43 protein-coding genes and 2 tRNA genes (2 of these 45 cut by a window edge) are annotated in these 57,671 nt (G+C 38.1%); 17 read left to right on the top strand and 28 right to left on the bottom strand.

The genetic code is table 11. The annotated features are described in order from the left end of the window. The 5 genes in view from PXG98_RS10320 to PXG98_RS10340 are tightly spaced (at most 57 nt apart) and all read right to left on the bottom strand, a layout consistent with a single transcriptional unit that may run on beyond the window. On the bottom strand, positions 1–234 hold the beginning of the coding sequence (locus PXG98_RS10320; protein ID WP_276390873.1) for an ABC transporter ATPase. 249 nt of this gene lie to the left of the window's left edge; 234 of the gene's 483 nt are visible here — the first part of the coding sequence; its start codon is at positions 232–234; its stop codon lies off the left edge, out of view. Positions 235–291: 57 nt separating this feature from the next. Beyond that, positions 292–1,083 (bottom strand): (Fe-S)-binding protein, encoded by a 792-nt coding sequence (locus PXG98_RS10325; protein ID WP_276390874.1) that lies wholly within the window; start codon positions 1,081–1,083, stop codon positions 292–294. 21 nt (positions 1,084–1,104) lie between these two features. Continuing rightward, a complete protein-coding gene (locus tag PXG98_RS10330; RefSeq protein ID WP_276390876.1) occupies positions 1,105–2,427 on the bottom strand; it encodes a 4Fe-4S dicluster domain-containing protein in 1,323 nt (440 codons plus the stop codon). Further along, positions 2,428–3,396, bottom strand: a complete 969-nt coding sequence (locus PXG98_RS10335; protein WP_276390877.1) for an MlaD family protein — start codon at positions 3,394–3,396, stop codon at positions 2,428–2,430. It abuts the gene before it with no gap. 55 nt (positions 3,397–3,451) lie between these two features. Beyond that, positions 3,452–4,795, bottom strand: a complete 1,344-nt coding sequence (locus tag PXG98_RS10340; RefSeq protein ID WP_276390879.1) for an N-acetylmuramoyl-L-alanine amidase family protein — start codon at positions 4,793–4,795, stop codon at positions 3,452–3,454. A 297-nt stretch (positions 4,796–5,092) separates the two neighbouring features. Here PXG98_RS10340 and PXG98_RS10345 point away from each other — a divergent pair, with 297 nt between their 5' ends. Together PXG98_RS10345 and PXG98_RS10350 are read left to right on the top strand one after the other, a co-directional pair. Next, the gene (locus PXG98_RS10345; protein WP_276390881.1) at positions 5,093–7,747 is read left to right on the top strand and encodes a putative LPS assembly protein LptD; all 2,655 of its coding nucleotides are present in this window, start codon (positions 5,093–5,095) and stop codon (positions 7,745–7,747) included. Positions 7,748–7,796: 49 nt separating this feature from the next. After that, entirely contained in the window at positions 7,797–8,177 is a 381-nt protein-coding gene (locus PXG98_RS10350; protein ID WP_276390883.1) for a Rid family detoxifying hydrolase, read from the top strand. On the opposite strand, the gene PXG98_RS10355 is transcribed toward PXG98_RS10350, so the two are convergent. From PXG98_RS10355 to PXG98_RS10370, 4 genes are all read right to left on the bottom strand, one after another. After that, entirely contained in the window at positions 8,170–9,021 is an 852-nt protein-coding gene (locus tag PXG98_RS10355) for an N-acetylglucosamine kinase (RefSeq protein ID WP_276390885.1), read from the bottom strand. The genes PXG98_RS10350 and PXG98_RS10355 overlap by 8 nt on opposite strands. A gap of 84 nt (positions 9,022–9,105) precedes the next feature. Then, a complete protein-coding gene (gap, locus tag PXG98_RS10360; protein WP_276390886.1) occupies positions 9,106–10,107 on the bottom strand; it encodes a type I glyceraldehyde-3-phosphate dehydrogenase in 1,002 nt (333 codons plus the stop codon). Positions 10,108–10,129: 22 nt separating this feature from the next. Then, complete coding sequence (gene pfkA, locus PXG98_RS10365) at positions 10,130–11,119, bottom strand: 6-phosphofructokinase (RefSeq protein ID WP_276390888.1); 990 nt, start codon at positions 11,117–11,119, stop codon at positions 10,130–10,132. Between the two features lie 250 nt (positions 11,120–11,369). Beyond that, on the bottom strand, positions 11,370–15,866 hold the full coding sequence (locus PXG98_RS10370) for a translocation/assembly module TamB domain-containing protein (RefSeq protein ID WP_478284423.1): 4,497 nt from the start codon (positions 15,864–15,866) through the stop codon (positions 11,370–11,372). A gap of 44 nt (positions 15,867–15,910) precedes the next feature. Between PXG98_RS10370 and tsaD the strand changes: the two genes are divergently transcribed. The 7 genes from tsaD to PXG98_RS10405 all read left to right on the top strand — a co-directional run bounded on the left by tsaD (position 15,911) and on the right by PXG98_RS10405 (position 22,425). After that, positions 15,911–16,945 carry a tRNA (adenosine(37)-N6)-threonylcarbamoyltransferase complex transferase subunit TsaD gene (tsaD, locus tag PXG98_RS10375; protein WP_276390890.1) on the top strand — a complete coding sequence of 345 codons (1,035 nt, stop codon included), beginning with the start codon at positions 15,911–15,913 and terminating at the stop codon, positions 16,943–16,945. A 4-nt stretch (positions 16,946–16,949) separates the two neighbouring features. After that, positions 16,950–17,297 (top strand): TfoX/Sxy family protein, encoded by a 348-nt coding sequence (locus PXG98_RS10380; RefSeq protein WP_276390891.1) that lies wholly within the window; start codon positions 16,950–16,952, stop codon positions 17,295–17,297. A gap of 19 nt (positions 17,298–17,316) precedes the next feature. Beyond that, positions 17,317–18,027 carry a 16S rRNA (uracil(1498)-N(3))-methyltransferase gene (locus tag PXG98_RS10385; RefSeq protein ID WP_276390892.1) on the top strand — a complete coding sequence of 237 codons (711 nt, stop codon included), beginning with the start codon at positions 17,317–17,319 and terminating at the stop codon, positions 18,025–18,027. A gap of 25 nt (positions 18,028–18,052) precedes the next feature. Then, positions 18,053–18,703, top strand: coding sequence for a DUF4159 domain-containing protein (locus tag PXG98_RS10390; protein WP_276390893.1), 651 nt, complete (start codon positions 18,053–18,055; stop codon positions 18,701–18,703). A 3-nt stretch (positions 18,704–18,706) separates the two neighbouring features. Then, positions 18,707–19,795: an AI-2E family transporter gene (locus PXG98_RS10395; protein WP_276390894.1), complete on the top strand. Its 1,089-nt coding sequence runs from the start codon at positions 18,707–18,709 to the stop codon at positions 19,793–19,795. Between the two features lie 73 nt (positions 19,796–19,868). After that, complete coding sequence (locus PXG98_RS10400) at positions 19,869–20,984, top strand: THUMP-like domain-containing protein (protein WP_338150238.1); 1,116 nt, start codon at positions 19,869–19,871, stop codon at positions 20,982–20,984. A gap of 61 nt (positions 20,985–21,045) precedes the next feature. Next, complete coding sequence (locus PXG98_RS10405) at positions 21,046–22,425, top strand: Gfo/Idh/MocA family protein (protein ID WP_276390896.1); 1,380 nt, start codon at positions 21,046–21,048, stop codon at positions 22,423–22,425. A 7-nt stretch (positions 22,426–22,432) separates the two neighbouring features. Here the strand turns inward: PXG98_RS10405 and PXG98_RS10410 are convergent, their stop codons facing one another. Together PXG98_RS10410 and PXG98_RS10415 are read right to left on the bottom strand one after the other, a co-directional pair. Continuing rightward, the gene (locus PXG98_RS10410; RefSeq protein WP_276390899.1) at positions 22,433–23,350 is read right to left on the bottom strand and encodes an alpha/beta hydrolase; all 918 of its coding nucleotides are present in this window, start codon (positions 23,348–23,350) and stop codon (positions 22,433–22,435) included. Positions 23,351–23,359: 9 nt separating this feature from the next. Next, complete coding sequence (locus PXG98_RS10415; protein WP_276390901.1) at positions 23,360–24,130, bottom strand: M15 family metallopeptidase; 771 nt, start codon at positions 24,128–24,130, stop codon at positions 23,360–23,362. Positions 24,131–24,587: 457 nt separating this feature from the next. Between PXG98_RS10415 and PXG98_RS10420 the strand changes: the two genes are divergently transcribed. Further along, on the top strand, positions 24,588–26,351 hold the full coding sequence (locus PXG98_RS10420; protein ID WP_276390902.1) for an arylsulfatase: 1,764 nt from the start codon (positions 24,588–24,590) through the stop codon (positions 26,349–26,351). Positions 26,352–26,364: 13 nt separating this feature from the next. Here the strand turns inward: PXG98_RS10420 and PXG98_RS10425 are convergent, their stop codons facing one another. The 6 genes from PXG98_RS10425 to PXG98_RS10450 all read right to left on the bottom strand — a co-directional run bounded on the left by PXG98_RS10425 (position 26,365) and on the right by PXG98_RS10450 (position 33,230). Then, positions 26,365–27,993: a sulfatase family protein gene (locus PXG98_RS10425; RefSeq protein WP_276390903.1), complete on the bottom strand. Its 1,629-nt coding sequence runs from the start codon at positions 27,991–27,993 to the stop codon at positions 26,365–26,367. A gap of 7 nt (positions 27,994–28,000) precedes the next feature. Further along, entirely contained in the window at positions 28,001–28,819 is an 819-nt protein-coding gene (locus PXG98_RS10430; RefSeq protein ID WP_276390904.1) for a sugar phosphate isomerase/epimerase family protein, read from the bottom strand. Positions 28,820–28,887: 68 nt separating this feature from the next. Further along, positions 28,888–29,709, bottom strand: coding sequence for a sugar phosphate isomerase/epimerase family protein (locus tag PXG98_RS10435; RefSeq protein WP_276390905.1), 822 nt, complete (start codon positions 29,707–29,709; stop codon positions 28,888–28,890). 41 nt (positions 29,710–29,750) lie between these two features. Further along, a complete protein-coding gene (locus PXG98_RS10440) occupies positions 29,751–30,467 on the bottom strand; it encodes a gluconate 2-dehydrogenase subunit 3 family protein (protein ID WP_276390906.1) in 717 nt (238 codons plus the stop codon). Between the two features lie 3 nt (positions 30,468–30,470). Beyond that, positions 30,471–32,189, bottom strand: coding sequence for a GMC oxidoreductase (locus PXG98_RS10445; protein ID WP_276390908.1), 1,719 nt, complete (start codon positions 32,187–32,189; stop codon positions 30,471–30,473). Positions 32,190–32,351: 162 nt separating this feature from the next. Continuing rightward, positions 32,352–33,230, bottom strand: coding sequence for an AraC family transcriptional regulator (locus PXG98_RS10450; RefSeq protein WP_276390910.1), 879 nt, complete (start codon positions 33,228–33,230; stop codon positions 32,352–32,354). A 200-nt stretch (positions 33,231–33,430) separates the two neighbouring features. Here PXG98_RS10450 and PXG98_RS10455 point away from each other — a divergent pair, with 200 nt between their 5' ends. From PXG98_RS10455 to PXG98_RS10475, 5 genes are all read left to right on the top strand, one after another. Next, complete coding sequence (locus PXG98_RS10455; RefSeq protein ID WP_276390912.1) at positions 33,431–35,254, top strand: sodium:solute symporter family protein; 1,824 nt, start codon at positions 33,431–33,433, stop codon at positions 35,252–35,254. 5 nt (positions 35,255–35,259) lie between these two features. Next, positions 35,260–36,447, top strand: a complete 1,188-nt coding sequence (locus PXG98_RS10460; protein ID WP_276390914.1) for a glycoside hydrolase family 130 protein — start codon at positions 35,260–35,262, stop codon at positions 36,445–36,447. Between the two features lie 430 nt (positions 36,448–36,877). Then, positions 36,878–40,210 carry a SusC/RagA family TonB-linked outer membrane protein gene (locus tag PXG98_RS10465; protein ID WP_276390915.1) on the top strand — a complete coding sequence of 1,111 codons (3,333 nt, stop codon included), beginning with the start codon at positions 36,878–36,880 and terminating at the stop codon, positions 40,208–40,210. Between the two features lie 56 nt (positions 40,211–40,266). After that, positions 40,267–42,027: a RagB/SusD family nutrient uptake outer membrane protein gene (locus tag PXG98_RS10470; RefSeq protein ID WP_276390916.1), complete on the top strand. Its 1,761-nt coding sequence runs from the start codon at positions 40,267–40,269 to the stop codon at positions 42,025–42,027. A gap of 106 nt (positions 42,028–42,133) precedes the next feature. After that, positions 42,134–45,700, top strand: a complete 3,567-nt coding sequence (locus tag PXG98_RS10475; protein WP_276390917.1) for a CRTAC1 family protein — start codon at positions 42,134–42,136, stop codon at positions 45,698–45,700. Here PXG98_RS10475 and PXG98_RS10480 read toward each other — a convergent pair. Genes PXG98_RS10480 through PXG98_RS10515 form a run of 8 tightly spaced genes read right to left on the bottom strand, consistent with a single transcriptional unit; the run spans position 45,697 to position 55,681 of the window. Continuing rightward, on the bottom strand, positions 45,697–47,166 hold the full coding sequence (locus tag PXG98_RS10480) for a sulfatase family protein (protein ID WP_276390919.1): 1,470 nt from the start codon (positions 47,164–47,166) through the stop codon (positions 45,697–45,699). The two genes, PXG98_RS10475 and PXG98_RS10480, sit on opposite strands and share 4 nt — an antisense overlap. An 11-nt stretch (positions 47,167–47,177) precedes the next feature. Next, positions 47,178–48,929, bottom strand: a complete 1,752-nt coding sequence (locus tag PXG98_RS10485) for a glycoside hydrolase family 9 protein (protein ID WP_276390921.1) — start codon at positions 48,927–48,929, stop codon at positions 47,178–47,180. Positions 48,930–48,940: 11 nt separating this feature from the next. Continuing rightward, positions 48,941–50,038, bottom strand: coding sequence for a bile acid:sodium symporter family protein (locus PXG98_RS10490; protein WP_276390923.1), 1,098 nt, complete (start codon positions 50,036–50,038; stop codon positions 48,941–48,943). 48 nt (positions 50,039–50,086) lie between these two features. Then, positions 50,087–50,854, bottom strand: coding sequence for a carboxylesterase family protein (locus PXG98_RS10495; protein ID WP_276390924.1), 768 nt, complete (start codon positions 50,852–50,854; stop codon positions 50,087–50,089). Positions 50,855–50,891: 37 nt separating this feature from the next. Continuing rightward, positions 50,892–52,310 carry a tagaturonate reductase gene (locus PXG98_RS10500; protein WP_276390926.1) on the bottom strand — a complete coding sequence of 473 codons (1,419 nt, stop codon included), beginning with the start codon at positions 52,308–52,310 and terminating at the stop codon, positions 50,892–50,894. Positions 52,311–52,329: 19 nt separating this feature from the next. Continuing rightward, positions 52,330–53,985 (bottom strand): UxaA family hydrolase, encoded by a 1,656-nt coding sequence (locus tag PXG98_RS10505; protein WP_276390928.1) that lies wholly within the window; start codon positions 53,983–53,985, stop codon positions 52,330–52,332. 3 nt (positions 53,986–53,988) lie between these two features. After that, complete coding sequence (locus PXG98_RS10510) at positions 53,989–54,663, bottom strand: beta/alpha barrel domain-containing protein (RefSeq protein ID WP_276390930.1); 675 nt, start codon at positions 54,661–54,663, stop codon at positions 53,989–53,991. A gap of 10 nt (positions 54,664–54,673) precedes the next feature. Next, positions 54,674–55,681 carry a zinc-binding alcohol dehydrogenase family protein gene (locus PXG98_RS10515; RefSeq protein ID WP_276390932.1) on the bottom strand — a complete coding sequence of 336 codons (1,008 nt, stop codon included), beginning with the start codon at positions 55,679–55,681 and terminating at the stop codon, positions 54,674–54,676. Positions 55,682–55,959: 278 nt separating this feature from the next. Between PXG98_RS10515 and PXG98_RS10520 the strand changes: the two genes are divergently transcribed. Both PXG98_RS10520 and PXG98_RS10525 read left to right on the top strand, forming a co-directional pair. Beyond that, positions 55,960–56,043 (top strand) — tRNA-Ser (locus PXG98_RS10520). A gap of 25 nt (positions 56,044–56,068) precedes the next feature. Then, positions 56,069–56,143 (top strand) — tRNA-Pro (locus PXG98_RS10525). Between the two features lie 271 nt (positions 56,144–56,414). Here the strand turns inward: PXG98_RS10525 and PXG98_RS10530 are convergent. The 3 genes from PXG98_RS10530 to PXG98_RS10540 all read right to left on the bottom strand — a co-directional run. Next, a complete protein-coding gene (locus PXG98_RS10530; protein WP_276390933.1) occupies positions 56,415–56,867 on the bottom strand; it encodes a DoxX family protein in 453 nt (150 codons plus the stop codon). 64 nt (positions 56,868–56,931) lie between these two features. Continuing rightward, entirely contained in the window at positions 56,932–57,498 is a 567-nt protein-coding gene (locus PXG98_RS10535; protein WP_276390934.1) for a Crp/Fnr family transcriptional regulator, read from the bottom strand. 33 nt (positions 57,499–57,531) lie between these two features. Then, positions 57,532–57,671, bottom strand: the final stretch of a protein-coding gene (locus PXG98_RS10540; RefSeq protein WP_276390936.1) for a mechanosensitive ion channel family protein. The gene runs 1,531 nt beyond the window's last position; only the last 140 of its 1,671 coding nucleotides appear in the window; the start codon falls outside the window, past its right edge — the gene reads right to left on this strand; the stop codon is at positions 57,532–57,534.

Consider the following 57,671-nt stretch of genomic DNA (forward strand, 5'->3'; position numbering starts at 1 on the left):
GTCAATAGAGCACCCAGATGCCGATGCGTATTGCTGGTCTAGGGCTAATACAATGAAGCGTCTGTAGTTAATCTCATAAGCCGCTTTAAGCTCACTTCCATGAGCCGTCCATTCTTCTATAAAGATATCTAAAGCTTTTGCTATCTCCTTCTCCTCTTCCTCGTTAAAAGCTCGGTTACTCTGGTATATCCATACCCTGGAAGTATCCGGCAAACTATCAAATGTCACCAACATAATTTTCTTTTTTAACCATTTATCTATTTGCCATGTCTCCTTTTGCCAAAATTCCGGTTAGAGGTCTCCTGCTTTTGCAATAAGTTCAGCAATGTCCATTACCTTAACTACAGCCTCTTTTTCTTTGTTTTTTATGCCATCTGTCATCATTGTATTGCAAAAAGGACAGGCAGCTGCAATGATCTCTGGTTTTGCCGCCAGAGCTTCTTCTGTTCTTTCAATGTTAACATCTTTATTACCCTTTTCTGGCTCTTTAAACATTTGTGCTCCTCCGGCACCACAACACAAACCTCTTGTTTTACAACTTTTCATTTCAACGAGCTCGGCATCTAACTTTTCAATAAGTTGTCTTGGTGCTTCGTAGACCCCATTTGCCCTTCCCAAATAGCAGGCATCGTGATAGGTAATTCGCTTTCCTTTATAACCCCCTCCTTCTAAAGAAATTCTCCCTTCTTTCAACAGGGAGTTAATAAACTGTGTATGATGCACCACCTGATAATCTCCTCCCAGACCCGGATATTCATTTTTCAGGGTATTAAAACAATGTGGGCAGGTAGTAACAATATTCTTAATACCATAAGCATTCATAACTTCAATATTGGTCACGGCCTGCATTTGAAAGAGAAATTCATTTCCCGATCTTTTCGCCGGATCTCCTGAGCAACTCTCCTCCGTACCTAATACTGCAAAATTCACCTTAGCCTTCTGTAATATTTTTACAAAAGCCTTGGTGATTTTCTTTGCTCTATCATCAAAAGATCCCGCACAACCTACCCAGAACAATACTTCTGGTGTTTTGCCTTCTGCAAACATTTGTGCCATTGTGGCGACTTTTATACTTTCACCCATTTTATAAATATTAACTATTTATCATTCTTCGGTCCAGTTTAGTCTGTCCATTTGATTATATGGCCATGGAGCACCATTATTTTCAATATTACCCATCATTACATTAAGTTCCGTGGGAGCCTGGGATTTTTCCATAACCAAGTATTGTCTCATCGACATAATAATACCAAGGGGATCTATACTTATCGGACAAGCTTCCACGCAAGCGTTACAGGACGTACATGCCCACAACTCTTCCTCACTAATATAATCTCCTAATAACTGTTTGCCATCGTCCTGGATTACCCCTTTATTAACATCCAAGCTTTTTCCGACCTCCTCCAATCTATCTCTGGTATCCATCATTATTTTTCTGGGAGATAATTTTTTCCCGGTTATATTGGCAGGGCATTCACTAGTACAGCGACCACACTCGGTACAAGAATAGGCATTTAGAAGTTGTACTTTACTTAAATCCATAACATCCGAAGCACCAAATTTCTCCGGAGGTGCCATGTTTTCATCTGCTGCTGCGTATGGATTGGCCGAAGGATCCATCATAAGTCGTACTTCCTGTGTAACAGATTCCAAATTCTTAAAAGCGCCTTTTGGTTTAAGGCTGGCATAGTACGTATTTGGGAAAGCCAATAATATATGTAAATGTTTAGAGAAATATAAATAGTTAAGAAAACAAAGAATACCTATAATATGTAACCACCAGGCCAAACGTTCAACTATTATTACACTCTCTGCGGACAAACCCTCGAACAAGGGTAGCAAAAAGCTACTTACTGGAAAAAGTCCCGCTTTGGTATAGTGCTCCACTTCGAGGAGCTGTAATTGATTATCCGCCGCGTTCATTGTTAAAAACAGCAGCATCAAAACTACTTCTATATAAAGAATAACATCCGCATCCCTTTTTGGCCATCCTTTCATTTCTGGACTTAAAAAACGTCTTAATTTTATAATATTTCTTCTTATCCAAAATATTACCACCGCAACTATTACAAGAAAGGCCAACACTTCAAATGAGGCAATTAGGAAATTGTACGCCGAACCTAGGAAAGAGAATACTCTGTGTGTTCCAAAAAGACCGTCAATGATTATTTCCAGGACTTCTATATTGATTATAATAAACCCTAAATAAACTATTATATGTAAAATACCAGCTACAGGCCTAACAGTCATTTTCGACTGTCCCAATGCCACCATTAACATGTTTTTTAATCTTTGGGAGGGATTATCTTTAGGAAAATCTCGTTTGCCTAGTTTAATATTTCGAAGCAGCTTTCTTACATTCTTGATAAAATAACCAATCCCAAAAGTAAGGGCAAGAAAAAAGACTATATTAGGTAAATAGGGCATTTACTGTTCGGGTTTTATCTCGGCAGGATCCATCTCGGGGTTCTCATAACTCTTTTGCTTTTTGCCAAAAACGGAAACATTCACATATCGTTTAGGGTTTAATCGCATATCCTGTAATAATAGGTCTAGCTCTTTGGAAGCATCGGACAAATTATTGTACAATTCATCGTTGTTCACCAATTTACCCAAGGTTCCTTCACCATTTTCAATTTTTCCTAAAAGCATCTGCATATTATCCATTGTTGCCTTTAGGCTTTGAACCGTGTTCGCCAAATCTGCCTTAGCTATTGAGTCTGATAGTATAGAGAAATTAGTAGTAATGGTATTAATATTGGTAATGGAACTATCTAATTTTCCTTTATTACTTACAAGGATTTCATTAAATAAGGTAGCACTTCTTTCAAAGCTATTAACCGTGCTTCTCAATCCTTGGATACTAGCTCTTAAATTCTCTTTTGTATCCTCGTCCAAAACGTCATTAAAATTAATTAATAATGAATCGGCGTTTGTGACCGCCCCCTCAATTTTAGTTTGAAGTGGAGCCAATTTTTTCTGTAATAAATCCGTTAAGCCTGGTTTTATAGCAGAACGCAAGGTATCTCCTGAAGCGGCCATCGTTGCACCATCAAAGACAGGATGAATCTGAATTCCTTTACCACCAATTATACCGGTATCGTATAATTCTGCCAAGCTATTTTTAGAAAATTCAAAATTACTATCCACAGAGAAGGTAACTAAAAGTCTTCCACTACTACCTTGGAATCCTATTTGATTAACGTTCCCAACGGTGAAACCATTAATAGATACTTGGGTACCCGGTTGCAGGCCACCAACGTGATCATAAACCGCGTAAAACGTTTTGCTATTATTAAAAAGAGGAGTTGCCTTTAAAAAACTAAATCCCAATACAAATAGTAAAATGCCACCTACTACAATAATGCCTGTCTTAATTTCTCTTGAAAGCTTCAAACGCATTGATTTAGTTTACTAACAAAATTATAAATATTTTTTGGATGTGCTCCTATCATTGTGAAAGGTATTTTAATGCCTCTGGCACCGGAATTCTTTTTCCTTCCTTGTACGCCACAATATAACATGTACTATAGCCTTTATTCACAGCATTGTTTTTAAATAATCTAGCTTCATCATAGGAGTTTGTTTCCCCGTACATATAACGATATAAGTTATTATAAGGCTCTTTAGATAATGCACTTAATCCTTTAAAATTAGACGGAACCAAAGAAATTGTTTTGGCACTTGCCAATAGCTGTATTTTAAAAACAATATCCGTATTAACATCTTTTGATTTTTTGTCAGAATCATCCTCTGCGCTCTTAACTGTTGTGGCCGGGACCATCTTTTCCTTTGTAGAGCTAGCCGTTGAAGAAGTGTTATTATTTAATTCTTTACCACTTAAACTCTTTTTCTCCTCTGTACTTACCTGCTCCGTTAGCGAGACTACTTCCTCTTTCTTTTCCACTTCCTCCGAAACCTGGCCATTGTTGTACTCAGTCGTTGTAGCCGAAACTGGTAGTTGTACCGACGCGGTTTCTGGCTCTTTTACTACTGGCACTGAGACAGGGGTAATCGTGGTAGTTCTGGTGTTATTTTTATAGGTGATTATTGCTTCCGCAATCGCTTTTCCCATTTCTTGTTGCCCCTTCTTTGAATTTAAATAGGCTCCTTCGGATTTATTGGTTAAAAAACCTGTTTCAACCAAAATGCTTGGCATAAAGGTCTGATGTAATACAATAAATCCGGCCTGTTTAACTTTTCTATCGTTCCTTTTTAATTTATTCGAAAAATTGTCTTGCATCATTTTCCCCAGCATAATACTCTGATCTAAAAACTCTTCTTGCATAATAGTAAGTCCAATTACCGACTCTGGGGAATTAATATCGTAGTCCGCATAACGAGATTCGTAATTATCTTCTAAATAAATTACCGAGTTCTCTTTCTTTGCGATTTCGAAGTTTTGTTTGTTTGCGTGCAAACCTAATACAAAGGTGCCTGCACCATGTGCATCCGATGTATGGGAGTCACAATGCACCGATACAAAAAGATCGGCATTGGCCTTGTTGGCTATTTCCCCTCTTACAAATAAATCGACAAAAGAATCGCTATCCCTGGTATATACAACCTTTATGTCTTGGTTAGACGATAGAATTCTGCCCACCTCCAAGACAATTTTAAGGGCGATGTTCTTTTCCATATAACCATTCCCCAAATTACCAGGATCATGTCCACCATGACCAGCATCTAATACTACAACAAAAGGGTCATTGTCTTTCTGAAAAGAGATAAAGGAAAAGAGGGACGTTAAAACAACGAATAGAAAAAATGGAATAACAATAAACCGTTTCAACATCTACAATAATTAAGATTCATATAACTTGTGATACATAACTTGACGAATTCTTGATACCACTAAAACACATTTACTCTAATTATACCCTTTTTTGATAACCCTCAAAGCAACGCAAATAAATATGGGCTTCTTGTTTTGTGGCATCGTCAGGAGGTTAAATTTATTGTAATGTGCTGTAAGCGGACCAAAAAATATATGTAAGTTTGACTTCAAAATCGAAGCCTTACCATTACAAAAATAGGATATATCGCTTTGCAATCAAACAAACACTATCTTCTTTTCTTTTTGTTAGTAATTATGGGTCCTTCCGCCTTATTTGCACAAGAAGATTTTATTAAGCCCCTTCCCATAAAGGCGGTGCAAGATAGCATAACAGCTCCTTTGATGCCAGCTCCTGTCCGCCGAGATACCGTAGTAACAGATTCTTTAGAAAACGACTCTATTCAAACCAAATCGGGAATGTTAACCGATAAAATTAAATACAAGGCAAAAGACTATGTCAAACTAAGTCAAAAGGATCAAAAGATTTATTTATACAATGAAGCGGAGATTTATTATGAAGACACCGAATTAAAAGCTGGGGTGATTATCTTAGACTATATTAAGAATGAAGTCTATGCCGGGAGGCTAAAAGATTCCCTTGGTAATTACTCTCAGACCCCATATTTTAAACAAGGAGACAATATCGTTATACCCGATAGCATTCGGTTTAATTTTGATACACAAAAGGCACTTATTTTTAATTCTAGAACCGAACAACAAGCTGGTTTAGGGCAGTTAGGAAGCGACGCGATGAAGGTTTATGCCAACATTACGAAAAAAGAGAATGATTCTGTGTATTTCTTAAGTGAAGGCAAGTTAACCACATCAAAAGACACCATTAATCCAGACTATTATATTAGAATTCGGAAAGCCAAGTTTGTTCCCAAGAAGAAAGTAATTGCAGGCTTTAGTAATATTTATATCGCCGATGTGCCAACTCCGGTGGCCTTGCCCTTTGCTTATTTCCCTTTAACCTCAGGCCGAACGGCTGGTGTGATGATGCCCACTTTTGGTAATGATCCAGACAGGGGGTATTTTTTACAGAATCTGGGATATTACATTCCAATAAGCGATTATGCAGATCTAACGGTAACGGGCGACTTATACACTAATGGGAGTTGGGGGTTCAGGGCGCAATCTGTTTATGCCAAAAAATATAAATACAGAGGAAATTTCAACTTTAGATACGAAAATCAGATTACTAGTCAAAAGGGTTTTGATGATTATAGCAGAGGTACAATTTATAATATACAAATATCTCATTCGCAAGATTCTAAAGCCAATCCAAATTCTCGTTTATCCGCTTCTGTCAACTTGGGTAGTAGTCAGTATTATCGTAATTCTTTGTTACAACAGAATCTTCCTAATACACAGATCAATAATTTATCTTCTTCTATTTCATATTCCAAAACTTTCCCGGCATATCCGTCGGTTAACCTAAGTCTTACAGCAACACACAACCAAAACACCAATACCGAAGCCGTAGATTTAACCTTACCTACACTACAGGCTAGTTTGGAGAGAATATTTCCCTTTGCTAAAAGGGAGGGTATAAAAAAAGGAGCTTTTCAAAATATAAATTTTCAGTACGATTTAAATGCCAGAAACAGTATAAGTACTACCAATGAAGATTTTGGTACGGCCAAAATGTTTGACAATGCGAAAGTTGGCGCTCGGCATAGAATTCCTATCAGTACAAACTTCAAGGTAGCTAAGTTTTTAAGTGTTAGTATGGGTGGAACTTATGAAGATGTTTGGACACTGCAGACCTTTAATCAAAGATTTGATGAAGAAACCCAGACGGTAGTTACAGATACCATAAGTGGGTTTGACCGATTTAATCAATACAATCTTAGTTCAAGTCTTGGAACTACAGTTTATGGAACCTTTAACCTTGGGGAAGACAAAAAAATTCAGGCTATTCGGCATGTTATGAGGCCATCTGTTAGTTATGGCTATGCCCCCTCTTTTGAGCAGTATTACGATGAATATATCAATGGGGTTACAGGGGATACCGTTTCCTATACCCGTTTTCAAAATACGCTATATGGTGTCCCAAGCAGAGGGCAATCGAGCAACCTAAGTTTTTCTCTGGCAAATTCCTTGGAAGCCAAAGTCCGAAATAAAGATTCCACTAAGTTGGAACCAAAAAAGGTTTTCCTGTTAAATAGTTTTAATTTTTCTACAGGCTACAATTTTGAATCCGACTCATTAAACTTAAATCCCCTTGCCATTACCGGAGGCACTAATATCTTGGACAATAAAATGTCTATTAACTTTGGCGCAAGTTTGGATCCTTATGCTATAGATAATAATGGAACAAGGATTAATACCTTTAATATTGCCAATGGAGGAAGCCTATTTAGACTTACCTCTGCAAGAGCTAATATAAGTTACTCTATTAGTAGTGAAGATTTTAATCCTACCAGGGATAGAGAGGAATATCCAACGGAAGGGGATATTTATGTGGCAGCCAGTGGTGGAAGAACAGATGATCTGTTTGGAAAAGCAAATAATTTTGATGAAAGCAGGTTTGACGATGAAGATGAATTAAATAAAGAAAACCCGATTTACCAGAACAAAATTCCCTGGGACCTGAGATTGCAATATGCGCTTTCCTATAGTAATACCAACCGGCAAAATGATTTTACCAACAATTCACTTATGTTTTCTGGTAATGTTACCTTGTCTCCTGGGTGGGATGTTGGTGTTTCTTCTGGTTACGACTTTAAGGGTAAAGGTTTTACCGTTACCCAGCTACGGTTTCGAAGGGACTTGGGAAGTTTTAAACTCAACTTTGATTGGACACCCTTTGGAGATTTTGAAAGGTGGTATTTCTTTATAGGTATAAAGAGCTCTTTACTCAAAGACCTTAAATGGGAAAATAGGAGTCAGCCTCCTCCACGTTAAAGAAATTAATACAAGGCACCCAATACCTTGAAAACAAAAAATAGAACTAATGAAAGAAAATATTTCAACCGTAAATGCACCAGCAGCCATTGGTCCTTATAGCCAGGCTATTTTAAGTAATAATACGCTTTATATTTCAGGCCAAATTCCATTAAACCCAACCAATGGAGAGTTAGTGTCGACAGGAATCGAAGGAGAAACTGCACAGTGCATGAAAAATATAGAAGCTATCCTAACTGCAGCTGAAATGACTTTTGAGCAGGTAGTTAAGGCCACTATATTTATCAGAGATATGGGCCAGTTTTCTCTTATCAATGCAGTGTATAGTTCTTATTTTGATGGGATAATTCCTCCGGCACGTGAAACCGTAGAAGTTTCCAGACTCCCTAAGGATGTTAATATTGAAATATCGATGATAGCCGTTAGATAATTTCTCTGTGGAATTCTACCAAGCCTTCAATGGGACGCTGTCTTATAACACCAAGAATTAAGTCGTTTCTTTCTAAAACAGCCAAAAGCTCATCTTTTAAAAAGTATGCAATACTCCCAACAAAACTTATTGGCACTTTTGTAGCTAACTCAAATTGCATAATGTAATTATTTACAAATTGCTGCAATCCCTTATCTATTACCCCTTTGCAGTAAGGATGATCTTTATTTTCAATTAAGAATTTAGCAAAAGTTGCGAGATAAGTATTGGGATTAGGTTGCTTATATAGGTTCTCTTTTATTACATCGGCCTCTAAATTGTATTCCTTACTAAATTTTAGTGCCAAGGCCTGTGGCATTTTATGAAAGTAATAATCGCGTATTAATTTTCGTCCAAAGAAATTTCCGCTACCATCATCCATCGGTATATAACCTAAAGAAACTACTTTTTGAAAAAGTTGATGCCCATCGTAATAACTACAGTTAGAACCGGTGCCTAAAATGCAGACAATGGCCTGATGCCCAATTTTGGTAGTACTGTAAATCGCGGCATAGGTATCCTCTTGCACTTCTGCTTTGGCATTTGGAAAGAAGTTTTTAAAAATTCTATTTAAAAAACCTTTCATTCGGTCGGTTCCGCAGCCAGCACCATAGAAATACAGATGCTTAACTTTATCCTTATTTTTAGACAGTTCAAAATTATTTGCCAATCTGTCTTCAATAACTTCACGGGTTAAAACTTCAGGACTTAAGCCCAGTGTTTGGGTCATAAACAATTCTTTTCCCTTACTGTCCAAGGCAATCCAGTCCGACTTGGTTGCACCGCTATCAACTATTAAAATCATATTCACTTAGCCTTAAAAAAGAATCCCCAAAGAAGCTTAATAACCTTTTTGAGGATTCCTCATTTACAATTATTTAAACTCTTCTTATAGGGAAGCTACATGCTGCGTTAGATCCAGAAGCTTATTAGAATACCCAGCTTCATTATCATACCAAGAGATAACTTTAAAGAATTTACTATTCAATTCAATTCCAGCCCCTGCATCGAAAATACTGGTTCTAGAATCGCCGATAAAGTCTTGTGAAACAACAGCCTCTTCCGTATATCCTAAGATTCCTTTTAAAGCACCCTCTGAAGCTTCTTTAAAGGTTTTTTTGATTTCCTCATAAGAGGTTTCTTTTTCTAGACGTACGGTTAAATCAACTACAGAAACATCCGCAGTTGGCACTCTAAATGCCATACCAGTAAGCTTGCCTTCTAGGGCAGGAATAACCTTTGTAACGGCCTTGGCTGCGCCAGTGGAAGCTGGTATAATGTTTAAAAGAGCACTACGACCACCTCTAAAATCTTTCTTGGAAGGTCCATCTACAGTAAACTGCGTAGCTGTAGTAGCATGTACCGTTGTCATAAGGGCTTCTTCTATCCCAAAATTATCGTTTAGCACTTTGGCCAAAGGAGCCAGACAGTTAGTGGTACAGGAGGCATTAGACACAATAGCATCAGAAGCTTTCACATCTTGATGATTTACTCCCATTACAAACATCGGTGCATCTTTAGAAGGGGCTGAAATTATTACTTTTTTAGCACCTCCATCTATGTGATATTGAGCAGTTTCCAGAGTAGTAAAGATTCCTGTACATTCTGCTACAAATTCGGCACCTACAGCATCCCATTTTAAATTCTTAGGATCTCTCTCACCGGTTATTCTAATTGTATTTCCGTTAACCACAAGATTTCCATCTTTTACCTCAACAGTACCATCGAATTTTCCGTGGACAGAGTCATATTCCAAAAGATATGCTAAATGTTCTACAGCCAAAAGATCGTTAATTGCAACCACGTCAAGATCGTCTCTTTTAAATGATTCTCTAAAAACTAATCTTCCTATTCTACCAAATCCGTTAATTCCTACTTTTACTTTAGACATTGTTTATTGATTAAGATTAAAACTATATTGTCATGATATCCGAAACTCTTATAAGTTCCTTATCAATTTTTGTTTTCCCTTTGATGGCTTCTTCCACCGGGGTTAATGTTATTTGATTATCCATTATACCCGCCATAAGCGAACTTTTACCTTCTAATAAGGCCTCTACAGACTTCACACCCATTCTGCTCGCCAGAACTCTATCGAAACAGCTTGGTGCACCTCCTCGTTGCATATGTCCTAAAACGCATACCCTTACGTCATAAATTGGAAGGTTCTTTTCTACATATTCCTTAAGTTCGTATACGTTTTTTCCGGTTGTTTTGTCTCCTTCAGCAACTACTACAATACTCGAAGATTTACCTCTTGCTTTACTGCGTTTTAACGAGTCTAACAATCTCTCAAGACCCAAATCTTCTTCTGGTATTAGAATTTCTTCTGCTCCGGCGCCGACCCCTGAGTTCAGTGCAATATGGCCAACATCCCTTCCCATGACTTCTACAAAAAATAATCTATGGTGGGAACTGGCCGTATCCCGTATTTTATCAATGGCATCTACCACGGTGTTCAGTGCAGTATCGAAGCCAAGTGTATATCTCGTACCAAAAATGTCATTATCAATGGTTCCAGGAATACCAATAAAAGGAATTTTATGTTCTCTATAAAAGGCTAGAGCACCAGTAAAACTGCCATCCCCCCCTATTACAACAAAAGCATCTATATTATTAGCTACAAGTTGATCATAGGCTTTCTTCCTACCTTCCACCGTTCTAAAATCATCGCATCGCGCAGATTTTAAAATTGTTCCTCCCTTATTGATAATATTATTTACGCTTCTTGCATTCATAGGGATAAAGTCTCCTTCAATCATCCCTTCATACCCTCTATATATTCCTATACAATCTTTATTTAAATAAGCACAGGTACGCACTACTGATCGTATGGCGGCATTCATACCCGGAGAATCTCCTCCTGAAGTGAAAACCGCAATTTTTTTAATTTCTGAACTCATAGAAAAATTTAGAAATGCAAAAATACTAAACTTATCGGATAAAATGAATTGGATATCCCCTTATTTTAACAATTCTATTGACGATATCGTTGTAGCTGAAGCGGCCTGTATCAAGAGATTATCGCTGAACCGCCCTTCGCGGAACTGTATACTTATAAAACAAGAAAATCTGAAGAAGTAATTTGAATAAAATCAGGTTATACAAATAACAAAATTAACTTAGGATGTTAGTTAAAAAAAAGGAAATAGACTATTTCAATTTTGGCCTATTAGGTTTGGGGTAAAACCTCACTAAACTATCTTGTCCCATTACGGCCGACGGTTCCACCGCGGCCTGTTTAGGTACAGGCACTTCTTCTTGTTGTGGCTCTATCTCTTCTAATTCTTTGTTTCTAAATATCTTTTGCATCAATTCTTTAAATGTGTTAAAGTCTACTTCGTAAGCAATACCAATACCCTGGGTATACCCCTGTTGCTGTTGAAGAAATTGCTGAATTTCGTTTTCTCTATTAAACACCTTCGCCCTTAAAGTCCCTTCATCGTTCAGCAATACCTGTACCTCGACATCTCCAGCGACAACTGTTTCTGTTACCCCTCCAACCGGAACACCAAAACGCCCATTAAACAAAACCTTATCACTTATCTGGGTAGATACTGTTACTCCTATTCTATTTTCTGTTTGAATATCATTAGGATCCAGGAAACCTTGTTCATAGGAGACCCCAAAATCTATTTTGTCATCTTCATCACCCAAAACTTGATTTAAGAGCCCCGAGGCGGTTTGAATTAGATTCCCTGTTACCGCCTGCTGATTAATCCCCGAGGTTTCACTTACAAAAGTTCCTTGAGCTAAGAGAAAAATGGCATTTCTTTCTTCAATTGTAGGGTCTTGCAATCTGTATTCCAATTCCGATTTTACCGTGGAACTTGTTCCGGGAAATTCAATACTCAAATCGATATTTGGTCTATCCAACTGCTCCGTAAGCCTTATTGTTACATCTGTTGGTATTCGTCGGCTATATCCGGCGTTATCTAAAAGGGGGGCCGGATTAGCATTCAAAGAATAGACAGCTTCCATATTTAAAACCGCCTCCAAGGGCTCGCCATCCCAAACCAAACTACCTCCCGGTTTCACACTAAAGGTTCTGTCGATAATCCCACCGAATTTATAATTAAACGCACCAGTCACTACCACAAAATCACCAAACATATTAAACTTCCCATTCGTATTTATCTCCATAAATACCAGTCCGGCCCCAGTTCCCTTCAAAGAACTTCCTGTCTTTTGATCAATGACGATTTCTACCTCCGCATCTGGGGTGACATCCAAATCAAATCTCAACTCCAAGCCCTCATACTTTTTTAACTGCCTCTCCATTTCCAAAGACTGTAGCTCGTCTTTTTCGATAAAAGTTATAAAGGAATAGTCTCCTACCGAGGCTACGTCGCTTATTGGAATTTTTAAAGAAGTTCCCTCTGCGGTGGCTCCTTCAAAAGTAATATTCAATGCAGTGGTGGGGCCATATATTCTACCTTTCCCCTTAACAAATCCCGTTCCATAGTAAAGAATTTCTTCTTCAAAAGGGGTGTTTAATATCAGGAACCGATTGTTTCCTGTATCTATATCCAAATCCATATTCCAGGTTTTGAAAAAATTGTGTTTAATCGTCCCCTGCAGTACAGATTTAGTCTTCATAGCCACATCTGTGAGACCTATATTCTGAAAGTCGAAGGTTTGATCATAAAGCCTAATAGACGCATTCTGGGCAAAATCATAATCTACGTTTAAGTAAGGCACCCCCAGACCAGCGTTATTTAAGGTTAAGACTCCATCGATATCCGGATTTCTTATATCCCCTTTAATCTGTACATTGCCATTGAGGTTTCCACGGATATTGGAAATAACATCTTCTCCGAGAGGGCTAAAGGGTGACAGATTGAAATCACTAAAAGAAGCCACTAAATCCGCTTTGGGAATCTTATCATTAGTCGTAAACTTTCCAAAAACCCCAAATTTCTCAAGCCCATTTTCTTTTATCTGGGAATTAACCGAAAACTCAGACAAATCCTTATTCCCAACAATACCAATGGTTAAATTTCCCAGATCCACACCATTAATTCCAAATTGGGAAATGTCCAAATTACATACTGGCAGGTAAATATTATCCTTTTGCAACACGTTGAGGGTCCCATTTATTTCACCCTTAAGTTTTAAAGAATCTATACTAGGGGCTATTTTGTTAAGAGAGACAATTTTAAATTGTAGTTCTAAGTCTTTGTAAGTAGAATCTGCTAATTGCCCTCTGAGTCTAATTTGTTCTCTATTCTCGTTGTTCATAACAATCTCTTCGATTGTAATGCTATCCAGAGTCTGGTTAAGAATTACTTTGTTTTTACTATTGCTGTTTCTGTTTAAAACCCATGTGTTGCCTTTAAAACTAACGTCTGATTTTTTAAGCCCTATTACAGACTTATTATCTTCGTTAAAAGTATGGTAGAAGTTTAAGTTGTAGCTATCATCATAGGCACTTCCTCCCTGAAATTCTGTTCTAAAAAAAAGAGTATCATTTAAGGTGGTGTTAATTAAATTAAACTCCTTTACATCATAATATGGGGTCTGAACATTTTGTACAGCCAGATACGTATTAAACAGAGGGTTTTTGTTGTCTATTCTAAAATCCACACTATCCAATTCGTTTGCAAAGGCTTTGATATGGGGAGATTTAAAATCAAGTTTAAAGTCTCCCTTGTCTGCTATAATATTACCTCGGATAAAAGTATTGGGACCAAAGGCTACCTCTGGAAAAAACACTTCAACTATCTTGTTGTATATTTTAAAATTAAATGCCAAAGTCTGCCCATTGGATATCTCAAAAGGTTTATAATTTGTATAAATACTACCAATAGAATTTCTTACCAATTTACCTAGTTCTCTGACCTTAAATTTTCCCCGCATATAGCCTGTAATAATATCAGGAGAATTAATTTCAATATTTCGGGTAGAGTCTTTTGAGAAAGTGGAGACAATACTAAAATCGTCGAAATAATAGGTGTTGTTTATATTTTGATAACTAGTCTTAGAAAAACGGATGTCTCCTTCAATGTTCTGATAAGAACTTCCCGTTATATCCATACTGACGTCCCCTTTGAAAATAGATACACTATCCTTTATAAAGTTCAAAGTTTTAAAATCGGCATATTCTACAAAAGCATTAAAATTAAAACTACTTTCTTCATCGCTAAAATCAGCCAAACCATCAAAACTAAACTGTATGTTTTCATCATTACAAAGCAAGGAACCATCAAATAGTTGGTCTTTTAAGATCCCGGAAACTTTAAGATCATTGTATTCGTAATTATTAAACTCAATAGAATATATTTCCCCAAAAACCTCAGTATTAAGGTTTTTACTGACAAAACCTTTTCCCTCCACATTGACATCTACAGTGGTTTTCCCCAGTTTAGCGTTATCTATGAACCTTCCCAAGTCAAAATCAATGAGCGATACAAAACCTTTGTAGTCAGCATTGTCAATATCATTAACTTGGGTTAAATCCAAATCTAAATAACTCTTTCCTACGGCAGTATTCAGGTTGGCCCTGGTATTAATAGAAGTTTCTGTTATTATGGCATCACCTCTAATTGTAAACTGACCTAACTTTTTAAAGATTGAAGGTAAGGACTTGCCCAGAATGTTTGGCATCAATGAGCGCAATTCGTAATAGCTAGTAGTTATATTTTTAATGTCTGCGTTTAATTCAAATTCCCCTTCGTTGGAAAAGAGGTTAGTAAAATTAAAGTCTCCTCTTATGGCAGTATTATCCGATATTAAAAAAAGACGTTCTATGTTTAAATCATTTAGGACCCCACTGACACTGGCAGAAAAGTTCACCTCTTTACCTGAGCCAAACTGATCGTATAATCGGTTTACCTCGTCCAATACCACTTTTGAATCCTCAAATTGTGCACTAATCTGAACCTTATCTATAAAATTAACGAGGTCTTCTCTTTTGTAATCAAATTGAAGGTTTCCTTTAATCGCAGACATAGGTGTCTTGATGCTTAATGAGTCAAAGCGCATTTGTTCTTTAGAGTAAGCAAATGCCGTAGATAGATCCGTAACATCAATACCAATGTTGCTTTCCATGGCAAGGCTCTCTATATTGGTGGTTACATTTGGTCCGAGTATCTGAAATGTCCCCGCTCCGATATCGAGCTTTGTAAAGTTTAACACCTCTGGATTCTCTTTATTTAAATCACTTAGGCGAAAAGTACCCTGATTTATTTCAATATGTGTGGAGGAAAAAAAGAAAGGCGGACTATTTGGGTCTCGGGGCTTTCCGCTATCTAACTTATCAATAAAAACACCTAAATTGTTGTCTGTGGCATTTTCATAGGTCTTTAAATTAAACAGTAATCCGTCTAAGGTAATATCCCCAAATTCGAGTTTCCCCTTTATTACATTTCTGACATTTAGTAGAGAAGTAGACAGTTCTTCCACATAAATCAAAGTGTCCTTTTTATAATCTTCAATATAGATATCGCGTAAGGCGGTATCCCATGAAATTAGAGAAATCCTAAGTCTATCAATATTGATGTTGGTCCCAAACTCTTTGTTTATAGCATTGGTGGCATATTTCGCAAAATAAGTCTGAACAGGTGGTAAAGAAAGTATGATCGTCCCCAAAACAGAGAGGAGTAGCAAAGCAAGAAGTGTTCTTACTAGTATTTTTCTTAGTTTTCTGATAGGGCCAATATGTTTTACCTTTGTGCTTACAATTTTTGTTCCAAATGACGAATACTGATAAAAACATTTACATTTTAGCGATAGAGTCTTCGTGTGACGATACTTCCGCGGCTGTTTTACTCAACAAAAAAAAGTTGAGCAATGTAATTGCTACACAGAAGATTCACGAAGCTTTTGGAGGGGTTGTACCTGAATTAGCCTCCAGAGCGCATCAGCAAAATATTGTACCGGCTGTTCATCAAGCCTTAGCTAAAGCAAATATCGACAAAAAACTAGTATCCGCCATAGCTTTTACACGCGGACCTGGACTAATGGGTTCTTTACTCGTTGGAACTTCATTTGCCAAGTCCATGGCCTTAGGCCTGAATGTTCCTTTAATAGAAGTAAACCATATGCAAGCGCATATTTTGTCGCACTTTATTGAAGAAGAAGAGATGGAGGCTCCCAGTTTTCCATTTATTGCACTGACTATTAGTGGAGGACATACACAGATTGTTTTGGTTAAAGACTATTTTGACATGGAAGTACTAGGTGAAACACTAGACGATGCCGTAGGTGAAGCATACGATAAAAGTGCCAAAATATTAGGTTTACCATATCCCGGCGGGCCATTGGTGGATAAATATGCTCAATTAGGTAATCCTAAGGCTTTTCCGTTTCCTAAACCCAAGGTAGAAGGGTATAATTTTAGTTTTAGCGGCCTTAAAACGAGTATCCTTTACTTCATACAAAGAGAAACAAAGAAAAATCCTCATTTTATCGAAGAAAACTTAAATGACATTTGTGCTTCCATACAATATACCATTGTTGGAATTCTTATGCATAAGTTAGAAAAGGCGGTTCAACAATTGGGAATTAAGCAGGTAGCGATTGGCGGTGGGGTTTCTGCGAATTCAGCAATAAGAAAAGCCTTAAAAGAGAGAGAAAAGACACTAGGCTGGAAGACTTATATCCCTAAATTTGAATATTGTACAGATAATGCCGCTATGATTGGTATTGTGGGCTATTTAAAGTATCTTGATGGAGATTTCACCAACCAGGGCACTGTAGCAAAAGCACGGTACAAAATAACCGATTAAGTATATGGCATATTCCGAAGATTTGGCATTGAGAATACGCGGAATAATTAGCATGTTTCCGAAGACCATACGTTCTGAATTTAACGAGAAGAAAATGTTTGGAGGACTGGCTTTTCTCTTTAAAGGAAAGATGACCGTTGGTGTAATAAAATCGGATTTAATGGTTAGGGTGGTTGCAGAAAAAATGCCAGGCATACTCAAGGAAAATAGTGTACGACCTATGGACTTTACCAAAAGACCTATGAAAGAGTTTATATATGTAGATTCGTCTGGCTACGCCACTGAACAGCAATTACAAGGCTGGTTAGAATTAGGACTGGAACATGCCAAAACCAAACTAAAGTTGAACTGATTAATGAAAGATACAATAGATGCAATTATTTTATCAGCCGAACATAGACAATAGTGCTGTTCAATTTGCTTTTAATAAAGAGGAGAGCAGACATTTAATAAAGGTTTTGAGAAGAAAAGAAGGGGATACTGTCTTTATCACCAATGGCAAAGGAGATCTTTATACCGCGAAAATAATCGCTGCCGATGTTAAAATGTGTAAGGCCGAAATAATTGAAAGAAAGATAAAGCACAGAAAGATGCACTGGTTACACCTAGCGGTTGCTCCTACTAAAAGTAATGATCGTTTTGAGTGGTTTTTAGAAAAGGCGACGGAAATAGGAATCCAAGAAATTACGCCAATTTATTGTGAACACTCGGAGAGAACGGTACTAAAAATGGAGCGGCTCGAAAAAGTAATCCAGGCAGCCATGAAACAATCACTTAGAACCTATTTACCAAAGCTTAATGAGCCTATTAGCCTGCAAGCCTTTTTAGAGCAGGAGCACAAGGAATTAAAATTTATTGCACACTGTGAAGAGGAGGATAAACTCGACCTAAAAAGATGTATCGCAGCAGATAAAGATGTTACCATTTTAATAGGTCCAGAAGGTGATTTTTCATCCAAGGAAATAAAAATGGCCTCTAACAAAGGTTTTCTGCCCATCTCATTGGGAGAAGCAAGGTTGAGAACAGAAACAGCTGCCTTGGTAGCATGTACGGCCGTAGCAATAATTAATAGTGGATCTTAAACATACCCCGCAAACAAAAACAAATATGCCCTGTAAAAATTCCATCTTAAAAATACTTACAATCATTTGTCCTCTTTTTCTCTTTTCTCAAGAAATTGCGGTTTTAAAGTATAATGGAGGCGGTGACTGGTATTCGAACCCAACAGCTCTACCAAATTTAATTGAATTCTGCAATAAAGAAATTGGCACAAAACTCTCGGCAAAGCCAATAACTGTTGAAGTTGGAAGTTCTGCCCTTTTCCAATATCCATTTGTGCATATGACCGGGCATGGGAACGTTGTTTTCTCTCAAGAGGAAGCAGATAATTTAAGAACCTATTTGCTTTCCGGAGGCTTTCTGCATATTGATGACAATTACGGTATGGAGCCCTATCTTAAGAAAGAACTGGTAAAAGTATTTCCAGAAATACCTTTGGAGGAAGTTGGAACCACTCATCCTATATTTAACGAGACCTATTCCTTTCCAAATGGACTTCCCAAGATTCATGAGCACGACGGTAAAAGACCGCAAGCCTTGGGAATTTTCTATGAGAAAAGACTGGTCTTACTCTTCACTTACGAAGCGGATTTAGGTGACGGCTGGGAAGATCCTCAAGTACATAATGATCCGGCAGAGGTAAGAGAAAAAGCTCTAAGAATGGGAGCCAATATCCTACTATACGCCTTTAAAAGTTAAATCATGAATTCAAAAACAATCGCAGATGGCATTTTAAGGGCTGTTGGCATCTTGGCTGGGATTGCGCTTCTATTATTTTTTCTTTATCGCATTCAAACAGTGCTGATCTATATAGCCATTGCTGTAGTTATTTCTCTCCTAGGCAGGCCAATTGTTGTCTTTTTAAGAAGGAAACTCAAGCTTAACAATACCCTTGCGGTAATTATTACCATGGCGCTTTTCCTTGGCATAATCTTAGGCATTATTTCTATGTTTATTCCCTTAATTATTCAACAGGGTAAAAACCTGTCCCTATTAGACATAGATACTCTTCAAGAGAATTTTAATAATCTTTATCTTCAAATAGTGGATTATTTTGGTCTGCAAACCAATGTAATTGAAGAGCAGCTTACAGATTTTAATTTATTTTCAAATCTAGATTTAAGTTTTATTCCCGATTTCCTAAATTCTTTGGTTGGCATTTTGGGAAGTCTAAGTATAGGCTTGTTTTCAGTAGTATTTATTGCCTTTTTTTACCTTAAAGACAGTAAATTGTTTCAACAAAATTTAATGGTCCTTATACCTGACGATAAAGAGGCAAAACTCAACACTTCCATTGAAACAATTAAAGAATTATTATCGAGATATTTTTTAGGATTAGTACTTCAAATATTTATTCTTTTTATTATTTACACCACGGTATTATTAATTTTTGGAATCGAAAATGCCGTAGTTATTGCGTTCTTATGTGCACTCTTAAACCTTATCCCTTACATCGGACCCATCATTAGTGCAGCACTGATGATTTTGCTAACCATGTCTAGTAATCTTGGAGCCGATTTTAGCAGTGTAATTTTACCTAAAACTATCTTTGTTATGATTGGTTTTGGCATCGGACAATTGATAGATAATTTCTTTTCACAACCCTTTATCTTTTCCAATAGTGTTAAGTCACATCCCTTAGAAATTTTCTTGGTAATTATCATTGGAGGTCTATTACTCGGAGTTATCGGTATGATCATAGCAGTACCATTATATACCGTAATTAAGGTGATTCTAAAGGAATTTTACGCCCAAAATAAGATTGTGCGATCATTGACTAAAAATTTATAGTAATACTTTGAATAAATTATTATTAAATACTGGTGTACAGAATTTTATAAATAAAAATTTAAATACTGACATCGTGTCAGTTATACTAAAAAAACCACTTTTTAAGGAAGTTTCTAACAAAGAGATTGCCCAACAGCTCGAAAGCAAAAAAAAATGCTTTAAAAAACTTCCTACCTGGTATAATACTCCAAAAATTTATTATCCCAAAAAGATACATATTGAGCAAACATCTTCCGAATCTTCAGCATTGTACAAATCGCAATTAGTGCAAGGAAAAAGGCTTTTGGATATCACCACAGGTCTTGGGGTGGATGCCTATTTTTTTTCTAAAAAATTTGACGAACTCATCCTTTGCGAAAAAACAAAAGAGTTGGCAATTATTACGCAGTATAATCTTAAGGTTTTAGGAATTCTCAATACAACTGTCTTGCCTCAGGATGGCTTGGAGTATTTAAAAACTTCCCAGAATATTTTTGATTGGATTTATTCCGATCCCGGAAGAAGACATCAAACAAAAGGCAAAGTATTTCGACTTGCAGATTGTAGCCCTGATATACCTAGGCATCTTGACTTACTTTTTTCAAAAACCAGCCATATCCTTATTAAAACATCTCCCTTACTTGACTTAAGTTTGGGAATCAAAGAATTAAGAGGAGTAAAAGAAATACATATACTTTCAGTTGATAATGAAGTGAAAGAATTGCTTTGGGTTTTGGAGAAAGGTTTTAAACAAGCGATTAAACTTCATTGTTGCAATATTGAAAAAGGAAGTAAAGTAAACTTTAATTTTTCCTTTGAAGAAGAAAAAGCAACCGTTTCGGAATATTCACACCCACTGACATACTTGTATGAGCCCAACTTAAGCATATTAAAGGCGGGAGCCTTTAAATGCATTGGTCGAAGATATGGTCTAAAAAAACTCCATGAACATACACATTTGTTTACTTCAGATGAATTACTGGAATTTCCTGGCAGAGTATTTAAAATAAATAAGGTTTCTCCCTACCATAAGAACCTCGGCAAGTCCTTAAATCTTCGAAAAGCAAATATTAGCACAAGAAATTTCCCGGAATCTGTGGCCACAATTCGCAAAAAGACAAAAATAAAGGATGGAGGCAACCACTATGTTTTTTTTGTTAAGGATGTTTCAGGAGAGTTACGCGCCCTAGATTGTTATAAAATGTTCTAAAAAAATCGGTATATTTAAGAACAATAACGGCAAACCTATCCAAAAACCAATTTTTAAAACTATGGAAACTAAACTATTCAATATAAATCGCAGAAAATTTCTCAAAGGTGCAACTGCAGCAGCAGTTCTTTCCTCCTTTGGCAGCTATGGTTTTGAACTAATGCACAGAGAAAAACCATGGCGGGTAGGCTTAATTGGTGCCGGGTGGTACGGAAGTAGTGATCTTTTTAAATTGATCCAGGTTGCCAATGTTGAAGTAATAGCGATAAGCGAAGTGGACAAGAATTTTGCAGCAGATACTGCTATGCTCGTATCACAGAGGCAAAAATCCAAGAAAACGCCCAAAACATACAACGATTATCGCGAGATGTTAAAAAATGAAGGTTTAGAAATAGTTTTAATTGGTTCCCCAGACCATTGGCATGCCCTTCAGTGTATAGATGCCTTAAAAGCAGGGGCACATGTTTATGTACAAAAGCCTATTAGCGTAGATGTACTAGAAGGAGAAGCTATGGTTGCCGCAGCAAGACACTACAACAAGGTGGTACAGGTGGGAACACAAAGAAAAAGCACACCTCATCTAATTCATGCCAAAGAAAATATTGTAGATAAAGGACTTTTAGGCAAGATTTCACATGTAGAAATGTGTTGCTATTTTCATATGAGAGCGAATGGCAATCCGCCCTTGGAAGCGGTGCCTGATTTTCTAGACTATGAGATGTGGACAGGACCAGCACCACTAAGACCATATGATGGTTTACCACATAAAAGATGGTGGAGAACATTTATGGAGTATGGCAATGGCATTATGGGTGATATGTGTGTACACATGTTAGATACCGTGCGATGGATGCTTCAATTAGACTGGCCAAATAAAATTAGTTCTACTGGCGGTATTTATGTGCAAAAAGAGGGGAAGTCAAATATTGCCGATACACAATCTGCTATTTTTGAATACGAAGATCTTAACTGTATCTGGCAACATAGGAGTTGGGGTACACCGGATGATCCCGAATATCCTTGGTCATTTAAACTTTTTGGAGAAAAAGGTACACTTTCTGGTAGTACCATGCAGTACGATTTTGTGCCGTACGACAAGGATGTTAAACCTATTCATATGGATGTGGTTTATGAAAAAGAAAAGTATCCTGAAGATTTAACTGAAAAAGGCATTGAGCTCAATGCGGCACCGGCTACACGCCTGCACATGTTAGATTTTTTAAAGGCAATTGATCAAAAATCTCTTCCAATAGCTGACATTCGGGAAGGGCATATATCAACAGCAAGTTGTATCCTAGCCAATATGTCTATGGAATTACAGCGTCCATTGGTTTATGATTCCAAAAATCTGGTTGTGGTAAATGACGAGGAAGCCACTGCCTTATTAAAAAGACCATATAGAAGTCCTTGGGAACACCCCCACCCCAACCAGTTTAAATAAGACGCTCCTATAAATTCTGAATCCATTGGGCTAAGATTTCGGTCCACCTATGGAGATAAGGCCGGTCAATAGCCAAAGCGAAGCCATGTCCTCCCTCAGGAAAAATATGTAATTCCGCCGAAACATTATTCTCCACCAAGGAGGTATAAAACAACAGACTGTTTGCTGGGGGTACACCCTTATCATCCGTAGCATGGAATAGAATTGTAGGTGGCGTATCCTGGTTTACCTGAAGTTCATTAGAAAAATACCTAATTTCATTTAGAGAAGGATTCTCTCCTAAAAGTGCCTTCAACGAACCAGAGTGTTTTGAGGAAGAAGTAAATGAAATTACAGGATACACCAAAGCCATGAAATCAGGCCTAGCAGAAACCGCATCAACCACATCTAATGCTTCATAAGCTTCCTCATTATAATGTGTGCCCAAGGTAGAAGCTAAATGTCCTCCAGCCGAAAACCCCATGACCCCAACAAGGTTTTCGTCTATATTCCAATTTAAGGCGTTATGTCTTACAAGTCGTATTGCCCTTTGAGCGTCTTGCAAAGGAACCATTTTAGGGTTTTCTAAAGATTTTGAAACAGGCAGCCTATATTTCACTACAATAGCTACTATACCTTTTGAATTCAGAAATTTAGCGATATCCGTTCCCTCCCAATCATAAGCCAAAACATGATATCCACCTCCGGGAAAAACAAGTACGGCCTTACCATTGTTGCTTCTTTCCGAAGGAAAATAGACCTCAATTTCTGGATATTGTACCTGGCTCACCAAAAGAATATCGTCTTTTTTATGCATCTCTTTTTCATCACTGGGAATGCGATTTGGAACATTGTTGCGGGGCCATAAGGGGACTATGGTGTCCTGAGCTTGCAATGCTAAATTTCCGGCTAAAACTAAGGTAAGAAAGAGAAAAAAGGGCTTCATGATAATTCTTTAAGGTTGCACTATAGTTAAATCTTCCTCACAGGGCCACAGAAAATTTGCAATAGGATCTTTAGAACTGCCTTGCAGGTTATAGTGCCACCACTCCGTTCTAATAGACCAGAAGCCATATTTTTCCATAATTTCTTTGAGCAATTTTCTGTTTTCTAGGATAGCCTCCGGTAGATTGGTATTGTCGTGGTAAGCTCGTTTTCCAAAATAATCAAAATCTGTTCCCATATCTACAAACTCGCCTTTCAATCCAACTAAACTAATGTCTACAGCACCACCTTTATTGTGAATTGAGCCTTTCACAGGATTCGCTACATATTGAGGATTTGGAACCAATTCCCACATTTTATACTGCACCGCGTTTGGTCTGTAACAATCAAAAAATTTTATCCTGAAGCCATGTTCAATAAATTCCTTATTTGCAGATATCAATGCTTTTGCTGTCTTTACACGTGTATAACATTCCCCACAAGGGTAAACCTTTGCCTTTAGAAAGTTATTAGTCGTGGCATACCGAAGATCATAGCTAAAATCATCACTAAAATCAGCCAATCTAATAAAGGTAGTATCCGTATAGCTATCTAACAGATAAGTCTTATCTACCTTAGGTGTTGCCTCTATAATTTCTTCTTTTTTAAGTATTATCTCCTTTTCTGCTTGCCTTATCTTCCTTTTATCGGACTCCTTGCATCCCGGGAATGCAAATAGAAAAAGTAGAATCCATACTCCCTTCAAAAATGGTAATTTGTACATCTGACTTTTTATAAACATAAAAGCATTGTAATGTTTTATTGCAATTGCAAATTAGCTAACTCATTCGAACAATAAATACTTCTTGCTAACATTTTCCCAAAAGAGTAGTACCAAGAACTTTAAAATACCTGAGATCCCATTTCTGTATGCCCTAGGGTCTTTTGCGGGGAGAATTACCCTTTGATTACCTCCAAATACCCTATCTAATTTTCCCTTCCATTGAAGGCTTCAAAAGGGAAAACCGCAGATAGCTTTTTTAGGAACATTGAAATCATAGTTAGACCCTGCCTCTATGAGAATTATTCGATATTGGCTAAATTAACCAATATTAAATTACAAAGCATTGGCGAAGTGAAGCTACTAAAAGTAATATTACATATCTTGTAAAAGACTGTCCTGTAATTCTTATCTTTCTAATCCAAATTACATGTAATTAGGACTCTTTATTCGGAAAGGAGTCACAATCTAACTATTAATGAAAAAGACTTATTTACTTCTTTTCCTCTTTGTACTGAGTGCCTGTGTTAAAACCAATAAAGAACAAAACCAAAGCTCCGACATCCCAAATATTATCTTAATTATGGCTGATGATCAGGGTTGGGGAGATCTAGAAAGCAGTGGAAATAAAAATATTAAGACGCCTAACATAGACCTACTTTCTAGTGAGGGAGTTTCTTTTGTAAATTTTTATGTACAACCTGTATGCTCGCCTACACGCGCAGAATTATTAACGGGAATTCAATATCCAAAACTAGGTGTTTACGATACCTCAGCAGGTGGTGAAAGAATGAATCTTGGCACGCCTACTCTGGCGGAAGCACTTATAGAGGAGGGATATGTTACCGCTGCTTACGGGAAGTGGCATAATGGAATGCAGCCGCCTTACCATCCAAATTCAAGAGGGTTTACTGATTTTTATGGTTTTACATCCGGACATTGGGGGAATTATTTTAGTCCTATGCTAGAACATAATGGTGAATTAGTAGAAGGTAAGGGGTTTTTGGTAGACGATCTTACCCAAAGAGGAATAGACTTCATAGAACAAAACAAAAATCGGCCCTTCTTCTTGTATTTACCGTATAACACACCGCACAGTCCAATGCAGGTCCCCGATAAGTATTGGGATGCCTTTAAGGAGAAAGACTTGACTTCAAAATACCAGGACCAAGAAAAAGAAGATGTAGAATTCACTAAGGCGGCTCTGGCAATGGTTACCAACATTGATGACAATGTAGGCCGAGTATTGAGAAAGGTTGCGTCTCTGGGCTTGTCTGAAAACACCATTATTATCTACCTAACGGACAATGGCCCCAATAGCTATAGATATAATGGAGGAATGCGAGGAAGAAAAGGCTCTGTGGATGAAGGTGGGGTACGGTCTCCTTTTTTTATTCGCTGGGAATCTAAACTCCAAAAAGGAAAAATAATAGAGCCAATAGCATCTGTTTTAGATATTATGCCTACCCTTTTAAGCATTGTTCGGAAGGAAAGCATAACCCCTTCATCCTTTGATGGCATTGATTTATCGCCACTTTTGTTTAAAGAAAATCCCACTTGGAAAGATAGATTGTTATTCCATCATTGGAACGGAAAAACCAGTGTTCGCACAGAAAATTACAGACTGGATAACGAAAATAGACTTTATCACATAAAAGAGGACAGAGGTCAAAGAACAGATCGGTCTTCGGAGTTTCCAGAAATTACCGAAAGTCTTATAGCGCAAAAAAAGTCATGGCTGCGAGAAACAGAACCTTCTATGGCAGATGACAGGCCTTTTACACTTGGTTACCCTGAGGCAATCTACACCCAAATACCTGCTCGGGATGGAATCGCGAGTGGTAGCATAAAGCGAAGTAATAGGTGGCCAAACGATTCCTTCTTTACGAATTGGAAAAATGTAAAGGATTCCATTAGTTGGGATGTAGAAGTTTTGTCGGCAGGAACCTATGAGGTGGAAGTGTATTATACTTGCCCTAAATCAGCAATAGGTAGCAACTTAAGTTTAACGCATGGCAAAAATGAACTTTCCACCCCTATATCGGCAAGTCATAATCCTCCTTTAAAAGGGATGGAAAATGATAGAGTGCCTAGGATGGAGTCTTATGTTAAAGATTTTGTTTCGCTAAAAATGGGCCGCATACAATTGCAAAAGGGCAGACATCCTCTCTCCTTAAAGCTTGCTTCCTTAAATGGATCTGCAGGGCCTGATATTCGTCTCCTACTATTCAAAAAACTCTAGTAATATTCCTCTGTTACAGGGGTTCATACAGCAAAATATCACTATCTAAAAATCCGATTCTTTCCGCCTTAGCCTGAAAAATTTGATCTCTTGGAATAGGGTTCTTATATACCTTCCAGACAGAATCCTTGGGTGACTTCCAGACTATGGTTGCATCATTCTGCTTAGAAACTAATTCTATTTCTTCTTTCACCTCCAACAATTCTAATGATGGAAGTTGGGGTTGCTCCCCTTCTATTAACCATTTAGAAATTAGTTCTTTCTCAGGATATTGTCCTAAATCACGGGTTTCCTTGATCCAAGACTTCAGCAGGCTACGAAAGCGCTCTAAAGACTCTGCATATTCCGGATTATTAGCTAGATTTACTAACTCGTAGGGATCTTTCTCTAAATTGTACAATTCTTCTTCTGGCTTATTAGGGTGCAACCATTGGGCCTGTTCCGGAGTTAATTCATTTTTCTCATATAAGAACCTCAGATTCTGCATCATAGGCATTTGCTCTCTATACGAAACTCTCATAGCATGGCTGATGGTAGTATCGTAACTATAAATATATTTTAAATTTTTAGATCTTATTGCCCTTAAACGATCGTACTTTTCATCAAATCGATCTGAAGTAAAGTACAGTTCTTCGGGTTTTTTTTCTATTTCAAAATCCCCAAATTGTGCAACACCTTGCATTACTTCAGGAGGCTTAATACCAGCCAACGATAATACAGACGGAGCTAAGTCAATAAAACTCATAAATCTATCATCTCTGGTACCTGCACCTTCTTGCGCTGGAAATTTGATAACCATCGGGACTTTTGTCCCCGTTTCATACAAAGCTCTTTTATGTCTTGGAAAAGGTCCTCCATGGTCGCCATAGAAAAAGATATAACTACTCTCATAAAGACCATCTTCTTTTAACTGCGCAATGACCTCCCCAATCTGATTGTCGAGTCTTTTTAAATTGCTATAATTTACAGCTATATCGTGTCTTATTATTTCATTATCAGGTAAATAGGGTGGCACATTAACCTCTTCAGGAGAAACAAAAAGGCTGTCTTTTCCTCTTTTCCATATTTGAGATTCATGGCATACTGAAAAATTAAAGACTGCAAAAAATGCTTGGTCTCCCTCTCTATTTCTCCAATGTCTTTTAGGGCTACTCTCGTCCCAGGCGCCATCCGTTTTCTCAAAATTATAATCCTCTTTTGGTCCATTTACGCAATAATAACCATCTTCCCGAAGGTATTCCGTAAACATTCTAACTCCCTGGGGAACAATAGGAGAATAACCTGGTATTCCAATAGTTGGTTGATTCTCTTTACCTCTCCATGAGGCAAAGGTTCGCATATTGTGTGTGCCCAGTGTTGTCGGGTACATCCCGGTGATTATAGCACTTCTGGCTGGGGCACAAACAGGAACAGGTGAATAGGCATTGTCAAAAATTACGGCATCTTTAGAAAGGGATTGTAAATGCGGCAATGATATAGTACTATCTCCATACATCGGAAACCATTCAGGAGATTGGTCCTCCGCCACAAGCCAAATTATATTAGGCTGATTTGGTTTTTCCTTTATAGTCTTCCCTTCCTTACAGGAAATAAAACTACTAATCAAAACCAATAAGAAGAGAATCTTGCTGAGTCTATTCATGCAACTTTTACAGCTTTTCTAAAAACCTAAGACTCTGAGGAACCTGTTCTACAACTCTAGAACACTCATCTTCGATAAACATATACTTCACAACGCCCAGTTCTTTTGCTCGTTTGACAACTCCTGCAATATCAACCTGCCCGGTTCCCAAAACTACATTAGTCTCTACATCTTCATGACCGGTATTATTCCCTTTAACACCTTTCTCCATATCCTTTAAATGCAGTAATACTATTTTATCGGGATAGCGGTTTAAAACAGCAAGTGGATCTGCACCACCGTGATGTACCCAATACACATCCATTTCAAAAGCAAAGTCTTTCGCGTTTTGTGCCATATAGTCAAATAAAGTTCCCTCCTTATAAGGTCTAAATTCATATCCATGTGCGTGGTATGCTAGAGTAATTCCTTCCTTTTTTAATGCCTTCCCTGCCTTATTGAAAACTTCTGTGGCCTCTTTGGTTTTGGCAATATCAAATACATTATCCTCGTGTGGAATCCAAGCACACATAACATATTTGGCTCCAAATGTTTTTGCGTTGGCAATCACTTTATCTACATTATTTTGCAGGTCTTCGTAACTACTACCTACACTAACCATATCCAGCTTATTTTTCTTTAGCAAAGCCTTATATTCATCTATGGGTAGTCCGTAACTACCACCACCTTCAATTTTAGTTATTCCCCATTGGTTTACAAGTTGTAAGGTTCCTGGAACGTCTGTTTTAAACTGATTCCGCAGGCTGTACAACTGCAAGCCCACTTCCTGTGCTCCTAAAGAAGCAATGAAAAAAATTAAAAATAGACCGGTGACTAGGTTTTTCATTTGTTTTGTTTTATTTGTTAATTAAGAATCTTCTATGCATAAGTAAAACACCCCATAAAGAGAAGAGACTATAGTTCCTTCAGATATGCTAAGCTAAGTGGGATTTGCTCAAGAGATTTAGAAGATTCGTCTTCGATAAACAAATATTCTAATCCCATCTTTTTTGCCTCTTTGACCACAGCAGCAATATCTATCTGTCCGGTTCCAAGCACTACGTTTGTTTCTACATCTGAAGTGCCATTAAGATTTCCCTCAACTCCTTTTTTGCAATCTTTAAGGTGCATAAGTTTAAACTTATTTGGATATTTTCGCAGCCATTCTACCGGGTCTTCTCCGGGATGTGCAAACCAATAAACATCCATCTCAAAAGCAAAGTTATCCGCATTCTGGATCATATAATCTAACAAGAATTCTCCATTGTATGGTCTAAACTCATAACCGTGTGGGTGGTACACAAGAGTAACACCGTTGGTCTTCAATAACTTACCAGCCGAATTAAAAACATTCAATGCCTTATTTGTGTCGGCTATTGTAAAACTATTTCCGTCATGAGGTATCCAAAAACAAACAACATATTTAGCCCCATATGCCTCTGCTCTATCCAAAACGCTTTCTGGTGAATTTTTCAATTCATCAAATGGTGCACTAATACTTACCATTTCTAAATTATTCTTTTCTAAAAGCGCTTTATAAGCCTTAAAACTATAGTTATAGGTGCCGTCGTTACCATCTTCAATCTTGGTAATTCCCCATTCGTTTATTTTAGCAAGCATTCCTTCTACATCATCTATCATCTGATTTCTTAGACTATAGAGCTGTATACCAATTTCCTGCGCAACCATGGAACTCATACCTAAGAGAAATAAACCGCATAAGGTAATTTTTTTCATAGGCAATTAATTAATATGGTTAAAGATAAAACAATGAAAAGTTAAGTCAAAAGATTTCCTTTATCATCCCATTCGGCAATAATACCACGTTTACTCTGATCTATACATTTTGCCAGCCATTCTTCTTCATAGGCAACTCCATGCTGTTGTAAAACATCTTCTGGCACTCCGTTCCAAACATTTGGCATATTTCCTACGTAACCCAAATCGGCTATTCCCTTTTCGGAAGTATAATAGCCCGTTAGCGTCAGATTTCGCATAAGAGAAAAGAACTGAACTTCCATAGGCTGTTCTCGCATGGGTATTTTGGCATCATAAAATGCGATCTCATCTAATATCTCTTTTTGCTTAGCCTCTTCAGTGGTTTTAAACTCTGTTCCATTCCGTCTATTACTCTCATGGTCTAACCACATTAATCCTCCTCTTAAATCGGTCTGTAGTTCCGGAACATCCTTAGCCATAAATTCAATAAATTGGGGTACTTCAGCATCGAGAGGTCCACCAAATTCTTCATTAGGAGGAAGAATTAGATTGCAGAGCACGGCAATAGTAGAAAGTTCGTGTTCATTAAAAAACTGTTCCTTATTTAGCTTTTCAATTAATTCCTTTTCTTCTGGAGTTCTACCAAAGTCTCCGGTTAATTTTGGTGCCTCTGGTAAACTTAAATTCTGCTCTTCTTTAGGAGCACATCCGTGAATAGCCAAACCTCCTGCAACAGAACCAAGAAGTAATGATTTTATACTATTTCTTCTATCCATATATCAGATATTTTGCTGTTTAAGTTGTTCTACAATATAATCAGACGCGCGCCATGAAAGGGCCAAAATGGTCCAGGTACAATTTTTATCTGCCTGGGAAACAAAGGGTCCTGCATCCGTTATAAATACGTTGTTTACGTCATGAAGTTGTTGAAATTTATTAACGACTGAACGCTTAGGATCATCCCCCATTCTTGTGGTACCAACCTCGTGTATTATACTTCCGGGAGTAGACAGGCCGTAGTCATCTTCTTTGGATGGCGTGTCTCCTAAAACCTCACCTCCCATGTTATGTATTAGTTCTTCAAAGGTTGCCTGCATATGCCTGGCCTGATTCCTTTCGAAATCGGACCACTTATAGTTAAATCGTAACACGGGAATTCCAAATTCATCTACTGTAGTAGGATCAATTTCACAATAATTATCTTCTCTGGCAATAGCTTCTCCTCTGCCCCCAAATCCTAAGACAGAACCATAGTACTTTTTTACATCTTTACGCAAGCCGGCACCATATCCTCCTGTACTTAAACCAAAGAACTTATTAAATTCATTGGGATTAAAACCAAAGCCATAATTAGGCATATGAATACCCCCCCAAACTTCTATGTGATATCCCCTGGGAAAGTCCAGATTTTTATTGTCTAACCACCATGGCGTATAAACATGCATGCCACCAACTCCATCCTCATTATACATCTTTCTATTCATTAAATCTGGAATAAAACCAGCCCTACTTCCTCCGGTAGAATCATGAAGATACTTCCCTACCATATTGCTACTATTCCCCAGTCCGTTTGGATGCTGCTTACTCTTGGAGTTCAATAAAATACGTGCTGAACTACAGGCAGATGCAGCCAAGACCACAACCTTTCCTTTAAGCACATATTCTTTGCGATCTTCTTTACTAATATAGGAAACTCCTGTGGCCTTACCTTCTTCATTTGTCTGTACTTCTCGTACCACAGAATTGACATAAAGATCTATTTGCCCTCCACTCTTCTGGGCTGGGAAAATAAGGCAGGAGCCAGCTGAAAAATCGGCATAAACCTGACAGGAACGTGAACATTGCCCACAGTAAAAACAAACTCCCCTATCGTTGTTTATTTTTTTAGTAAGCATGGACATCCTTGAGGGGATTACAGGTATTTTAGATTTACGAGCTCCTTTGATATAGAAAAGCTCATGAAGCCTTGGCTTAGGTGGTGGTAAGAAAAACCCATCCGGATCATTCGGAAGGCCCTCATTAGTACCAAAAACACCTATAAGTTTATCTACTTTATCGTAATAGGGTTTTACATCTTCATAACCAATAGGCCAGTTATCTCCAAGACCATCTACGTCTTTATGTTTAAAGTCTTTCGGCCCAAAACGCAGTGATATTCTACCCCAATGGTTAGTTCTTCCTCCAAGCATATGGGATCTGAACCATTTAAATTCTGTTCCGTCCTTGTGTGTATATGGTTCCCCTTCAATTTCCCATCCTCCGTAAGCCATATCAAACTCACCAAAGACTCTGGTAGTCCCTGCTCCTCTTCGGGGAGATTCATAAGGCCATTTTAGTTGAGTCTGCTGGCTTGGCTCGGCGGGGTCAAAATAAGGCCCTGCCTCTACAACAGCAACCTTAAAACCTGCATCTGCTAAAACCTTAGCAGACATACCTCCTCCAGCCCCGGAGCCTACAATTATTGCATCGTACTGTTTGGGCGTTTCTTTTATTTGCATAAAATATTATCTGTTCAACAACTATTTTCTATTAACCGTTTAAATTACATTTTTTATTTGAAATAGTGCCTATAAATATGGGATTGACAGAAACATTGATGAAAATGACAATTTACTTTCATCAGAAATGTTTCTGCCTTTAGTAGACACTATCTTCCTTTATTAAAGCACCCTTCTAATTCCAGAAAAATCCTGCCGGTATTCTGTTGGGGTGCGCCCTTTATTCTTTCTAAAAACCCTATTAAAATTGGCAATACTATTAAAGCCACAGGCAAAGGCAATCTCTGAAATACTCAGGTCTTTTTCTATCAGCCATTTAGAAGCAAAACCAATACGGACGTCATTAACATATTCTACAAATGTTTTTCCCGTACATTTTTTTATAAACCGATTAAAGGAAACGGTACTCATATTCATAATTTCAGAAACCTCATGCAGCGTTAATTTAGAAGCGTAATTTTCTTGTACATGGTTATAAAGCGTCTTTAACTTCTCATTGTATTCAAAATTATCTAAGTGTATTGTAGTGGTAGATAGAAGTCTCTGGTTTCGAGAGTTAGACAAGTCGTACAAAATGGAAAACAACTCCAAGAAATAGTCAATTCCACCCATTTTAGAGACTTTTACTATTCTAGGCATCATTTGCTTCGCAACCTCCTTAGAAAACAAGACCCCATGAGTGGAGCGATTGAACATATCTTTCAGAGGCTTCATAATTCTTCTTCCCAAAAATTTATTATCAAATAAATCATCATGGAATTGAATGGTAACTTCATGAATGTTTTTGGAATTACAATTATGGTGTTCCCAGCCATGAAACAAGTTAGACCCCACAAGGACCAATTCATAATTATCAACCTCTTCTACGCTATCACCTACAATTCTTCGCAGCCCCTTACCTTTGTCGATAAAATTAAGTTCAAACTCCGGGTGAAAATGAATTGGATAATCAAACATATCCTTTAATCTATCAAATACTAAAAAACTGTCTTCCTTTGTCAGAGGAGTAATCTCACGATGAATTTTTTTTAAAATATCCATTAATTGGTTTTCAAACTGTTTTTATTTGTTCGTAATTTGACAAAATAATACCAACACAATATTAACAAATATTTTAGATTTGAGATAGAATTTGTGAATTTTTGCTGTTAATTTTCATCAAATCAGTAAAAAATAAAGCTTAAAATTGGCAATTTAATTATTATATCTAAAACCCCTTTTTAATGTTGATAATATAGTATATGCTTAAAGGAATAGATATTACTATCATCTTATTATACCTCTTAGCAACTGTCATAATTGGACTTGTGCTCCGAAAAAAAGCACAGAGAAGTAAAGACGATTATCTTCTTGGGGGCAAATCTTTACCCTGGTATATGCTTGGCCTGTCAAATGCTTCAGGGATGTTCGATATTTCGGGTACCATGTGGCTAGTAACCTTAACTTTTGTCTATGGCCTTAAAAGCATTTGGATTCCTTGGCTATGGCCTGTTTTTAATCAGGTTTTCTTGATGGTCTATCTAAGCGCATGGCTGCGGCGGTCTAATGTTACCACCGGAGCTGAATGGATTCTTTTCAGGTTTGGCGAGGGTAAAGGCGGTAGATTATCACATTCGGTGGTCGTAGCCTTCGCCATAGTAAGTTGCCTTGGTTTTTTGGCCTATGGCTTTATAGGACTGGGGAAATTTGTGGAGATTTTTATTCCATGGGAAGCGGTCAGCGCATATATTCCTTTTGATATTCCCCTTGCCTATGTACCGCATTTTTATGGAGCAGTTTTTACCTTGTTTGCGGTTTTTTATTCTGTTTTAGGTGGAATGTCCGGTATTGTATGGGCAGATTTACTGCAGTTTTCCATTATGACTATTTCCTCGTTTGCCATTGCCTTTATTGCTTGGCAGGCAATGGGAACGAGCACACTGCTGGTGCCTGATGGCTGGATGAACCCTTTCTTTGGATGGCATTTAGATATAGATTGGACACAGTTAATTTCAGAAGTAAATGATAAAATTGTCTCCGATGGCTATTCGCTTTTTGGGCTATTTTTCATGCTGGTAGTCTTTAAAGGGCTTTTAGCAAGTATTGCTGGCCCTGCACCTAACTATGATATGCAGAAAATCCTTTCTACCAAATCGCCAAAAGAAGCGGCAAAAATGAGTGGTTTCGTCTCTTTAGCCCTTATGCCTACACGTTATTTAATGATTGGTGGATTTGCCATTTTAGGAATATTATTTTATGATCAACTAGATCTGAATAGAGCCGGAACCATCGACTTTGAAAATATATTACCCTCTGCTATAAGCAACTTTGTACCGGTTGGCTTAATGGGCCTATTATTGGCCGGTCTGCTCGCAGCATTCATGTCGACCTTCGCAGGGACTCTTAATGCTGCTCAGGCTTACCTGGTGAATGATGTTTATCTAAGGAATAAGAAAGATGCCAGTCCAGGTCAGGTAAAATCTATGAATTACACCAGTGGCATAGTAGTTGTTTTCATCAGTATTGTACTCGGCTGTTTTATAGAAGACGTAAATTCCATTACCCAATGGATTGTTTCTGCTCTATGGGGCGGATATGTAGTATCTAACACCTTAAAATGGCATTGGTGGCGATTTAATGGGAATGGGTATTTTTGGGGAATGCTTTCTGGCCTTATCCCTGCCATTATTTTTCCCTTGGTTTTTCAAGAAACTCTGGAACTTTATCTCTTCCCACTTTTGCTTCTTATCACAACCCTAGGGTGTTTATTTGGAACTTATACCGCAGCGCCCACGGACGAAAAAGTCCTTATAGATTTTTACAAAAAAACAAGACCATGGGGTTTTTGGAAACCTATTAAGGAGAAAGTTGTTAGAAACGAACCAGATTTTAAAGAAAATAAAGCCTTTAAAAAAGACATGTTCACGGTCTTTATAGGGACAGCCACCCAGACCCTGCTGGTAGTAATTCCTCTGTATCTCATTTTGCATGAATACACCTCTCTTTGGATATCCTTAGGCCTTTTTGCTATTTGTGCTTGGATACTAAAAAGATTTTGGTGGAACCACTTAGACGATCAATTGTAATGGAAATGAATAGGACCACATATAAACCAACACAAAGAAATCTCCGTGATTTACATCAGCATTATGAAGAATTAATCACCTGTCCTAACCAAGCCATCCCAGAAGACAATGGCCTTTACTTCAGGTACAAAAACCCCGTGATTACCGCCAAACATATTCCTTTAAACTGGCGTTTCGACTTTAACAAAGCTACCAATCCATTTGGTCTAGAACGCATTGGAGTAAACGCCGCATTTAATGCGGGTGCCATTAAGTGGAATAACAAGTTTATTTTGGCCGTAAGAGTAGAAGGTACGGATAGGAAGTCCTATTTTACCTTTGCAGAGAGTCGGCAAGGTTTAAGTCATTTTAAATTTTGGGACAAACCGCTTTATTTACCCCAGTTAAATGAGGGAGATACTAATGTTTATGACATGCGATTAGTGGCACATGAAGACGGCTATATTTACGGCATATTTTGTACAGAAAGAAAAGATCCCAGCGCTACCGCTGGAAACACCTCTGCAGCAATAGCCAATGCCGGATTTATTCGCTCTAAAGATTTATTAACTTGGGAAAGGTTGCCAGATTTGATCTCCGACTCGGCTCAGCAACGAAATGTAAGTTTACACGAAGAGTTCGTAAATGGGCAATATGTAATTTATACAAGACCACAGGATGGGTTTATTGAAACCGGTTCTGGAGGTGGTATAGGCATGGGTTATATTAAAGACATGGCCAACCCCGTTGTGCATGACGAACAAATAATTAATCCAAAAGCGTATCATACAATCTATGAATTAAAGAATGGTCTGGGACCTTCTCCTTTAAAAACGAAAGATGGATGGCTACATCTTGCACACGGCGTTCGCAACACTGCCGCCGGGCTTCGGTACGTATTGTATTTGTTTATGACCGATTTAAAGGATATAGCCAAAGTAATTCACCAACCTGGCGGGTATTTCATGGCGCCAAATGAAAATGAAATAGTCGGGGATGTTGGCAATGTACTTTTCTCCAATGGTTGGATTTTGGAAGAAGACGGTCGTGTCTTTATCTATTATGCCTCCTCAGATACGAGAACACACGTAGCTACTTCACATATTGACTTATTAATAGACTATTGCAAAAACACTCCAGCGGATAAGATGTCTAGCAATGGTTCCGTAGAAAATATTTTAAAACTTATACAGAAGAACAAAATGGACATTTAATAATATTTCCCCCAGCTGCGCTCTAATATTTGAATTAGCGCAACACTTCCTTCTACTGAATGGCAAATCAATAGGAAGTGAAAATATCCAAGGATAGAACCGTGTTGTATATGGAATTATCCGTAGCGTAGAAACGATTCCTTTTGATAACAGATCAAAAGGAATTGTTGTTTTTAAGAGATTTTATAAGAAAACCTTAAAGTTTGCGTTTAACAACTGCATTTTACATATATAACAAAATTGCAAAAAATCATTATTTGAATAATAAATGACAAAATATTGTCATCTTACATTACATAATTCACATAATTTTATTAATATTATCAAAAATTTATGGTTTTTTTTAACATTTCGCGAAAACGTTTTCGCGAAAACGTTAACTAAAATTGTGAAATTCAATCATTTAAAGCTAACTAAACAACAAACGATTATGATTCTAAAAAGTGATTATCATTCGTTAAAGCTGAACTACGGTAGAAAAAAGAAAACCGTTGGTAAGGCTTTTTCATTACTTCTTGGTCTTGTTTGTTCCTTTGCTATTGCAGCACCGACAACAAGTCCCAACACAGTAACGACGATTGAAGCATTTCAATCAACAATTTCAGGAACAATTACCGATGCAGATGGTGTTCCACTTCCAGGTGCAAACGTGGTAGTAAAAGGTACCACTACTGGTGCTGCTGCAGATTTCGATGGAAATTATTCCATTCAGGCAAGTCCTGGAGATGTTCTTGTGTTTACCTACACAGGATACAACAACAAAGAAGTTACCGTTGGTAGCGAAAGTAACATAAGTGTAGTTCTAGAAGAAGGGCTTGCGTTAGACGAAGTTGTTGTAACAGGATATGCTGTTGAAAGTAAAAGAGAAACTACCGCAGCGGTTTCTATTGTAAAGGCAGAAGAATTAGCTGCTATTCCTTCGGGTAACGTAGAACAGCAGTTAGCTGGTAGAGTTGCAGGGGTTACCGTTATTACAAACGGACAGCCTGGTACTGCTTCTCAAGTTCGTGTTCGTGGATATGGTGGATTTGGTGGTAACCAACCTCTATATGTAGTAGATGGGGTACCTGTTCAAGATGTTGGATTCTTAAGTCCGGATGACATTGCGACAACTACGGTACTTAAAGATGCTGCTGCAGCTTCCATTTATGGAGCAAGAGCTGCAAACGGGGTAATCGTTTATACTACGAAGCAGGGTTCTAGAGGAAATCAGAAAGCAAATGTTACGATTAATATCCAAAGTGGTATTACAGATCCTAACGTGGCTGGTTCTCCAAAAATGCTTAATCCTCAGGACATGGCAGACTATACGCATATTGCCTATAGAAACAATGCGGCTGCTAATGGTACCGAGCCTCAGTATACACATCCGCAATATGGGCCAAATGCTACACCAAGATTCCCAGACTATTTGCATGCAGATGGTCAGAACGGAGTTTTTGAAGCAGATGTTGATTTAGCTCAAATTGCCGCAAACTATGCAGCAGACCCTCAGAATGTATTCCTTATTAGACCAAATTTAGCAGGAACTAACTGGTATAAAGAAATTACTAGAGTAGCACCGGCCTTAAGAGCTAGTATAGGTTTCGACGGCGGAAATGAAAATAGCCGTTACTATGTTGGTTTAAGTGCTCAGTTATTAGATGGTATACTATTATCTAACTCTCAGACTAGATATACTGCCAGATTTAATACAGAATTCGATTTAACTCCTTGGTTAAGTATTGGAGAAAACCTACAATTTACCTATAACTCTGTTCTCGGACAAACTGGTGGAAATGGTGGTCAGGGTATTTCGGATGATGAATCAGAAGTTTTGGCTGCATACAGAATGCCAACCATTATTCCTGTTTTTGATGAATTTGGAAGTTATGCTAGTACAAGAGCTGCTGGTTTTAACAACCCTAGAAACCCTGTAAGAAGGTTAAAGCAAGATAGAGGAGATGACCAAGCATTTGCCGTAAGTGGTTTTGGTAACTTATACGCTTTAATTAAGCCAACTGCTGGTCTTGTATTTAAGAGTAGTATAGGTGGACAATATTACAACTTTACCAATAGAGATTACAACTACGTTTATTTAGGAGATTCTGAGCCACAAGCAAGTTATAGCTTCTCAGAAGGTTCTGAATATGGATTCTCTTGGACTTTTACGAATACACTTACTTATGAGAAGTTATTTGGTAAGCACAAATTTAAAATTCTTGCAGGTTACGAAGCCATTCAAGGAACCAACACTCCGGTTGCGGCACCTCGCGGAAGAAGAATCCAAGGGTCGGGTATTAATCCTTTCTCTACCGACTTAGACTTCGTTACACTTTCTGCTGTACAGAGTCCTGTAGTTCAAAGTTTTATTAGAACAGGGGTTAACTTCAGTTCTATATTTGGAAAACTAGATTACAACTACGACGAAAGATTCTATGTATCTGCAGTTGTTAGACGTGACGGTTCTTCTGTATTTGGACCTGAAAACAGATATGGTACTTTCCCTGCATTCTCTGGTGCATGGAGGATTATTGCAGAAGACTTTATGCAAGATCAGACTTTCTTATCCGATTTAAAAGTAAGAGCTGGTTGGGGAGAAATGGGTAACTCTAATAATGTAAACCCTGCAAACCAATTTTCACTTGCTGCTTCTAACCTAGGAAATACATTCTATCCTATTCAAGGTCAGAACAGTGGTGCAAATGAAGGGTTTGCTACAAGTAGAATTGGTGCCCCAGATACTAAATGGGAAACTTCAACTACTACCAACATTGGATTTGATGCTACTATCTTAAATGATAAATTAGATATCATCTTCGACTGGTGGACCAGAGATACAGAAGACTTATTATTCCAAGTTCCTTTAGCTGGTGTTACTGGTAACTTTGCTCAGGCACCTACTAGAAACGTTGGTTCTATGAACAACACAGGGGTAGATATCCAAATCAACTACAGAGGAAACTTCACAGAAGACTTTTCTTTTGAATTTCAGTTAAACAACTCTTTCTTAAAGAACGAAGTGTTAGGGTTTGCTCCAGGTATTGATTTCTTAGATGGAGGTACTTATAGAGGTATTTCTCCTACAAGAAACCAAATTGGTAGACCACTTTCTTCTTTCTTTGGATATGATGTGATTGGATATTTCAACAGCCAGGCAGAAGTAGATAGCTCTCCTGCTCAGGATGGTGCTGGTGTTGGTAGATTCAGATACCGCGACGTAAATGGAGATGGTGTTATTACACCGGATGACCGTACCTACCTTGGAGATCCAATTGGTGAGTACAGTGGTGGTGCTACTATAGACCTTAAATACAAAAGCCTTAGAATGGAAATGTTCTGGAACTGGGTAACCGGGGTAGAAATATTCAACCAATCTAAGTGGTTTAGAGATTTCTTCGGATCGTTCGAAGGTTCAGCAAAAGGTGTAGCTGCATTTTCATCTTGGACTCCTGAATTAGGAAATAATGCAGGTGCTCCTATCTGGGAAAGTGCTTCTAATTTAAGTACCAATGGTGCTTCTAACTCTTGGTATGTTGAAAATGGCGACTATTTAAGATTGCAACGTCTTGCCTTCATCTACTCTTTTGATGATTTAGTTAAAAATTCATTGGCCTTGAGCAAGTTCGAAATTGGACTTTCTGCTAACAATATTTGGACTATAACTGGCTATAGCGGTTTAGATCCAGTAGTTGGTGGTGACGCTGATACTCGTTTTGGTATCGATGTAGGTAACTATCCTGTTACGCCATCTTACCTAATAAATGTAAATATTGGACTCTAAACCTTTGATTATGAATTTAAATAGTAAAATTTTAATTATATTTGAAAAAAAAAGTTATGATGACAATTAGAAAAACTAAACAATTAGGAATTATCGCCCTGAGTGCCCTTGTCTTGGGTATCTCTTGTAGCGATGAGTTTTTAGAAGTTCCGCCTGCTGCTTCCCTAGGGGATGCTCAGTTGGGAACTAAAGATGGTATCGAAGGTTTATTAATCGGTACATACGCTGCACTTAACGGTGTTTTCGGTAACAGATTTGAAGGCCCTAACCATTGGATTACAGGATCTATCATGGGAGGAGATGCCAACAAAGGAACGGATGCTGGGGATTATTCCTCTATTAACCCAATTCAAAGGTATGAGACAGATCCTACAAGTGGGGACCTTAACAACCTTTGGAGAGGTCGTTTTGAAGGAGTAGCTAGAGCAAATAGAGTTTTAGCCACAATTACCAACAGTCCGGATGCCTTACAACCTGCAGATTTAGCAAGAATTTCAGGAGAAGCAAGAATGTTAAGAGGTCATTTCTATTTTGATCTAAAGAAGCATTTTGGCAATATCCCGGTTTTTGATGAAACTATTCCACCAGATGAAGTAATTGTACTTCCAAACAATGGTGATGCATGGGCGCAAATTGAAGCAGACTTCCAGTATGCTTATGACAACCTTCCTGCTGTAACCGATGCAGGGCGTGTTAACAAATGGGCTGCTGCTGCTTATATGGGAAAAGCCAAACTTTACCAGGGTAAATTCGGAGAGGCCATAACTTGGTTTAACGACGTAATTAGTAATGGTGTTACTCCAACTGGAGAAAAGTATGCCTTATTAGATAACATTGCTGAGATTTACAATGCAGAGTTTGATAACCATGCAGAATCTGTAATGGATGTTGAATCGGCTAACAACACAGGTAGTACCGCAAATGCAAATTACTTTGATGACCTTAACTATCCTTACAATACAGGTCCTGATGGTCCTGGTAACTGTTGTGGATTTTTCCAGCCAAGTATAGAGCTAGGTAACTCTTACCGAACTGGAGCAGATGGTCTACCATTATTAGACGGTTCTTATAATGACCCTGCTAATGAAGTTGCTAATAACTTTAAGTGGGTGGTAGTAGATGGTAACGATGAGGCATCTTTTGTCCCTGACGCTAATCCATTAGATCCTAGAATCGACTTTGCAATGGGAAGAATGGGATTACCGTATTTAGATTGGATAGATCACCCAGGTTCTGCTTGGATTAGATCGTTCCCTTATGCCGGTCCTTATTCTCCTAAAAAGTATATCTACTACAAGTCTCAAGAAAACACTTTTACGGATGGAAGTTCTTGGACTAGAGGTTATGCTCTTATGAACTATACCATTATCCGATACGCAGATGTATTATTAATGGCTGCTGAAGCTGAAATTGAGGCTGGAAGTCTTGCAACTGCATTAGACTACATAAATCAAGTTCGTAGAAGAGCTGCTAATTCAGAGTTTTGGGTGAAAGCATCCGATGGTTCTGGAGCTAATGCTGCAAACTATGTAATCTCTGAATACACTACTTTAGGTAGCCAAGAGCAAGCGAGAGAAATTGTACGATTCGAAAGAAAACTAGAACTTTCTGGAGAAGGACATCGTTTCTTCGACCTTGTAAGATGGGGAGTAGCTGCTGAAACAATTAACGCTTATTTAGGTTATGAATCTCAGTACTTAGTAACTAAATTCGGTGGGGCTAGCTTTACTGCTGGAAAAAGTGAACTTTACCCAATACCTCAAGCGCAAATTGATATTCAAGGACCTGATGTTCTTACGCAGAATCCAGGATATTAATTCTTTATAGCATAAATGATTGAAAAGGCCGCTGAAAAGCGGCCTTTTTATTTGTTCATGTGCCAGGGTTCTTGCATTTTTGTATGTTGACTCAAACAATCTAAAGATGAAGCTAACAACCCTCTCGTTAACTGCTACTATTTTATTTGCCTTTTTATTTGGTTGTAAAAAAATAAAAACGGCCCCTACCCTATTTACTGTGGTACCACAGGAGCATTCAGGACTCTCCTTTACTAACCAATTAACCGAAAACGATTCCATAAATATTTTAGACAATGAATTTGTCTATAACGGTTCAGGAGTAGCTTTGGGAGATTTAAATGGAGACGGAATAGACGATATTTTTTTAGCTGCCAACCAAGTAGATAATAAGCTATATTTAAATCAAGGAGAACTTAGGTTTACTGATGTTTCAGAAGATGCAAATATAGGCAAGCCGAACAAGCTCATTTGGTCGTCCGGAGTATCTATTCTGGATATTAATCTAGATGGCAAAGAGGATATATACATTTGTAACACTTTCTACAAGGATGCTAGTTCAAGACAAAACCTGCTTTATATCAATCAAGGGAATAACGAAGCTAACATCCCAGTATTTAAAGAAATGGCGCGCGAATATGGGGTTGCCGATGACACCTATTCTTCACATGCCCAATTTTTCGACTATGACAACGATGGGGATTTAGACTTGTTTATAGGAGTTAATCGCATTGAGGGAATTAATCCGTCTCAGTTTAGCCCGTTAGAAGATGATGGAACCTCTATGAGCAGAGATCGGCTGTACAGAAATGACTGGAATGCAGAATTACAGCATCCTGTATTTACCGATGTCTCAGAAGCAGCAGGTATACGATACCACGGCTATAGTCATAGTACTCTTATCCATGATTTTAACGGTGATGGGTGGATGGACATATACGTCGCTAACGATTTTCTAAGTAACGATCTTATCTATATTAACAATCGGGATAAGACCTTTACCAACAGAGCTGGGGATCTTTTTAAACATTTTAGTCTATCCTCTATGGGTAGTGATATTGCCGATGTGACCAACAATGGTAAAATGGATATTTTTACCTCAGAAATGCAGCCATATTACAACAAACGTAAAAAGCTATTTCAGGGACCCAGTAGCTACCAGAAGGAAATATTTACTAAAAAATATAACTATGAGTCACAATATACCCGAAATACCCTGCAGATAAATTTGGGAACAAACCCGGAAACTGATTTACCAATTTTTGGTGATGCAGGAATGTTTGCAGGAGTCCAAGAGACGGATTGGAGCTGGGCTCCCCTGTTTGCAGACTATGACAATGATGGCTGGCAAGATCTTTTCATAACCAATGGCTTTCCTAAAGATGTTACGGACAGAGATTTTGGAGATTTTAGATCTACTGCAAGTCGGCTAGTTAGTAAAGAAAAACTCATTTCTGCCATTCCGGAAATTAAAATCCCAAATTTTATGTTTCGCAATACAGGCGATTTAAATTTTGAAGATGTAACCGAATCCTGGGGGCTAAATTTTGGAACTTTTTCTAATGGTGCAGCCTATGGAGATTTAGATGCCGATGGAGATTTAGACTTGGTAATTAATAACATCAATGACCCTGTTTTACTGCTCGAAAACAAAGCGAACGAAATTTTACCTGAACAACACTTTCTTCGAATAAAACTAAATGGACGCGAGTTAAATCCCGCGGCCTTCGGTAGTGAAGTAGTAGTATATAGTCAAGGAAAACAACAACGAAAATCTGTCCTTTCAGGGAGAGGATACCTTTCTAAACCAGAGAGTACACTTCATTTTGGGATGGGAACGACCTCAGAAATAGACTCTGTAAAGATCATATGGCCGGGAAGACAAATACAAAAACTGATCAACCCTACGGTAGACAAATTGATCGAAATTAACTATAATGCCGCTGATTTAGGTACAGATACTACATCTATTAAGCCTGCCTTATTAGCAGAGGTTTCCGAAATTCTAAACCTAAACTTTTTGAGTGAGGATGACGATTTTATTGATTTTAACTTTCAAAGGACCCTCCCGCATAAGTTTTCACAATATGGCCCTTCTCTGGCTGTAGGCGACATCAATGGCGATGGTTTGGATGATTTATTCCTTGGAAGTACCAGAGGTTTTAAAGAAAGGTGGTTTATTCAAAAGACAGATGGAGGGTTTTTTCAGCAGGAGGTCGACTATAAGAATGGGGAGTCTCTAGTAGAAGAGGATGCAGGAACCTTACTTTTCGATGTTGACGGGGACCAGGACCTGGATCTTTATATTGCCAGAGGTTCTGCTCAATACCCAATCGGCAGTCCTTTTTATCAAGACATTCTATTACTAAATGACGGCAATGGCAATTATTCTGAGGCCAAAAATGCGTTGCCACCACTTCGCCATAATAGCTCTAGTGTTAGTGCCGCAGATTTTGACAAAGATGGGGATCTGGATCTGTTTGTAGGTAGTAGAGTTTTGCCCATGGCTTACCCTAGCCCAGACAGGTCATTTATTTTAAGGAATGATACCGATAATAATGGTCCTAAATTCACAGATGCAACATTAGAAGTTGCCCAGGAATTAGAATTTCCAGGTCTTATAAGTGACGGTCTATGGACCGATTTCAACGGAGACTCTTGGCCAGATCTTGTTCTAGCAGGAGAATGGATGCCACTTCAGTTTTATGAAAACCAGGAAGGGAAACTAAAAAATATTACGCAACAATCCGGCATTGCAAAATTTTCTGGCTGGTGGAATAGTTTAAGTGCTGCAGACTTAGATAACGACGGAGACATGGACTATGTTGCTGGTAATTTTGGAGAAAATATAAATTTTAAAGCAGCAGAAGATAGCCCAATTCGCTTATATGCCAAGGACCTAGATGATAACGGCATGATAGACCCGTTTCTCTCTTATTATCTAAGAGACAGCGCCGGGGTTAAAAAAGAATATTTATACCATCCCTGGCAAGATATGGTTAAGCAATATGTCGCCATTAGAAAACGATTTAATTCGTTTGGTGCGTTCGGAGAAGCTACGCTGCCAGAAGTCTTCCCTCCAGGTTTACTGGACGACGCCACCGTTTTGGAGTTTAATTATATGAAAACTTCCTGGATAGAAAACTTGGGCGATGGTTCCTTTAAAATACACGCTTTGCCAATAGAAGCACAAATAGCTCCTGTTTACGGTATTCTTACAACGGATATAGATTACGATAACCTTGTAGACATTGTTCTGATAGGAAACGATTTTGGAATGGAGGTTCAACAGGGTCCAGCGGACGCATTTGTGGGACTTATTCTTAAAAACCATGGCAATGGGTCGTTTAAATCCATTCCCCTCGAAAATAGCAGGTTTTATGTGCCTGGAGACGCCAAAAGTCTTGTGAAGCTAAATAATAACAGCAAGCCATTAATAATAGCCTCACAGAACAATGACTATTTAAAGGCTTTTCAAGTGAATACTAACAATAAGTTGCAATGGATCCCACTTACAGCGGATGAGGTTAAGGCTAAAATATTCTTTGAGGATAACAGCATACAAATACAAGAATTCTACTGGGGGTCATCTTTTCAATCTCAATCGAGCAGGCAGATAGAGATTTCGCCTCAGGTAAAAATGGTGGAAATCTTTGATAGCAGGACTAAAAAGACGAGAACCTTAGAGTTTTAGTGTTCGTTTGCATGTTTAAAATCCCCGAAGCGATATTTAACCGTGCGTTTTAGAGGAATATTCATTCCATTGGTAGCTTCAAGCCAATCATATATGGCAGACGACATAGACTTCGCCGTATCCTGTAATGCAGGATCCGCGATTAGATTGTACATTTCATCCGGATCGTTTACAAGATCATACAACTCGTTTCTATCCCAAATACCATGGTATTTTATGTATTTGTACTTGTCTGTTCTCATTCCAAACACTGTAGGTGTCATCGGAAAATCGTATTCCCAATAATACTCGTAAAAGATCTCTTTTCTCGGAGTAATGGAACTATCGCCGGTTAGAATTGGAATAAAAGAAACTCCGGGCATATTTTTAGGCTGTTCTACCCCCGCTTCGGCTAATACAGTAGGCCCTATATCTATATTCTGTACCATTTGCTGAGGAACTTGTCCACCTTCAAATAATTCTGGGCATCTAACTAACAAAGGAACCTTTACAGATTCTTCATAAAAATGTCTTTTATCAATTAAACCATGTTCTCCCCAACTAAAACCGTTGTCGCCCATATAAATAACCAAAGTAGACTCGTCTAGCCCTTCTTTCTTCAGATAATCCATAACGGTACCTACACTTTCATCTACTCCTAAAAGGGTTTCACAATAGTCTACTACCATTTCATAAAAGTCTTTGTTAGAATGGTACATATAGTCTACACCGTGCCAGCTTATTCTTTGGTCGGCCACCCATTGCGGCCATTTAAGGTCTCTGTACTTCCCTGTTTTCGTTTGATCATAGGTAGAGGGAAGCGATATCTTTTTCCCTTTATACAATCCCTTGTGACGTTTGGCAGGTTTAAAAGCTGCGTGTACTGCTTTGTGCGATAAGTACAGAAAGAAGGGCTTATTCTTATCTCTATTGTCTAACCAATCTACGGCGTGCTCGGTTAAAAGATCTGTAATATACGTAGAGTCCTTATAAGCAACGCGTTTGCCATTTATGTTCAGAGTAGGGTTGTAATAAACCCCCTGTCCTGGAAAACTTTCCCAATGTGTAAAACCCGGTTGTGGCTCATCTCCATGATCTCCCATATGCCACTTTCCAAAAAATCCAGTCTGATATCCTGCTTTCACCAAATACTCCGGAAAATAAGTAAGGTTTCCAGGATCAGGAGCCTGATTATCTACAATAGTATGGCTATGGGAAAATTGTCCGGTTAAAATAGACGCCCTACTCGGAGAACAGAGGGAAGTAGTTACAAAGGTGTTTGGTAAATAAGCGCCATCTGCAGCTAACTTGTCCATATTCGGAGTCTCTAACCAAGGAACCTTCCCGGTAAAACCCATATAATCATATCGGTGATCATCGGTCAAAATAAATATTACATTTCGCGCTTTCTTTTTCTGCGCATAGCCAGGGTTTACAAAAACTAAGGCAAATAATACCAATACAGTACACTTAATAAAAAATCTCATTTAATAAATTTTTAATTTGATTCATTTTCTAAAAAACCTAATATGTAGGTCAAGGGAGCGTTCCAATTTAGGCATATTTCATTACTTGCAAAACTCTCTTCTACATCTACCCAACTTTTCATCGGAGCTACTCCTTCAGGATAGCTAACTCCGGCTGAGGCATCTTGTTGTCTGGAATTCGGGCCTCCGGAAAGAAGGCCTGGTACGGGCTCAACAATTCTATCTGCGGCACTCTGCCTATGGTGAATAAACATCGGTGTTTTCTTTCCATAGCCTGTAACAAAACTATAGCCAGTGGCATTAGTGCCTAAAATATAATTAGCCGATTGTTGTACCGCTGCGAGATAAGAGGAATCCCTATTAATTCTATAAGCAGCAGCTATGACCATTGCAGCGTTTAAAACATCGCTATTAGAGCCCCATTGAAAATCATCCACAGCCTGAAAATATGCTAATTCCTTAGTTCTTTCCACTAAAACCGCCCCCTCTTGTAGAATACCTTCTTCTAGAGCCTTATAAAGCGCTTCAGGTAGTTTGTCTTTATGCTCCAAAAGAGAAAACATACCTATAAATCTCATGAAGCCCGTCCAACTTTCACCAGCATTAAAGCTAAAGTTTAAAGCCTGTTCTGCCAAAATATCTAAATACATGGTATCTTCCGTCGCCAAAAACAATTCGGCGGTGGCCCAAAACCATTCGTCATCAAAATTTTTGTCCCCGTATTCCCCTGTACTAATATCTTCTGGATTCTGAAACGCAATGTCAGGATTCTTTTGCGCCCATATATATGCTCTTTTTGACCGTTCTAGACACTCTTTTGCAAAATCTGCGTCTATTACAGAAAATATTCTTGATGCCATTGCAGAAGAAGCAGCAAAATCTAAACTTGCCGCTGTTCCCTTCCCAACGACATAGCGCTTGTTGATGGCCTCATCAGGCATTACCATTCCCTCAAAGGACTTAGTTGTTAGTTTGTGAAACAAGCCCCCATCGGTATCCTGCATTGTCATGGTCCAATTAATTTCATATCTCAATTCATCTAAATAATCGCTAACACCATTATTACTTTCGGGAATATTGAGTGCATTGTCCTCCAAAACATTTGGATATTGTTCCTCTAAGAGGAGTAGCTGCCCAAGTGGAAATGAGGCGTTCACAATATATTTATTGTAATCCCCGGCATCGTACCAGCCGCCCGGAGAACTTCTAAAACCTGAAGAATATCCACTGGATGGATGGTATAAGACCGAATCATCCGGATGTCCCATCGGGCGTTTCCATTTCCCAGCATACTTTTCCTTCAAGGCTGTACTTACTCTTTGATAATATAAGGCCTTTATGGATCCTAAGAATACCGGTTTTAATATATTCTTAGCTATTTGAAAAGGGAAAGACTTCCCGAAACCCTCTATATGTAACGCATATTCTCCTTCTTCCTGAAAAGAAGTGAAGTCCGCAAGGCGTACTTTTTCACCTGCTAAGCTCCAGTCTTTAGGCTCGGAGAGCTTTCCGCCAAAGACAATCTCATCCGTTTGAGTATTCACCAGCGTAAAGTTCAAGGAGGAAGGACTATCTACAATGACAGCTTTTTTAATCGCCTCTGGATAATACCCAATTTGATTTAAGCGAATTCCGTCCTTAATGAGATTTTCCTTTACAGATGGTCCTTGACTACAGCCGATAAAGAGAATTCCCAAAATCAAAATACACAGGGAATGTTTTCGGGTTTTGTGCCAAAGATTCGTCCAGAAATAGTTTTTCATGATTATCCTTTTTATTCTTTATTCACGTCAGTTAACTCTTCCTTTTCCGTTGGTTTGCCCCTCCACCAGGTGGCCAAGGAAGATCCTGTAATATTCATCATAGGCCCGAAAACTGCGGGTGCAAGACCCATGGTGGCAACCCGGCCCATTTCCAAAGCTATTCCCGATGCCAAGCCTGCATTTTGCATACCCACTTCAAAAGCCACAGTACGTGCAGATTTTTTATCTAACCCAAACAGACGACTACCCCAGTAACCAAAAAGATACCCAATAGAATTATGTAACAAAACAGCTACTATTAATAGAAGTCCTAAGGTAAGTAATGCGTCTCTCCCAGCGGCTGTGATAATTGTAATAATTACCGCAATTCCCCCCATGGAAATAACTGGCATGGCCTTATCTAGCCATACAAATTTTCCATGAGCAAACCTATTAAAGATTAAGCCAGCAATTATGGGAAGGATTACTATTTTAACGATGCTCCATAACATGCCCCAAAAATCTATGGGTACTAACTCATTAGCCAAAAGCTTCATGAGAAGTGGTGTAAAAACCGGAGCCAATAAAGTAGCCACTGCAGTTAATGTAAGTGAAAGTGCCAAATTCGATCCAGAAATATAAGACATGACATTAGAAGCCAAACCACTGGGGGAACTTCCGACCAAAATTATGCCGGCGGCAATTTCGGGGGGAAATCCAAATAAATAGGCCAATCCAAATCCAACAAAAGGCATTATAGTAAATTGACATAATAATCCAACCAGAACACCTTTTGGCATCTTTATAACCCCTTTAAAGTCCTTTAAGCTCATGGCAGTTCCCATCCCAAACATTATTATCATCAAAAGAGGAACAATAAGTTTTTTTAAGTCGAACCCTCCCAAAGAGGTAAAAAAAGCAGGGTAATACATAGAGGCCGTTACGGCGGCAAAAATTAGTATGGTAAACGAAAACCCTTTTAAACTTGGGCTATGTCTAATGGCCCAGGCCAGAGATAAAAACAAAAGAATTAAAAGTGGCCCAAGATAGTTCCATAGACCGAAAACGACTGCCATAAGTGTTAAAACAAAGGCTGTGAAAAAAATGATCCAACTTACTTTTTTAGACATAATTCTTGTATGTTTTAACTTTTGAAAAACTTATAAGTAAACATTTTTCTATTTTTTCTTCTGATTCATAAACCATTCGTAAAGCTCTTCGGTATTGTACGCCTGTATCCAAGAATCGTGACCAACCCCTTCATATTTCGTAAATGTTACATTGTACTTCATCTCCCTTAAACGAGCTACCATGTCCTCAGATTCGCTAAACGGAATAGACTTATCCTCTGTACCGTGAAACACCCATATAGGCATATCCTTGTTAATCCATGCGGCATATGGTAAAGGAGCCATCCCACATACTACTGCCATCGCAGCAAATTTATCCGGATATTGTACACACAATTCCCAGGCAGCGCCTCCACCTCTACTCAGACCGGTAAGGTAAATCCTGTTAGTATCAATCTTGTAATCCTTTACAATTTTTTCTAGAAGTTTCATAACAGCAAGAGTATTCCACCATTTGCGCTTATTAGGGTTTTGTGGAGCCAGGATTGCAAAAGGAAATTCCCTTCCTTCGGCCAACATTTTTGGAGGACCATTTGTCTTTAAATCTTCAAGATTTCCGCCTGATTCTCCCCCGCCATGTAAAAAGAGTAATAAGGGCACCCTGGAACTCTCCTTGTAGTCTTCGGGAAGATATAGGTAATACGACAGAACTTCTGTTGATACCGTTTCAACTTTATCTGAAATTAACTGCGATTGCCCGGCACAACCTTGCACTAAAAACAAGGCAAAACCGAAAGCAAATACTAGAAATTTTTTCTTTCCAATTAGTAGCCTTTTGTTAAGACTATTCCTATTATCCGACACATTTTGTACCATTATATTACTTTAATTTATCAAACTTCTAGTATTGAAATTAAGATAAGGATTTCATCAGCGTTTTTACCCCTTTTTCATCAATCTTTCTGAGGTAATTGGCTAACAAATCTTCCAATTCAAGTTCTTTATTAAAACTAATTCCCCACAAGGTTTTATTTGCTAGGATTTCTTTGGCCATTTCTTGAACATCATTTAAAGCCCAGACTGATTTAAAATAGGAAACTATAGCCATATCGTCCTTAAGGATAAGTTCTGTTCCTCCATATTCTCCCCGATAAAATACGATTATCGCGGCCCAAACAAAGACTAGTCTTTTTGGTATGGCATCCTTTAAAGCAATATATTCCATTATCGATGGGAGTAATCTTGTTTTAAACTTGGCTATGGTATTAAGCGAAATACTACTTAACTGGTGTTCTATCGCTGGATTTTTGAATCTCTCAAGGACATTTTTTGCAAATTCGTCACATTCTTCCCTCCGACCGCCTAATGAAGGTATTATTTCCTCGTCCAGAGTTTTCAGCAAGAAAGTTTCCAGGGTAGCCTCGTTAACTGCAGCTCTTACCGTTAGAATATTAGTCATCAGACCCAAGGGAACTAGTACGGTATGTGCTCCATTTAACAATCGGACTTTCATCTTTCTATAGGTATCTAAATCCCCCACCTGTTGAATATGTAGCCTCTTATTAGTCAAGGGCCATTCTTGCTGAAATAGTTCTGATCCTTCGATAATCCAACTGTGATAAAATTCCCCAGCAACAAGTAAGGGATCCTCCTCCCCTATTTCCCTAATCAATTCCTCTGAAAGCTTTTTTGGAAAACCACTTACAATCCTATCAACCAAAGTATTACAAAAGAAATTATGATTTAAAACCCAATTGGTAAAATCTTCCGGTAAACTCCATAATACGGCATAGTCAAGTATACATTTTCTCAGCTCCTCACCATTTGCTTCTATTAATTCACAGGGAAGAATAATGCACCCTTTTGAAGGATCTGCTTTAAAAAAAACAAACCTATGGTACAACCAGCGAGTGAGTTTTGCCGGAAATTCCTTTGGCGGGCAATCTGCAAAACTGTCCTTATCAAAAAACGAGATACCGGCTTCTGTGGTGTTAGAAATGATAAATCTTATACTTGGAACCTCGGCGAGCTTTAAATAGCTATCCCATTCTTTATAGGGGTTAACAATGGCCTGAATACATTCAACTTTTTGGATACTTTTGCGTAGTTCTCCTTGGTAATAACCATTTAGTAAAACGTGGTATATACCCTTTTGTATTCTTAACAAATGATAATCTCCATGCTCAGTAGGTTTAATAATAGCCACCCCAGCATTAAAATTGGACTCTTTATTTAAAATGTCAATCATCCATAGTGAAAAGGCTCTTAGAAAGTTCCCTCCTCCAAATTGCATTACTTTAAGAGGCATAGACCGATTAACAGTTGTACTCATATGTTTTTTAGTAGCTTATTTAAAGTGAAATTCCTCTTTTCCATGGGATAAAATCGTTTTGATCATTTCTCCTTGCCTTACATACAGTTTTCCCACTGGCAATTTTTATCAATAATTCCAATAGTCGCTCTCCAACTTCTTCAATAGTTTCCTCTCCGGAAATTATTGTCCCGGCATCTATATCAATTATCTCCTGCATTTTATTAAACAAGTTTGTATTACTTGAAATTTTTACAACCGGACAAATAGGATTTCCCGTAGGAGTGCCCAAACCTGTTGTAAATACAATCAGGTTGCAACCAGCTCCGGCCAGACCTGTAGTACTTTCTACATCATTTCCAGGCGTACAAAGTAAGTGTAGACCAGGACCATTTACTTTCTCTACATAGTCTAAGACACCAACAATTGGAGATGTTCCACCTTTCTTAGCAGCTCCTGCAGATTTCATAGCGTCGGTAATAAGACCATCTTTTACATTTCCAGGAGAAGGATTGTTCTCAAACCCAGTCCCCCTAGATTTAGCGACGCTGGCGTAATCATCCATCAATTCGGCGAATTTGTGTGCCAGCTGATCCGTTGTACAGCGATTAAGTAGTTCTTGCTCTACCCCATTGAGTTCTGGAAATTCGGAAAGCACGGCGCTTCCTCCTATTGCCACAACTAGGTCACTGGTGTGCCCAAGAGCGGGGTTGGCGGAAATCCCGGAAAAACCATCAGATCCTCCACATTCCAAGCCCAGTACTAATTTGTTTAACGGGGCTTTTTCCCGGCCTATTTTATTAGCTTCCACCAGGCCAATAAATGTTTTTTGAACGGCTTCTTCTAAGAAGGATTTTTCGTTTATTGCTCGCTGTTGTTCTAAAAAATAGACAGGCTTTTGAAGCGATTTTATTCGAGCATCAAGTGCCTCTTTAAGCATGTCAATTTGTGCATGTTGACACCCTAGACTAAGCACCGTAGCCCCTGCAACATTGGCATTAGTGATGTAGCCAGCCAATAAATCACATAAGGCTTGTGCATCTTCTTTGGTACCCCCGCATCCACCATCATGTCTAAGAAATCTAATTCCGTCTACATTTGGAAAAATTCGATTCTGCTGATACTCTTCCTGTGAAGAAATTATAGGCGTATTAGCCAAGTCTTGAGTTGAAGCCCCTGCCTGATATTTCTTAATTAACACCTCTGTATTTATATGATAATTCTTTTTTGTAGTATACCCCAGGGCATCGGCAAGTGCCTCTTCAATAAGTGTGATATTTCTGTTCTCACAAAAGACCAATGGAATAACTAGCCAATTATTTTCAGTACCAACACTGCCGTCCTTTCTATGATATCCAAGAAAATGTCTATTCCCTAGCTTTTCAATGGAGGGAGCGGTCCAATGTATCTTTTTAGTATTTGAGGAGTCGTAAACTGCAGCCTCATGAACGGTATTTGCTCTAGAAATAACTTCCCCGGCCGCTATTGCTGAAATGGCCTTTCCCACTGGTACGCCATACATGCTGAGCACTTCTCCCTTCTCGAGGTCTCTTAGGGCAAATTTATGTTTTGCAGAAATATCTGTCTTAATCTCTACCCTCTCCTTTCCCAATTGTACCATAGTACCCTTAGTTAAATCTATTAAGGCTACCCCTAAATTATCTCGTTCGTCGATTTTCAAGCATTGTTTTTCCATAATTTACTTTTGCCTGGCCCGAGAAGCGGCAATTATCTTTAAAACTCCTCTGGCCTTTTGTGTGAGTCTTCCATAGTCTCCACTTTCCAAAATTTCTTTTGTGACCAATTGTGAACCCATGCCTACGCAAGATACTCCAGCCCTAAACCAATTTATTAGATTTTCCTCACTTACGGTAACTCCTCCAGTGGGCATTATTTTTAAGTTAGGCATTACTGCCTTAATGGATTTCACAAAGTTTGCCCCGAGTACATTCCCAGGAAAAACTTTGATCAAGGTTGCCCCGGCAATTCTGGCCTGGTGCGCTTCCGTGACGGTGCCGCAACCGGGTACCCATAGCATATTGTTGTCTATGGCATATTTACCCACCTCAGGTACAAGTGCAGGAGAAACCAGAAACTTGGCACCTGCCTCATGAAATTTCTTGGCATCCTCTGTATAAAAAATGGTGCCAATACCTAAAATACTTCCCTCAAGGCTTTCCGAGAAAGCAACCAATTCTTTAAAAACATCCAAAGCATTTTCTCCGCGATTGGTAAACTCAAAAACCCTAATTCCCGCGTCATAGGTTGCCTTTAAGACCCATTTACATACTTCTATATCCTTATGAAAAAAGACAGGAATTAATCCAGATTTTTCCATTTCCGTTACCATCGATGCTATGGTTATCTGAGTCATTTAGTATTGTTTAGAAGGTAATCGTAGCTTTAATAATTGTTGAGTCTGATGCTGTCCATTTATCAAAATTTTGAGGCATTTCAGTAAATGGCAACGAGGTAGAAATATAACTCTTGGTAGGAAAACTTTTTATTTGATCCATTACCCGATAAAAATCGGTTTTAGTTGCATTTCTACTGCATAATAAAGTTGATTCTTTAGCATGAATTTCCGGATGGTTAAAAACTAGATCTCCTTTAGATAGTCCTACCAAAACATATCTTCCAGAATGCCCCAATAACTTAACACCGAATTCTAGGGCTTTTTTATTCCCAGTCGCATCAAATACTACATCGGCCATAGCATGGTTAGTTAATTCCTTTAAATTATCGGTCAACTGGTCGTCCGCCAAGAAGATTATATCGGCATCCATAATGTTTTTGGCAAATGCCAGGCGTTCCGGATTAAGATCTACAGCAATTACTTTTGCACCTACCAATTTGGCTTGTTTTATTATGGCTAATCCGATAGGACCACAACCCATTATTAACGCAGTATCCTCTGCAGTTAATACAGCTCTTTTAAGGGCATGAGCTCCTATGGCCAAAGGCTCTATAATGCTTATCTCCTCCTCGGTAAGTTCATTTGCAAGAAGAAGCAAATCGCTTCTTAGCGAAACATATTCTTGCATACCCCCATCGGTGTGTATTCCAAAAACATGTAGTTTTTCACAACAGTTGGTATGTCCTTTGGTACAGGCCCTACACCTACCACAGTTTATATATGGCATAATGGCCACCCTATCGCCTGGCTTAAATTTTGTGCTGTCTGCATCTACTTCTACCACCTCAGCCGCAATTTCGTGGCCTAAAATTCTTGGATAGGTAAAAAAAGCCTGATTTCCTTTGTAGGCGTGTAAGTCTGTTCCACATATACCAACTCTATTAATTTTTAACAAAACTTCCCCATCCCTACGACTGGGTACACTTTTTTCCTTAATGTTGAACCTTCCAGGTTCTTCGCAAACAATGTATTTCATGATTGGTTAAATTAATAATTTTGAAGAAGTTTCGGAGCTTTTATTTTTTAAAACTTGGAATTCGACATAATCGTAGCAATATGTTTACAAATTGCATTAGAATTGAAGAAAGAAGTAATGAAACTGAGCTAAGAATTGCAATCGGAAAAAAGAAAAAAAAAGAACTTTACGAAAATCTAAAAAACAGAAATAAAAAGTATTAAAAAAGTTGCGTTACAAGATTTGAAAAAGTACATTTGCATCCGCATTTTGCGATACACGTTCATAATTAAGTTTTAGGAGAGGTGCCGGAGTGGTAACGGAGCAGATTGCTAATCTGTCGACGCGTAAGTGTCGCCTGGGTTCGAGTCCCAGTCTCTCCGCTTTTTCCTTTTAAGAATATAATTTCGGGGTGTAGCGTAGCCCGGTTATCGCGCCGCGTTTGGGACGCGGAGGTCGCAGGTTCGAATCCTGCCACCCCGACGAAATTCTTTTTAGTATTTTCAAAACCCTGTAAATTTATAGATTTGCAGGGTTTTTCGTTTTTGTTTATATCCATGGGTAACATTTAAAAATATTACATAGGTGAATTGTCTGGCACACTATTTATGGTATATTTAAAAAGCTATTAGAGTAATACCAACAGAAGGCGGTGAACAAGTGATTTGTATAGCTAAACCGTTGTCAACTCTAAATAATAAGAATGAACACTAAGGATATTAATGATTTCAAGTGGTGTGTTTTTTGCTCGAGATTACATTCGGATCGAACAAATGTAGGTCCAAGCAATAAAAAGAAATTGTAAAGGAATTCTAAACCACAAATAGCCGAGACCATTTCCGTCAAATGTTGCTTTTTCGTAATTCACATTATTTATTGAAGCATAAACATTAGCCGGTAGCATCAGTAAAAGAAAAATAATTAAGGTCCACCCAGATAAATATTTAAATCGAGGTATCAGAAGCCCAATGGCAATCAAGATTTCAAATAATCCTGTTAGGTAGACAAAACTTTCTTTAAAAGGAATAAATTTAGGTATCATCAGGGACATTCCTTGTGTAAATACAAAATGTCCAATGGCTGTAAACACAAGCATAGTTGACATAGCAATTCTAGCAGATAATGCCAAATCATATTCTTTTTTAATGATTTTTATTGCAAAAATGTAGATAGTACAACTTAATAATAGCACAATTAGTGTTTTCATTTTTTTTTGAAATTATTGAAGTGCAAAGTTCAGAAAACACTAAAGCATAAACAATGAACCTAGGTTAAGTAATACGTCTTCTAATTCTACTTAAAGCTTGTGGAGTTACGCCGATATAAGATGCAATATATTTTAAAGGTATTTGTTGCAACAAATTTGGTCTGTCAGAGAATAAATCCAAATATCGTTCTTCTGCTGTTTTACTCAATAAGGAAAGCTCTCTCTTTGATTTTATTAAAAACATATTTTCAGACATTTTTCTTCCAATAATATTTCCGCTACTTGTTCTATCATAGACTTCTTCTAAGTCTTTATGATTAATTTGCCATAAAATGGTGTCCGTCAAGGTTTCAATCTGGTATTTAGAAGGCGTTTGCGTTAAAAATGAATCATAACCTGTAACAAATTCATTTTCGAATAAAAATCCAAAAGTTAAATCAACCTCTACTCCCGGAACATAAAGTCTAACTATTCCTTTTGTTATAAAAGACAAATGGTTCTCAACCTCTCCGAGTTTCAATAGAACAGAATGCTTTTTATGCCTAACTTCTTGTAATTTCGAGGAGAAAAACTGCCAATCAGAATTGGACATTGGAGAAATATTCTCAATAAAATTTCTAATCTCGTTCATTTACAGACCTTTATACTCATAGCTAACCTAGAATTAAAGATTCTCTCCGTCCTCTGGCTTGGAAATAGTAATTTCCTGGTTCTGACCCGTTAAATGATCTACAATTCTGCTGAGAGGCGACTTATCATCCGAAGATAATTTACTGGGAACTGTTGTAAGGCTACCATCGCGTG

It is taken from the genome of Eudoraea chungangensis (assembly GCF_029360665.1).
In the GTDB taxonomy this organism is placed as follows: Bacteria; Bacteroidota; Bacteroidia; order Flavobacteriales; family Flavobacteriaceae; genus Eudoraea; species Eudoraea chungangensis.

Bases quoted from the DNA above. Each gene is read 5' to 3' on its own strand.
- PXG98_RS10325 (WP_276390874.1), bottom strand. From the start codon at position 1,083: ATGGGTGAAAGTATAAAAGTCGCCACAATGGCACAAATGTTTGCAGAA.
- PXG98_RS10330 (WP_276390876.1), bottom strand. From the start codon at position 2,427: ATGCCCTATTTACCTAATATAGTCTTTTTTCTTGCCCTTACTTTTGGG.
- PXG98_RS10340 (WP_276390879.1), bottom strand. From the start codon at position 4,795: ATGTTGAAACGGTTTATTGTTATTCCATTTTTTCTATTCGTTGTTTTA.
- PXG98_RS10345 (WP_276390881.1), top strand. From the start codon at position 5,093: ATGGGTCCTTCCGCCTTATTTGCACAAGAAGATTTTATTAAGCCCCTT.
- PXG98_RS10350 (WP_276390883.1), top strand. From the start codon at position 7,797: ATGAAAGAAAATATTTCAACCGTAAATGCACCAGCAGCCATTGGTCCT.
- PXG98_RS10355 (WP_276390885.1), bottom strand. From the start codon at position 9,021: ATGATTTTAATAGTTGATAGCGGTGCAACCAAGTCGGACTGGATTGCC.
- gap (WP_276390886.1), bottom strand. From the start codon at position 10,107: ATGTCTAAAGTAAAAGTAGGAATTAACGGATTTGGTAGAATAGGAAGA.
- pfkA (WP_276390888.1), bottom strand. From the start codon at position 11,119: ATGAGTTCAGAAATTAAAAAAATTGCGGTTTTCACTTCAGGAGGAGAT.
- tsaD (WP_276390890.1), top strand. From the start codon at position 15,911: ATGACGAATACTGATAAAAACATTTACATTTTAGCGATAGAGTCTTCG.
- PXG98_RS10380 (WP_276390891.1), top strand. From the start codon at position 16,950: ATGGCATATTCCGAAGATTTGGCATTGAGAATACGCGGAATAATTAGC.
- PXG98_RS10385 (WP_276390892.1), top strand. From the start codon at position 17,317: ATGCAATTATTTTATCAGCCGAACATAGACAATAGTGCTGTTCAATTT.
- PXG98_RS10390 (WP_276390893.1), top strand. From the start codon at position 18,053: ATGCCCTGTAAAAATTCCATCTTAAAAATACTTACAATCATTTGTCCT.
- PXG98_RS10395 (WP_276390894.1), top strand. From the start codon at position 18,707: ATGAATTCAAAAACAATCGCAGATGGCATTTTAAGGGCTGTTGGCATC.
- PXG98_RS10405 (WP_276390896.1), top strand. From the start codon at position 21,046: ATGGAAACTAAACTATTCAATATAAATCGCAGAAAATTTCTCAAAGGT.
- PXG98_RS10410 (WP_276390899.1), bottom strand. From the start codon at position 23,350: ATGAAGCCCTTTTTTCTCTTTCTTACCTTAGTTTTAGCCGGAAATTTA.
- PXG98_RS10415 (WP_276390901.1), bottom strand. From the start codon at position 24,130: ATGTTTATAAAAAGTCAGATGTACAAATTACCATTTTTGAAGGGAGTA.
- PXG98_RS10420 (WP_276390902.1), top strand. From the start codon at position 24,588: ATGAAAAAGACTTATTTACTTCTTTTCCTCTTTGTACTGAGTGCCTGT.
- PXG98_RS10425 (WP_276390903.1), bottom strand. From the start codon at position 27,993: ATGAATAGACTCAGCAAGATTCTCTTCTTATTGGTTTTGATTAGTAGT.
- PXG98_RS10430 (WP_276390904.1), bottom strand. From the start codon at position 28,819: ATGAAAAACCTAGTCACCGGTCTATTTTTAATTTTTTTCATTGCTTCT.
- PXG98_RS10435 (WP_276390905.1), bottom strand. From the start codon at position 29,709: ATGAAAAAAATTACCTTATGCGGTTTATTTCTCTTAGGTATGAGTTCC.
- PXG98_RS10440 (WP_276390906.1), bottom strand. From the start codon at position 30,467: ATGGATAGAAGAAATAGTATAAAATCATTACTTCTTGGTTCTGTTGCA.
- PXG98_RS10445 (WP_276390908.1), bottom strand. From the start codon at position 32,189: ATGCAAATAAAAGAAACGCCCAAACAGTACGATGCAATAATTGTAGGC.
- PXG98_RS10450 (WP_276390910.1), bottom strand. From the start codon at position 33,230: ATGGATATTTTAAAAAAAATTCATCGTGAGATTACTCCTCTGACAAAG.
- PXG98_RS10455 (WP_276390912.1), top strand. From the start codon at position 33,431: ATGCTTAAAGGAATAGATATTACTATCATCTTATTATACCTCTTAGCA.
- PXG98_RS10460 (WP_276390914.1), top strand. From the start codon at position 35,260: ATGAATAGGACCACATATAAACCAACACAAAGAAATCTCCGTGATTTA.
- PXG98_RS10465 (WP_276390915.1), top strand. From the start codon at position 36,878: ATGATTCTAAAAAGTGATTATCATTCGTTAAAGCTGAACTACGGTAGA.
- PXG98_RS10470 (WP_276390916.1), top strand. From the start codon at position 40,267: ATGATGACAATTAGAAAAACTAAACAATTAGGAATTATCGCCCTGAGT.
- PXG98_RS10475 (WP_276390917.1), top strand. From the start codon at position 42,134: ATGAAGCTAACAACCCTCTCGTTAACTGCTACTATTTTATTTGCCTTT.
- PXG98_RS10480 (WP_276390919.1), bottom strand. From the start codon at position 47,166: ATGAGATTTTTTATTAAGTGTACTGTATTGGTATTATTTGCCTTAGTT.
- PXG98_RS10485 (WP_276390921.1), bottom strand. From the start codon at position 48,929: ATGAAAAACTATTTCTGGACGAATCTTTGGCACAAAACCCGAAAACAT.
- PXG98_RS10490 (WP_276390923.1), bottom strand. From the start codon at position 50,038: ATGTCTAAAAAAGTAAGTTGGATCATTTTTTTCACAGCCTTTGTTTTA.
- PXG98_RS10495 (WP_276390924.1), bottom strand. From the start codon at position 50,854: ATGGTACAAAATGTGTCGGATAATAGGAATAGTCTTAACAAAAGGCTA.
- PXG98_RS10500 (WP_276390926.1), bottom strand. From the start codon at position 52,310: ATGAGTACAACTGTTAATCGGTCTATGCCTCTTAAAGTAATGCAATTT.
- PXG98_RS10505 (WP_276390928.1), bottom strand. From the start codon at position 53,985: ATGGAAAAACAATGCTTGAAAATCGACGAACGAGATAATTTAGGGGTA.
- PXG98_RS10510 (WP_276390930.1), bottom strand. From the start codon at position 54,663: ATGACTCAGATAACCATAGCATCGATGGTAACGGAAATGGAAAAATCT.
- PXG98_RS10515 (WP_276390932.1), bottom strand. From the start codon at position 55,681: ATGAAATACATTGTTTGCGAAGAACCTGGAAGGTTCAACATTAAGGAA.
- PXG98_RS10530 (WP_276390933.1), bottom strand. From the start codon at position 56,867: ATGAAAACACTAATTGTGCTATTATTAAGTTGTACTATCTACATTTTT.
- PXG98_RS10535 (WP_276390934.1), bottom strand. From the start codon at position 57,498: ATGAACGAGATTAGAAATTTTATTGAGAATATTTCTCCAATGTCCAAT.